The 40,980-nt window shown below is 43.7% G+C and carries 32 protein-coding genes; 15 read left to right on the top strand and 17 right to left on the bottom strand.

Annotated elements, in window-relative coordinates; all coding sequences use genetic code 11:
* The first annotated feature begins 388 nt into the window (after positions 1 to 388).
* The 4 genes from F0228_RS23255 to phaC all read left to right on the top strand — a co-directional run bounded on the left by F0228_RS23255 (position 389) and on the right by phaC (position 4,749).
* Complete coding sequence (locus F0228_RS23255; protein WP_061030852.1) at positions 389 to 1,129, top strand: SDR family oxidoreductase; 741 nt, start codon at positions 389 to 391, stop codon at positions 1,127 to 1,129.
* A 26-nt stretch (positions 1,130 to 1,155) separates the two neighbouring features.
* The gene (locus F0228_RS23250) at positions 1,156 to 2,367 is read left to right on the top strand and encodes an acetyl-CoA C-acetyltransferase (RefSeq protein WP_171730783.1); all 1,212 of its coding nucleotides are present in this window, start codon (positions 1,156 to 1,158) and stop codon (positions 2,365 to 2,367) included.
* 132 nt (positions 2,368 to 2,499) lie between these two features.
* Positions 2,500 to 2,847 carry a phasin family protein gene (locus F0228_RS23245; RefSeq protein WP_008219299.1) on the top strand — a complete coding sequence of 116 codons (348 nt, stop codon included), beginning with the start codon at positions 2,500 to 2,502 and terminating at the stop codon, positions 2,845 to 2,847.
* 75 nt (positions 2,848 to 2,922) lie between these two features.
* The gene (gene phaC, locus F0228_RS23240; protein ID WP_171762865.1) at positions 2,923 to 4,749 is read left to right on the top strand and encodes a class I poly(R)-hydroxyalkanoic acid synthase; all 1,827 of its coding nucleotides are present in this window, start codon (positions 2,923 to 2,925) and stop codon (positions 4,747 to 4,749) included.
* Between the two features lie 120 nt (positions 4,750 to 4,869).
* Here phaC and F0228_RS23235 read toward each other — a convergent pair whose 3' ends face one another.
* The 6 genes from F0228_RS23235 to napF all read right to left on the bottom strand — a co-directional run bounded on the left by F0228_RS23235 (position 4,870) and on the right by napF (position 9,485).
* Positions 4,870 to 5,007, bottom strand: a complete 138-nt coding sequence (locus tag F0228_RS23235; protein ID WP_008219295.1) for a TIGR02808 family protein — start codon at positions 5,005 to 5,007, stop codon at positions 4,870 to 4,872.
* Between the two features lie 11 nt (positions 5,008 to 5,018).
* Positions 5,019 to 5,597 (bottom strand): NapC/NirT family cytochrome c, encoded by a 579-nt coding sequence (locus tag F0228_RS23230; protein ID WP_008219293.1) that lies wholly within the window; start codon positions 5,595 to 5,597, stop codon positions 5,019 to 5,021.
* Positions 5,598 to 5,626: 29 nt separating this feature from the next.
* Entirely contained in the window at positions 5,627 to 6,082 is a 456-nt protein-coding gene (locus tag F0228_RS23225) for a nitrate reductase cytochrome c-type subunit (protein ID WP_008219291.1), read from the bottom strand.
* A 109-nt stretch (positions 6,083 to 6,191) separates the two neighbouring features.
* Positions 6,192 to 8,681, bottom strand: a complete 2,490-nt coding sequence (gene napA / locus F0228_RS23220) for a periplasmic nitrate reductase subunit alpha (RefSeq protein ID WP_171730729.1) — start codon at positions 8,679 to 8,681, stop codon at positions 6,192 to 6,194.
* Positions 8,678 to 8,983 carry a chaperone NapD gene (locus tag F0228_RS23215; protein ID WP_017058194.1) on the bottom strand — a complete coding sequence of 102 codons (306 nt, stop codon included), beginning with the start codon at positions 8,981 to 8,983 and terminating at the stop codon, positions 8,678 to 8,680. Before F0228_RS23215 ends, napA begins: the two co-directional genes overlap by 4 nt.
* Before the next feature lie 22 nt (positions 8,984 to 9,005).
* A complete protein-coding gene (napF, locus tag F0228_RS23210) occupies positions 9,006 to 9,485 on the bottom strand; it encodes a ferredoxin-type protein NapF (protein WP_061030856.1) in 480 nt (159 codons plus the stop codon).
* A 253-nt stretch (positions 9,486 to 9,738) separates the two neighbouring features.
* Between napF and narQ the strand changes: the two genes are divergently transcribed.
* Together narQ and F0228_RS23200 are read left to right on the top strand one after the other, a co-directional pair.
* A complete protein-coding gene (gene narQ / locus F0228_RS23205) occupies positions 9,739 to 11,469 on the top strand; it encodes a nitrate/nitrite two-component system sensor histidine kinase NarQ (protein ID WP_061030857.1) in 1,731 nt (576 codons plus the stop codon).
* Positions 11,456 to 12,088 (top strand): response regulator, encoded by a 633-nt coding sequence (locus F0228_RS23200; RefSeq protein ID WP_061030858.1) that lies wholly within the window; start codon positions 11,456 to 11,458, stop codon positions 12,086 to 12,088. Before narQ ends, F0228_RS23200 begins: the two co-directional genes overlap by 14 nt.
* A gap of 160 nt (positions 12,089 to 12,248) precedes the next feature.
* Here F0228_RS23200 and dcuC read toward each other — a convergent pair whose 3' ends face one another.
* From dcuC to F0228_RS23185, 3 genes are all read right to left on the bottom strand, one after another.
* Positions 12,249 to 13,616, bottom strand: a complete 1,368-nt coding sequence (gene dcuC / locus F0228_RS23195) for an anaerobic C4-dicarboxylate transporter DcuC (protein WP_032498406.1) — start codon at positions 13,614 to 13,616, stop codon at positions 12,249 to 12,251.
* A 446-nt stretch (positions 13,617 to 14,062) separates the two neighbouring features.
* Entirely contained in the window at positions 14,063 to 14,569 is a 507-nt protein-coding gene (locus F0228_RS23190; RefSeq protein WP_105058255.1) for a hypothetical protein, read from the bottom strand.
* On the bottom strand, positions 14,562 to 15,266 hold the full coding sequence (locus F0228_RS23185; protein WP_061030860.1) for a winged helix-turn-helix domain-containing protein: 705 nt from the start codon (positions 15,264 to 15,266) through the stop codon (positions 14,562 to 14,564). Before F0228_RS23185 ends, F0228_RS23190 begins: the two co-directional genes overlap by 8 nt.
* Positions 15,267 to 15,661: 395 nt before the next feature.
* Between F0228_RS23185 and F0228_RS23180 the strand changes: the two genes are divergently transcribed.
* The 4 genes from F0228_RS23180 to F0228_RS23165 all read left to right on the top strand — a co-directional run bounded on the left by F0228_RS23180 (position 15,662) and on the right by F0228_RS23165 (position 23,561).
* On the top strand, positions 15,662 to 17,851 hold the full coding sequence (locus F0228_RS23180; protein ID WP_253820324.1) for a lipase: 2,190 nt from the start codon (positions 15,662 to 15,664) through the stop codon (positions 17,849 to 17,851).
* Complete coding sequence (locus F0228_RS23175) at positions 17,841 to 19,034, top strand: outer membrane protein transport protein (protein ID WP_061030861.1); 1,194 nt, start codon at positions 17,841 to 17,843, stop codon at positions 19,032 to 19,034. The genes F0228_RS23180 and F0228_RS23175 overlap by 11 nt, the downstream gene beginning before the upstream one ends.
* Before the next feature lie 191 nt (positions 19,035 to 19,225).
* Positions 19,226 to 20,497, top strand: a complete 1,272-nt coding sequence (locus F0228_RS23170; RefSeq protein WP_171762864.1) for an efflux RND transporter periplasmic adaptor subunit — start codon at positions 19,226 to 19,228, stop codon at positions 20,495 to 20,497.
* Entirely contained in the window at positions 20,484 to 23,561 is a 3,078-nt protein-coding gene (locus F0228_RS23165) for an efflux RND transporter permease subunit (RefSeq protein WP_171762863.1), read from the top strand. Before F0228_RS23170 ends, F0228_RS23165 begins: the two co-directional genes overlap by 14 nt.
* 111 nt (positions 23,562 to 23,672) lie before the next feature.
* Here F0228_RS23165 and F0228_RS23160 read toward each other — a convergent pair whose 3' ends face one another.
* The 3 genes from F0228_RS23160 to F0228_RS23150 all read right to left on the bottom strand — a co-directional run bounded on the left by F0228_RS23160 (position 23,673) and on the right by F0228_RS23150 (position 26,436).
* Positions 23,673 to 24,413 (bottom strand): DUF481 domain-containing protein, encoded by a 741-nt coding sequence (locus tag F0228_RS23160; RefSeq protein WP_171762862.1) that lies wholly within the window; start codon positions 24,411 to 24,413, stop codon positions 23,673 to 23,675.
* 176 nt (positions 24,414 to 24,589) lie between these two features.
* Positions 24,590 to 25,486, bottom strand: coding sequence for a hypothetical protein (locus F0228_RS23155; RefSeq protein WP_105058251.1), 897 nt, complete (start codon positions 25,484 to 25,486; stop codon positions 24,590 to 24,592).
* Between the two features lie 233 nt (positions 25,487 to 25,719).
* Entirely contained in the window at positions 25,720 to 26,436 is a 717-nt protein-coding gene (locus F0228_RS23150) for a GntR family transcriptional regulator (protein WP_009845448.1), read from the bottom strand.
* Positions 26,437 to 26,753: 317 nt separating this feature from the next.
* Between F0228_RS23150 and mngA the strand changes: the two genes are divergently transcribed.
* The 4 genes from mngA (at position 26,754) to manA (ending at position 33,965) form a co-directional block, all read left to right on the top strand.
* The gene (gene mngA / locus F0228_RS23145; RefSeq protein ID WP_171762861.1) at positions 26,754 to 28,688 is read left to right on the top strand and encodes a PTS 2-O-a-mannosyl-D-glycerate transporter subunit IIABC; all 1,935 of its coding nucleotides are present in this window, start codon (positions 26,754 to 26,756) and stop codon (positions 28,686 to 28,688) included.
* 235 nt (positions 28,689 to 28,923) lie between these two features.
* The gene (mngB, locus tag F0228_RS23140; RefSeq protein ID WP_171762860.1) at positions 28,924 to 31,563 is read left to right on the top strand and encodes a mannosylglycerate hydrolase; all 2,640 of its coding nucleotides are present in this window, start codon (positions 28,924 to 28,926) and stop codon (positions 31,561 to 31,563) included.
* A gap of 45 nt (positions 31,564 to 31,608) precedes the next feature.
* Entirely contained in the window at positions 31,609 to 32,775 is a 1,167-nt protein-coding gene (locus F0228_RS23135; RefSeq protein ID WP_171762859.1) for a glycerate kinase, read from the top strand.
* Positions 32,776 to 32,777: 2 nt separating this feature from the next.
* A complete protein-coding gene (manA, locus tag F0228_RS23130) occupies positions 32,778 to 33,965 on the top strand; it encodes a mannose-6-phosphate isomerase, class I (protein ID WP_171762858.1) in 1,188 nt (395 codons plus the stop codon).
* A 412-nt stretch (positions 33,966 to 34,377) separates the two neighbouring features.
* On the opposite strand, the gene F0228_RS23125 is transcribed toward manA, so the two are convergent.
* The 3 genes from F0228_RS23125 to F0228_RS23115 all read right to left on the bottom strand — a co-directional run bounded on the left by F0228_RS23125 (position 34,378) and on the right by F0228_RS23115 (position 37,654).
* Positions 34,378 to 34,668, bottom strand: coding sequence for a putative quinol monooxygenase (locus F0228_RS23125; RefSeq protein ID WP_171762857.1), 291 nt, complete (start codon positions 34,666 to 34,668; stop codon positions 34,378 to 34,380).
* Positions 34,669 to 34,860: 192 nt separating this feature from the next.
* On the bottom strand, positions 34,861 to 36,231 hold the full coding sequence (locus tag F0228_RS23120; protein WP_171762856.1) for an endonuclease/exonuclease/phosphatase family protein: 1,371 nt from the start codon (positions 36,229 to 36,231) through the stop codon (positions 34,861 to 34,863).
* A gap of 280 nt (positions 36,232 to 36,511) precedes the next feature.
* Positions 36,512 to 37,654: a fatty acid desaturase gene (locus F0228_RS23115; RefSeq protein ID WP_105058245.1), complete on the bottom strand. Its 1,143-nt coding sequence runs from the start codon at positions 37,652 to 37,654 to the stop codon at positions 36,512 to 36,514.
* Positions 37,655 to 37,820: 166 nt separating this feature from the next.
* Between F0228_RS23115 and F0228_RS23110 the strand changes: the two genes are divergently transcribed.
* Positions 37,821 to 38,366 carry an N-acetyltransferase gene (locus F0228_RS23110; protein ID WP_171762855.1) on the top strand — a complete coding sequence of 182 codons (546 nt, stop codon included), beginning with the start codon at positions 37,821 to 37,823 and terminating at the stop codon, positions 38,364 to 38,366.
* Positions 38,367 to 38,495: 129 nt separating this feature from the next.
* Here F0228_RS23110 and F0228_RS23105 read toward each other — a convergent pair whose 3' ends face one another.
* A complete protein-coding gene (locus F0228_RS23105) occupies positions 38,496 to 39,521 on the bottom strand; it encodes a GGDEF domain-containing protein (protein WP_105058843.1) in 1,026 nt (341 codons plus the stop codon).
* Positions 39,522 to 39,775: 254 nt separating this feature from the next.
* Entirely contained in the window at positions 39,776 to 40,711 is a 936-nt protein-coding gene (gene ylqF / locus F0228_RS23100; protein WP_004740137.1) for a ribosome biogenesis GTPase YlqF, read from the bottom strand.
* Between the last annotated feature and the right edge of the window lie 269 nt (positions 40,712 to 40,980).

The following is a 40,980-nucleotide window of genomic DNA, read 5'->3' as shown; positions in this document are numbered from 1 at the left end:
AGATGTGTATAAGAGACAGCTTTACTACTATTTCGGTAGTCAATAAATTGTAAATTCAATATTGCATTCTTATTGAAACAAGGTGCGGATTATATTTTTATCTTGGTTTTACAGTGACTTATCGTTTTGTTGATACAAGTAATATTAAAAATATCTGTTTAAAATCAATGGTTTGGTGTGGCTTTACATATGTGCAACATTTCACGGTTTTTGAGATCCAAGTCAGGTTTCTAGACATCAATAGAAATTATTTTCTGTTTGTAATAATAAATTTTGATTTTGATATGTAGTGTTTAATTAAAGAGAAATGAAAAGATTAATTATCGAGTAAGACATTATCTTATTAACATCATTGTTATTTAATTGCTTGTAAGGGATGGAACCATTAATGAAAAAACTTGCTTTAATTACAGGGTCAAAGGGCGGTATCGGATCGGCTATATCATCTAAGTTGGTCGCCGACGGATATCGTGTAATTGCAACGTACTTTACCGGAAACTACCAGTGTGCATTGGATTGGTTCAACGAGAAACAATTTACTGAAGATCAAGTGAGATTGTTTGAATTGGATGTCACCAATACAGAAGAGTGCGCATTGAGCTTGAGCAAGTTATTAGAGGAAGAGGGAACCGTTGATGTTCTCGTTAATAACGCTGGCATCACACGTGATAGCGTATTTAAAAAGATGAACGCCGAAGCGTGGAAAGAGGTTATCGAAACGAACTTAAACAGTTTGTTCAACGTGACTCAACCGCTGTTCGCACCTATGTGTGAGAAAGGAAACTGCCGTGTCATCAATATCTCGTCAGTGAATGGCCTTAAAGGGCAATTCGGACAAACCAACTACTCGGCGGCAAAAGCTGGGATGATTGGTTTTTCGAAAGCCTTAGCTGCAGAAGGCGCTCGCAGTGGCGTAACAGTGAACGTGATTGCCCCTGGCTACACTGCAACCCCAATGGTTGAGCAAATGAAGCCTGAAGTATTGGATTCAATCAAGAACCAAATCCCAATGAAACGTTTAGCAACACCAGTGGAAATTGCCGAAGCGGTTGGATTCCTAGCAAGCGATTCAGGTGCGTATATTACGGGCGAGACTTTGTCTGTAAATGGCGGCTTGTACATGCACTAATTGGCGAAACTGACAGGAATTGAATGATGGAAAAAGTATTTATTGTTGCAGCGAAACGTACACCAATTGGTTCATTTACGGGTTCATTGAAAAACGTTAGTGCGGGTGAGTTGGCTGGCGTAGCAATTAAAGGTGCTCTGGATTCAGTAGCTCTTCCTCTAGATGTCATTGATGAAGTGATCGTAGGTAACGTGATCTCAGCAGGGCAAGGTATGGGCGTTGCACGTCAGGCTTCAATCTACGCAGGGCTACCTGAAGAGACTCCAGCTTACGGCGTTAATATGATCTGCGGTAGTGGTATGAAATCAGTCATGGACGCTGCAGCTCATATTAAAGCGCAAGATGCAGAAATCGTGGTTGCTGCGGGCGTGGAAGTGATGTCTCAAATCCCTTTCGTGCTTCCGCCAAGTATTCGTAACGGACACAAAATGGGCGACATTTCGATGAAAGATCTGCTTGTTGGCGATGGTCTGACGGATGCTTTCAATCATTACCACATGGGTGTGACTGCGGAGAACATTGCGAATGCATTGAATATATCGCGCCTTGCTCAAGACAACTACGCGCTAGAAAGCCAACAAAAAGCGGTAGCTGCGATTGAAGCGGGTAAGTTTGATGAGCAAATTGTGCCTGTTGAAGTGAAACAGCGCAGGCAGACCGTCACCTTTGATACCGATGAATATCCGAAAGCGGATGCAACGTTCGAAGGTTTGCAAAAGCTTCGTCCTGCATTCGACCGTGAAGGTACGGTCACTGCGGGCAACGCTTCAGGTATCAATGATGGCGCGAGTGCAATCATATTGGCTTCAGAGAATGCTGTAACAAAATACGGCCTGACACCACTGGTCGAGCTAACAAGCTACGCACAATCTGGATTAGACCCAAAGATCATGGGATTGGGTCCAGTAGAGGCTGTATCTAAAGCGCTGGATAAAGCTGACTTAACACTCGAGCAAGTTGATCTTTTTGAATTAAACGAAGCGTTTGCGGCTCAAGCTTTAGGTGTGATGTATCAGTTATCAGAGCAACACGATCTGCCTCTTGAAGCCTTTAAACCAAAAGTGAATGTCAATGGCGGCGCGATTGCCCTAGGTCATCCTCTAGGAGCGTCAGGCAACCGAATCATTGTTTCACTCATCCACGAAATGCTTGAGCAAAAGACCAGTTATGGCGTTGCTTCACTCTGCGTCGGTGGGGGAATGGGAACCGCTGTTCTGCTTAAGGGTATTGAAGGTTAACGCCGGATGTATCGTTGGCAAGCTAAACAATTTATCGCTGCAGTCTACAAGGTGCGTTAGCAAACCATCGCACCTTAACTGAAACGATATCAGTACCAATTTACTACACTATGTATTCATCAGGAGTTACTTATGTACACGGATATTTTTAAAACGATTACTGACCAAACTGAAAAGCAATTTGAACCGTACTTCAAGTTCAACAAGTTGGTTGCAAAGAACGTTCAAACAATGACGGAATTGCAAATGAATGCGATGCAGACTTACACGGATATGGGTCTTGCTCAAATGAAAGCAGTAAGTGAAATTAAAGATGTGAACAGCCTTACGGCATTCAACAGCCAGCAACTAGCAGCGTTAACTCAACTCTCTCAACAGATGATGAGTGACAGTGCTAAGCTTCAAGCTGTGGCAAAAGAGTTCAAAGAAGATGTTGAAACACTAACGACTGAAAACTTGAAAACAGTTACGCCTGCATAAATAAAATCGCCATCGAATCAGCACAGTGCTTACTGTGAGGCTCGGTGGCGATTTTCCGATTATTGGAGTCATGTTATGTTTCAACACTTCTTTTCGGACTACCTTGTTAAACTTCAACAAACAAACCTGCAATGGTGGGAAAACTTTGAACAAAACAAGGAAGCCGCGCAATCTCCCCTAAATCAAGCGATGCAAGAGTTGAATTTTGATGATGCGTCAAAAATCTTCGAGCAAGCCGCTAACCAACCCGCCGTTCTCCTTCAGTTACAATCCCAGTGGTGGGAACAGCAACTTAAGATTTGGCAAAATGCCGCACTGATGGGTAATACCGAAAGCGTCATTACTGAAGAGCGCAGTGATAAACGCTTTATTGATGAAGCGTGGAAAAATGACCCGTTTTACAGCTTTATCAAGCAGTCTTATTTGTTATTCAGCAAAAGCTATATAGACACCATTAATTCAATCGAAGGCATAGACGAGAAAACCAAGGAACGTGTGGCGTTCTTTTCACGTCAGGCTATCAATGCTCTTTCTCCTAGTAACTTCATTGCGACTAACCCAGAGTTGATGAAGCTAACGCTTGAGCGCAATGGTGAAAACTTGCTAGATGGGCTTGAACAGCTACAAGCTGATGTTGAAGCGAGCGCGGATATCCTAAAGATCCGTATGACCAACAATAATGCCTTCCGATTAGGTGTTGATGTTGCGAACACGGAAGGTGATGTCGTTTTTCAAAACGAGCTGTTCGAGCTTATTCAATACTACCCAAAAACACCTCAAGTGAACGCGACGCCTTTGTTGATCGTTCCTCCATTCATCAATAAGTATTACATTCTCGACCTTCGTGAAAAGAACTCAATGGTTCGTTGGTTGCTTGAGCAAGGGCACAGCGTCTTCATGATGTCTTGGCGCAACCCAGGTGAAGCGCAAAAAGACTTAGAGTTCGGTGACTATGTCACGGAAGGCGTAGCGAAAGCCGTGACGGCAATTGAAGATATCACGGGTAAAGAGCAAATCAATGCTGCAGGTTACTGCATTGGTGGTACTGTTCTCGCTTCAACGGTCGCTTACTATGCTGCTAAAAGAATGAAGAAACGCATTAAAACCGCGACCTTCTTTACGACTCTATTAGACTTCTCTCAGCCGGGAGAGGTTGGCGCATATATCAATGAAACGATCATTAACGCCATTGAGAAACAGAACGATGCTAAAGGGTTCATGGATGGTCGTTCATTAAGCGTGACATTCAGTTTGCTTCGTGAAAACAGCCTGTACTGGAACTACTACATTGATAACTACCTAAAAGGCAGCAGCCCAATGGAGTTTGATCTGTTGTACTGGAACAGTGACAGCACTAACGTTGCAGCTAAATGCCATAATTTTTTGCTGCGTGAACTCTACCTTGAGAATAAACTTGTTCAAGACAAAGGCGTGAAAGTAGGCGGTGTCTGGATTGACCTGAATAAGATCAAAATACCAAGCTACTTCATCTCGGCTAAAGAAGACCATATTGCCTTATGGCAGGGGACTTACCGCGGCGCACTGAATACCGGTGGTAATAAAACGTTTGTGCTTGGAGAGTCTGGTCATATTGCAGGCATTGTTAATCACCCAGACAAGAAAAAGTATGGATTCTGGCTAAACGATAACTTGGATGATTCTGCAGACGAGTGGCTATCGAATGCGACTCACAATGAAGGCTCATGGTGGACTCACTGGAATCAATGGCTGCAGGGCTTTGAAGCAGATGAGAAAATCGAACCGTTTAATCAAGGTTCTGAGCTGCACCCTGTAATTGGCAAGGCGCCGGGTAACTACGTAAAACAGGTACTTCCTATCGTCGATAAAGAGAACGTTGATACAGAAGTCGCAGAGAAAGACGTACCGGAAAGTGAAGCCTAAAGTACGTATACGTATTTGAAAGTACAGAACGTGAAACAATAAAAAAGCCACTGAATTCAGTGGCTTTTTCGTGTCAACCTATCTTAAGAATAACTGATAGCGTTGATGTAATGTCGATTCTTAATCGATTTCTTTGTCTTTACCCATAGATAAAATCCAAAGAGACACGGCTGCAACACCTACGAAGCCACCAAGAATGATAACTGGCATAGCACTGTAACCTAGGATATGCCAAATTACGCTCTCTAAAGTACTCATTCAATTGCTCCTTATTGCCAGCCTTCAACGCCATGCATGTCTGGTAGTTTATGTGCGATGCCTTTGTGGCAGTCTACACATGTCTTCTCACCAGAAGCCAGCGCTGTTGAGTGTTGTTTCGCACTACGAGGACTCTGTTCGGAGAAGTCCATGTAATCGAACTGGTGACAGTTACGACACTCAAGTGAATCGTTCTTCTTCAATCGAGCCCATTCGCGCTCAGCTAAGTGATGACGACGCTCTTTGAATTTCTCAGGCGTATCAATCGTCTTTGAAATAAAGTGAGCATATAGCTCTTTTGATGCTTGAACTTTACGAACAATCTTATCCGTCCACTCATGCGGTACGTGACAGTCTGAACAGATTGCACGAACGCCTGAACGGTTAGAGTAGTGAATCGTCTCTTGGATCTCTTCAACGATAGGTGCGTGACAGCCAGAACAGAACTCTTCTGTATTGGTTGCTTCCATACCCGTGTTAAATGCCCCCCAGAATAAAAGACCACCAGAGAACCCCAAGAAAAGTACAAGGCCTACGGCTGCTTTACTTGGAGTTGTCAGTCTTTTCCAAAACGCTTTCAATAATTTCATATAATAGCCTCTCTACAATACGGCTAAGATTAGCGTAGTGAGTCAACAGGTTTGAACTCGTTCTCTACTAATGGTTTCGCATTAGCTTGAGGAACGTGACACTGCAGACAGAAGTAACGACGAGGTGAAACGTCAGCAAGTACTGCATCTTCACGGTTCATGTAGTGAGTAACACTAATTTTTGTTGCACCCATCTCTTTCGCATTTTTCCAGCTGTGGCAAGACAGACATTTGTTTGCGTTCAGAGAGACTTCGTAGCTACGGATATTGTGAGGTACCAATGGTGGTTGGTATACGTAATCGCTCTCAAGCACTTGGTCGCGAGGGTACTTTTTGAAGTCGTCTGCTGCACGCGTTGCTTCAAGTTCACTTACACCACGTAAAGACTCTACGCCACCAATGCCGCCAGGGTTATCCAGCTCAGCTTGAGCCACGCCAGCTAGCAAAAGACCAGCTGATAGTAGGGCAGTAATCAGTTTTTTCATGTTAATTTCTCCGCCTAAAGGCTAATTCTTTGAGAGGGCTACTCTTTCTAAATGGTGAAAAAGTAGCCACAATATTAAATACTTAAGATCGTTTCTCTAAGCCTAGGGCTTAAGCAACTTTAGTGATCTTAACTGGACACTTCTTGTAGTCCGTCTGTTTAGACAGAGGATCCGTTGCATCCAAGATCAACTTGTTGATCAGAATTCTTGCATCAAAGAACGGTACGAATACCAAGCCTTGTGGTGGACGGTTACGGCCGCGAGTTTCAACACGCACACGAACTTCACCACGTTTGTTTTCGATAAGAACTTCATCACCACGGCGTAAGCCACGAGCTTTAGCGTCAGCAGGGTGCATGTAACAAAGTGCATCCGGTACTGCCTTGTAAAGTTCTGGTACACGACGAGTCATAGTACCTGTGTGCCAGTGCTCAAGAACACGACCTGTACATAGCCACATATCGTATTCATCGTTTGGTACTTCAGGTGGCGCTTCGTATGGAGCATTGATGATCAGTGCTTTACCATCTGGCTTGCCGTAGAAGTCCCAACCAGAACCTTTCTTAGCGTATGGATCTGAGCCTTCTTTAAAGCGCCATAGTGTTTCTTTACCGTCAACAACTGGCCAGCGTAGGCCGCGTACTTTGTGGTAAGTATCGTATGGTGCTAAATCGTGACCGTGGTCGCGACCAAAGGCTGCGTATTCTTCGAATAGACCTTTTTGAACGTAGAAACCTTGTGCTTGTGCATCGTCGTTAAGCTCTTGAGCTTCAGACAGAGGGAAAGCATCAACATTGCCGTTTTTGTAAAGCACGTCGTACATGGTTTTGCCACGGTACTCAGGCATTTTCGCAACCAGTTCTTCACCCCAAACTTCTTCAATAGTGAAGCGTTTAGAGAACTCCATGATTTGCCATAGGTCAGACTTAGCTTCACCTACCGTTTTCACTTGTTGGTACCATGCTTGTGTACGACGCTCAGCGTTACCGTAAGCACCTTCTTTCTCAATCCACATTGCTGTAGGAAGGATAAGGTCAGCCGCTTGAGCGGTTGCTGTTGGGTACGGGTCTGAACAAACAATGAAGTTATCTGGGTTACGGTAACCAGGTAGACGCTCAGTGTTGATGTTTGGACCAGCTTGCATGTTGTTGTTACACATTACCCAGTAAGCGTTGATAGTACCGTCTTTTAATGCACGGTCTTGAGCAACAGCGTGTTTACCAGGTTTTGCTGGGATAGTGCCTTCTGGAAGTTTCCAGATGTCTTCTGCAATCTTACGGTGTTTAGGGTTAGCAACCACCATATCTGCAGGTAGACGGTGAGAGAACGTACCTACTTCACGAGCTGTACCACACGCAGATGGTTGGCCCGTTAGTGAGAATGGGCTGTTACCTGGAGTAGAAATCTTACCTGTTAGAAGGTGGATGTTGTACACAAGGCTGTTCATCCATACACCACGAGTATGTTGGTTCATACCCATTGTCCATAGAGACATTACTTTGATGTTTGGATCCGCGTATTGCTTAGCAAGTTTGATCAGGTTCTCTTCAGATACGCCTGACATTTCAGATGCTTTTTCTACTGTGTACTCTGCAACTGCTGCTTTGTACTCTTCGAAAGTGATTGCAGTCATTGCACCTGAGTTAGGGTTTGCTGCTGCTTTCTGTAGTGGGTCGTCATCACGAAGGCCGTAACCAATGTCAGTTGTTGCCTGTTTGAAGTGCGTGTGCTTGTTTACGAAGTCCCAGTTAACCGCATCGTTTTGAATGATGTAGTTTGCGATGAAGTTAGCGATCGCAAGGTCAGACTGAGGGTTGAAGATGTAACCAGTGTCAGCAAGCTCAAAAGAACGGTGGTAGTACGTAGATAGTACGTTTACTTGAACGTGTGGGTGGCTTAGACGACGGTCTGTAATACGAGTCCATAGTACTGGGTGCATTTCTGCCATGTTTGAACCCCACAGTACAAATGCGTCTGCGTGTTCAAAGTCATCGTAACAACCCATTGGCTCATCGATACCGAAGGTACGCATGAATGCACCTACCGCAGAAGCCATACAGTGACGAGCGTTTGGATCGATGTTGTTTGAACGGAAACCCGCTTTCATCATCTTAACGGCTGCGTAGCCTTCCATAACTGTCCACTGACCAGAACCGAACATACCAACACCTGTTGGGCCGTTCTTCTTAAGAGACGCTTTCCATTTCTCAGCCATCACGTCGAACGCTTTGTCCCAAGATACTGGTGCGAAATCACCATCTTTATGGAACTCGCCATCTTTCATACGAAGAAGAGGTTGTTCTAGACGGTCTTTGCCGTACATGATTTTTGAAAGGAAGTAGCCTTTGATACAGTTAAGGCCTTTGTTTACCGGTGCTTCTGGGTCGCCTTGAGTCGCAACCACTTTGCCGTTTTGAGTACCTACTAGTACCGAACAGCCCGTACCACAAAAACGACAAGGCGCTTTATCCCACGTGATTTTTGTTTGATCTGAGCTAGCAATCAGGTTGGTTGCTGTTGCCGGTAGTGTTACACCTGCAACGGCTGCCGCTGATGCAGCTGCGTTTGCTTTCACAAACGCACGTCTTGTCATTTTCATACTTCACCCTCAAGTTGAGAATTGTTGCTTCCAGTTTCTAAATCCGTTTCTTCTAGTCCAGTTTCGATTTGGTGATAAACCAAAGCTGTCCCTAAAACGTTCTTAATGTTGTTTATTGCTTCGATGGTGTCCGTTACAAAACCTTGGTTCTCGGTTTCCAGGACCACGATGATTTTGCCTTCAGGGCTATCTCCGTAGATTTCAGCGTTATCGAATTGTTCGATCTCAGCTTTGATCTCATTGAGATGCTCTGGGCTCACATGCACGACTAAACTTGATATATGCACTTCATTTAGTGCCATAAATTGCTCTCGTTATTTTTATTTATGCATTACTCACAAGAATAGCTGAAGTAGGGCAAACTGCTACGCAGGCTCCACAACCGCTACACTCATCTAACTCGATTTTTGGTAGAGCAACACTGCCTGCTCTAAGTTGAAATTGAATGGCCATAGGTTCACACATGTCACCACAGCTTCGGCATTCAACATTTTGTTGCGCTAAACACTTATCAGAAATACGTGCTTTTGCTTGCCAAGGCTCTCCTTGCTTTGGCTTAAAAATGGGTTCCGGACAAACGTCTGCACATTGATAGCAGAAAGTACATTCATCGATAGAGAAATCGACAGTGGGGAACCCACCATCACCTACAATGATTATCTTAGTCTCACAACTCTCGATGCATTTTCCGCAGCGAGTGCAATCATCTACAAAGCTCTCTAGGTTATTAATCCAAGGCAAACGAATTTGGCTTGAATCGACTTTTTTTCTAGAAAACAGACGACGTTTTGACAGATCTACCACTAAAAACCCCTAGATGTTGCTAAGATGTTGTAATTGTAGGTCATTATTTCATTAATATCTTGTAATTTGTCATCACAAGTAGTGTAGGTTTAGAAACAATTGTATAAATACCCCCTAAGGGCTAATTGGGGGTATATATTGTCATAGATCAATAAATTACGAGGCGAGTGATCACATATTGAATGGAGCTATGATTTTTGATGTGTGACAATACGAGCCTAATAGCAAGTTATATATCAATAGGAAGTCACGTTTGCTTATAAAACCGGTCTCATCTGTTACTAGTACAATAGCTAAGTCATTACTCTCTATATTGCTGTTGTCCGTTGCTACTACTGGCTTTGCTATCTTTACCTTAGCTTCAAGCCTGAACGATGCTGAGGCTGTCAATGTAGCCGGTTCGATGCGTATGCAAAGCTATCGTTTAGCCCATGATATTCAAATAGAATCTGTTGATTTCGATTCCCATATCCGTGAGTTTGAAAGTTCACTTTATTCGCCTTCGATGACTAAATTGGTGAGTTGGGATGTTCCGACGGATATCACAGAAGACTACTACCTAATTATTGGCCGTTGGCATGAATTGAAACGCGTTCTGAATAGTGAAGACCGTAAACACTATCTCGTGTTGGTTGAAAACTTCGTAACTGAGATCGATGGATTTGTTTTTAAACTGCAAGAATTCTCAGAAGACAAATTGATTAAACTGGCGTGGGCTGGTGGTATCGGTTTGGGCGGAATTCTCGTCATATCTCTTTTTGTTGTTCATTTTGTACGTAAACAGGTTGTTAAACCGCTACATGCTCTTGTCGGTGCGAGCCAAAGAATCAAAAACAGCGACTTCGAGGTAGAACTCAAAGTGACCAGTAACAACGAAATGGGCATTTTGACCAAAACCTTCAACTCGATGGCCAAAGATTTAGGCGTGCTTTATCGAAACCTTGAAGATGTGGTGGATGCCAAGACGATTGAGCTGCAAAATGCGAACCAGTCGCTGCAGGCACTTTATAACTCGTCACAAGAGCTCACGGTTACGCGTATTGCTCCTGAAAACTTCCGAGCTATCTTGCAGCATCTCGTGAGCTTGGAAGGGATTGGATCACTGAGGCTCGAGATTGTAGATAACTCAGGCCGTTCGTTGATTATGGATGAAGGTTACGATTCGAATTTAGACTACGAAAAGTTTGAGATGAAACTCGACGATAACGAACTTATTCTCGGCTATTTATACTGTTCATATCACCACGGGCACTCAACTAAAGCTCTGATCGAAAGCTTCATTCAACTGCTATCGAGAGCGATCTACTACAATCGTGCTCAAAAGAAAGCTGAACAGCTTATTATCATGGAAGAGCGTGCCACGATTGCACGTGAACTCCACGATTCATTGGCTCAATCACTGTCGTACTTGAAAATCCAAGTTACACTATTAAAGCGTGTGATTGGCAAACTGCCAGAGCAACAGCACCGAGAGCAATCTGAACAAATAGCGTCTGAGATCGGAAACGGCTTAGCCGACGCTTATACCCAGTTAAGAGAACTACTCACCACATTTAGGTTGACCATTAAAGAGGGCAACTTTGGAGACGCCTTAAGTACCATGCTTGAGGAGCTCAGCGAGAGAACCGATGCGAAGATTAACCTCACTAATAATCTCTCATCGATCGAGCTTGATGCGCATAGTCAGGTTCACTTGCTTCAATTGATTCGTGAAGCAACAATAAATGCAATAAAACACGCCAATGCCGACTTGATAGATGTATGCTGTATCGATGAGGACGGTGAAGTATTAGTCGTGATAAAAGATAATGGAGATGGCTTTGACTCAAGTAGTTCCAAGGTGAACCACTACGGGATGAGCATTATGCAGGAGCGTGCGGCAAGACTGAATGGCGACTTGACGATTGAAGCGGCGCAAGGTGAAGGCTGTACAGTCATATTGAAATATAAAAGTTTGAAGGAAGTTAAAGTTGACGATTTGTAAAGTAATGCTGGTTGATGATCATCCATTGATGCGCAGAGGTATAAGCCAATTACTGAGCTTTGAAGACGAATTCGAAGTGATTGCAGAAGCAAGTAACGGCACTGAAGCGGTTGCTCTTGCTCATGAAGAAGAACCTGATTTGATCCTTTTGGATCTCAATATGAAGGGCATGTCTGGTTTAGATACCTTGAAAGCACTTCGCACTGACGGTTCTAGCGCAAACATTGTAATCCTGACGGTCTCTGACAGCCCTGCAGACATTGAAGCGATTGTAAAAGCGGGTGCTGATGGTTACTTGCTGAAAGACACCGAGCCTGATGAATTGATCGAACTTCTTAAGCAAGCACACGGTGGTGACAAGGCATACAGTAGTGTAGTTGCTCGTTACCTAAGTGACGCAGGTAGCCGCAACGACATTTTTGACCAATTGACGGAACGTGAAATGCAGATCCTGCAAGAAGTTGCGAAAGGTTACCGTAACAAGCAAATCGCGGACCACCTGTTTATTTCTGAATCGACAGTTAAGGTACATATGAAGAGCTTGCTGAAAAAGCTGCAAGTACCTTCTCGTACAGCTGCAACGGTTCTTTACCTAGAACGCTATGGTGAAATGAAGTAGGGCTTGGTCCTTTGAAATAACACTATTTCAAGCCGTATTATTCAATCCGCCTCTCCATAGCTGTAAAGGTGTTGCAGAGTGATATTAAAAAAGGCGCTGAACTTATTAAGTTCAGCGCCTTTTTGTTTAGGCATTATATATCTGTATAACTATTAACGACTTAAGCTGCCATTGGTACTAGAACAAGTGTTCCGAAGATAACCGTGATAAGGCCGCAGATGACTGGTACAGAGGTACGCTTTACCACTTCAAATGGGCTAATTTTACCCATGCCTGAAGTTGCTACCACTACGCCAGATACTGGAGAGATAGTACGACCTAGGTTTGATGCTTGAAGCATTGGGATAATAAGGAACGCTGGGTTTAGACCCATCTTCGCAGCCAGTGAAGGCGCAAGCTCAACGAATGCATAGAAAGGTGCATTACCAGAACCTGTCGCAATTGCCGCAGCAACCGTTAGACCTGTGAGGATAAGCATTAGTGCGATGCCGCCAGCGCCTGCTGCTTCAGCAAGACCGATTAGGTTATCAATTGCACCGATAGACATTAGGCCTTGAGCAAATACACCTGCCGCAACTAACAGCATTACAACGCCTTTAAATGCGTCCGCCATACCTTGGTAACAAGAATCTAGATCTTCTAGCGTCTTTTCACCGTCGAATTTCTTCACAACGTAATCAACAAGTGCACCAACGAAAATTGAGCCAACTACGATAGTGTAGATGTCTAGCTTAAGCCCTGGAATGGTACGGCCGTTGAATAGGAAAACACCGATGATAGGTAGGAAAGGAAGAGCCGCATAGAAAGCAGGCGCTGTTGTTTCAATCTCAGAAACATCAACTTTTTCCATTGGCGTGTTTTCTTTCTTATCTAGGTATTTGTTCCAGAAGAAAGCCGCTGCAGCCATTACGATGATTGCGCAGATTGACACTGGCAGTACCGTTTGAACCGCGAATACGTCAAGGTCTAAACCTGATTTCTCTGCAGCGATAACTACGTCACCCGATGTTGGTGAAAGAATGATAGCCGCCGGAGATGCACATACCGCAACCGCAGCTGGGCGAGAAATACCCATTGCCGTCATCATTGGGAATAGGGTAGCCATCAATAGCACGCCAAGGCCCGTTGCAGAACTTACTGCTAGAGACATCAGACACGCTACAATGTACGCAGCAACAAGCAGTGCGTATGGAGATTTGATAACAGACAGTGGCTTAGAGAACTGTTTCACTACCACGTTGTTTGCACCGATGTGCGTCATGTAAGAAGCGAAACCACAAAGAAGCATGATTTGCATACCTAGGCCGCCGCCACGGTACTGAAGCATGTATTTAACGAATTCTAGTGAATCGGTAACCATGTTACCTGTTGAAGCTATCTTAGCTGGTAAGACTGTGTGACCAATAAGGCCAGTAATAAGAAGAAGAGCAAGGCCAGCTGTTAGTAATACGCCCGCCGCCTTATAGCCTTTTACAATAAAGTAACCAACAGCGACGGTAACCACTAATCCGATCAAGAGTTCTAACATAGAAATCTCCACAAAGTTTAAAAAAATATAAGAAACTGTTTCAGAATATGACAATGAATGTACAGAAAACTGCACTGTGGCACGAGGCATAGTTGAGGTTGATATGATCTAAGACAAACATTTTTTTTGATGTTAATTGTGGTTGTAAATCGTGATTAACTACTGTTGTTTAGTTGTTAATAAACAAATTTTATCATTCGTTAGAATATAACTTGGATCACTTTTGAGTGGTTTTGTTGCATATAGTTGGCGAGGTTTATAAAATGCCAGGATTATCAGCCTAGTGACCGAAATGAACAGGGAAGGGCTATTATTCACATCATAGGTGGCTGTTTTCACGATCTGACGCCTACTTGATTGAGGATAGCTAGGCGTCAGCATTGGGATGAATCACTCGCAACTAGAGGTAGTTAGGCACGAGCGCTTTTTATATACGGAGCATGTATTTAATTGATATCCAATTCAGGCTCCGAATTTGAATATGCAGGTAACTCAGCACAGATGACCTTTTTGCAAAAATGAATTAATCCACGTTGGGTCACCAGTAATAGCTCTTCATCGTTCAACGGAATGTAAGTCATCGCATCTGAAGACAGAACTGCGCCTTCACTGATCATGACTTTCTCGTAAAACGTGAGATCTCGATTAGGAATGATCTGCTCATGTTGAGTTTCGTCTAACGAAATATCATGTTGGCTAACCGCGTAAGTACCTGATGAAGTAAAGCCCGCTTCTTTAGTCGAGACATAGAGCAGTTCATAGCTATTATTTTTCTTAAATTCGATATTAACTGAAGCCTGATTATAAATGATTTTATCAGGCGGATTTACTATCGAAGCGGTATTGGCTAAATAATGCCCTTTTAGGTACGCTTGAGGTATTAAAGTGGTTAACCAGCCAACTAATAGACCTAGCAGTCCCACTATCAAAAATATTTGTTTTACTTTATTCACAAGTCACTCCTTTAAATTCGCTTGGGAAGCTCAAAGAATTCCCTGAATTATCGATAATGATTTTTCGATCTTTATATTCATAAAGAGTAACGTTGTAGAGCTCGTTAAAAGTAAATTCATCGGTTTCTATCTTACAGGAAATAAAATGCTCTCCTGTTAGGCTTTCAGCCAAGGTATTTCTATCTAAGTACGAAAATAGATAATGGGATAGCACGGCTACAAGGGTAAATACGCCAAATAACGTCAACACATTACTGCTCTTTTTCGCAGGAGTTGTGGTTTCTTGTGTCGCTTCTTCTTTCGGAACAACCTCTAATGTTTGTTGCGAATCTTGCTTTGCTTGCGCTTGAATCTTACGAAGTGCACCTTCTTTATCTTGCGTTACTTGACCTGCGAATCGATATCCTTTGCCACGTTCAGTGACGATGATCATTCCACTCTTATCTTCTAGTGCTTTCCTGCAGATTGAGATGGTTTGCATTAGGCTTCCATCTTCAACGTAAATACCTTTAGACACCCAAACTTGTTCAATCAGGACTTGCCGTGTGATCACCTCGTTAGGTTTTGAGATGAAAAATTTAAGGAGCTCTGATTCATTAGAACCAATAGGGTATGTACGTCCTGTCTTAAAGTGGTGGATTTCACTCTCTTCTAAATTGACCTGTATATCATCATTGATAATAAATTCAGCAGACATTTGGGTTCTCATTGTTATAAGCGTTCTAACCTAAATATAACAAATACCGTTACAAATATAAACTTGCTGAATTTGTTGTCTTTGAGGTTTAAGTTTCTGAATTTTAAATTCTTATCGGCTTAATTATATTTCCTTATATACCTTTTTGAGGTTGTTTAATGTGGTTTAAGGTGCTTGGTGTTAGCAGCTATTGGATCATTAGCATGTGACGCTGATTTAGTGGGTGTGGGTTAAGTGCTCAAATTTCTTACGTAGTTCTATCAATGTGTCATTCCAACTTCGTGTTGCCTGCTCTCTGAAACAAATCGAGTCTATCTCTGACTCAAATGGCAACTCTAATAATGATAAATCGCATGACCACACCAGTTTAATGCTAAAGCTACGAAGGAGCTGTTTTGAAAGAATTCAATAAGCCATATTTATGTGGACTAATTACGCTTGCCTTACTCGGCTGTCAGTCTGAAGACTCGACTCAAGAACCTGTTTCAGTATTGGTTCCTTACAACATTAATGAACTACCAAAACCGAACGACGGATATGGGTACGACGACGATGGCACCATTACCGGAGTCGGCGAGCCCGCTGCCGCGATGTCATCGATGAATGACGCCTACTATCAGGATTACAATAACTCATACGCGGCTTTAGACGGCTGGGGACTTTGTGCGGAGCCTATTTTAATTCCATTACAAAGCATTAATTCTGATAAGCGTTTTCCACTGAATAATGAAACCTTAGCGGGGAATGTTGTATTAATTGATGGGGAAACAGGTGAGGAAGTGGGTACCCAAATATCCGCCGATGGTTCGAATATTAAAATTCAATGTGAATCTGGGTTAAAAGCGGGGACGACTTATTCTATTGTTGTCACCGATGGGGTAAAAACTGAATTCGCTGAGCCTTTAAAAGCAGACTCTAGTTTTGATGAATTGATATACTCAGATGTACCGCTACAAAGCAATAAAGAGGAGAATATTCAAGAGCAGGTACTAAATGCTATTGACTCATATTATGCACTTTATCCAGAGAAGGGTGTTCCTGTATATGCTGCTCAATTTAAAACTCAGAGCGCTTATTCCCCTCTGGATGCGATGAGAAGAAGCCATTTATTGTATGGGAGTTCTTTCTCTAGTGTCCTTCCTGAACTTAAAGAGGAAAAACGCGGGTACAATTTATACACAAAGGTCCTAAAAATCCCATCTTACTTACCTTTCACTAAAGAAAGGGAAGCGGAATGTACCGTCGATGAATTTGATCCGAAGAAAAATTGTCCACCACTTTATGAATGGATCACCAACACTGACGGTGGTTTCCCTACTGCTGACAATCCGATCCCCAAACTAACAGAAGATCTCGAGATAACAGCAGACATATACGTACCAAAAGAGTTCAACTGGGGTAGCTTTATAGAGTTACCGGTCGCTATTTTTATCCACGGTGTTACCGCTGAGCGAAGTACTGCATCTCTGATGGCTGCAGAATACACGAAAAAAGGTTATGCCGTTGTTGCTATTGATATGCCGTATCACGGGGAAAGAGTGCGTCATGACTCAAGTCCGGAACAAGTAGAAATAAGTGCTCGAGCGAACAAGGCGTTCTTCATCAATATTGATTCTCCTTTAGCGCTTCGTTCTAACCTCCAACAATCGGTTTCAGATTTTCTGGGTTTACGCTATGCGCTGAGCCAAGAAGGCTGGGTTGACAACGATAAGGTTCATTTAATCGGACAATCACTGGGGGGAATTATGTCGGTGATGGTGAGTGAGTTTAGCCAAGCAAGCCGTGATTTTCACTCGGATACTAATTCCAATTTTGAATTTAACACGGTGAACTTTGTTGTCCCTGGCCAAGGGCTCACTAATCTGGTTCTGTCATCTCAAACTTTAGGTCCAGAGATGTCTGAAGGGGTCAAACAGTCCCCAGACGTGCAGCGTGGTATTGCTGAAACGGTCATCCCCGATGTCTGTACTACGGATGCAACGAATCAAGAGTGTATTGAAGCGCTACGTGAGTTTGTCGCACTTTCAACAGACAACGCGTTACTTGTGAGCCAATTAGAGGATGACATTTTCAGTTTAGTGGTCACCGACCTTAAGCAGGGTGTTCAAACAACAATTGATAGTGCGGACCCGGCGAGTTTCATTTCTCGTCAAATTGAAGCACAGCAACCAACTCTTTTGTTAGCTGCTGTTGGAGATTGCGGTGAGACTTGCGACGTAGGAGTTGATTACGTTCCGGATAGCGTTATTCCAAACATAGCTCCAGACAATATTCGAACAGGTACTGAGCCGTTGATTACTGCGCTTGGTTTAGAGCCAATTACAGGTACATCGGAAAATACAGTACAAAAGCGCGGAGCGGTAAGAACAACCACCGGCGGACATGGAACCTATTTGTTTCCTTATGAAGGTCCCGTTGATGAAAATGGACTACCGGGTATGCCAGGCGACAATATGTCGGATGTGCTTGAAGCTGTCGACACTCAGCAAGTGGCTGTTGCTTCAATGGTAATGAGTGACGGTGCTGTCGTCGTCATCAATAACGAAGATCATATCGAAACAGAGGTGCCTCAAAATGAAGAATAAACTTTTATTGGGCACTGCAGCTGCTCTTGTTCCTTGCTTGACCAACGCGGCTGGATTCCAACTTAACGCGCAGTCTGCAACGGGTTTAGGTCGCGCGTTTGCCGGTGACGCTGTAATGGCGGATAGTGCTGCGATCGTCGCTAAGAACAGTGCTGCGATGGCTTACATCGAGCAACCTACACTCTCTGTCGGTGCTATCTATATCGATAGTGGTATCGATGTCTCTAATGTGAGCTACACGCCGATGATAGGCAATACAGAAACACTCGATGATCAATCTCTTGATGCGGGAACATTGGTTCCAAACCTTCATTATGTTCATCCTATTCAAGGCTCTAAATTTACCTTAGGTGCCACCGTACATTCTAACTTCGGTACCGATGTGGAATTTGATGACTCGTTCGAAGCGGATGAGTTTGGTGGGAAAACAGCGTTATCGAGTATTAATGTAGGTTTTGCGGTTGCCTATGAGCTGTCTGAGAAAATCAATTTAGGTGCTGGGCTCGATGTCATCTACGGGGAAGGCGAAATTCACAGGAAAAACCTGCTAGACGTTGATGCTGATGGATTTGGATTGGGCGCCAATATAGGTGCTACTTACCAAGTTAATGAAAACAACAGGTTTGGTATTACTTATCGATATAGCCCGGATATCGAAGTTGAAGGAGATATTACGAAAGGTGGAGTTCCTGCCGACAAGATGAATGTACCACTGCCAGATACATTGGAGTTTTCTGGTTGGCATCAACTTAACGAGCAATGGGCATTCCACTATAGCCTGCAATGGGTGAATTGGTCTGAGTTTGATTCACTGACTTCAGACTCTTATGACGACTCAATTAAAGAGTATCAATGGAAGGATGCAGGGCATGTATCGGTGGGGGGGACTTACACAATGTCGAAAGACGTCGTGCTACGAGCGGGTTACATGTACGACATATCTCCAACCGACGAGCTAACCTCTTTATCGATACCTGATGTAAACCGTCACTGGGTGACTGTTGGAGGAACTTACCACTTCACTGATGACAACTCGGTGGATGTAGGTATCGGCTTTATTATCGGAGAATCACAAAATATTGACGAAAGCCTGACGACGATTCCAGGAACGAGTTCCAATATTACTGCAGATGTTAGCGCTGACGCTGTTTTACTTGGTGTTCAATATCAACATCGTTTTTAACTTTTACTTTGGAGTTTAGAACGAAAACTTTAGGAATCATATAAACATTGCTGGGCTCGACAGTGAGTTGAGCCCAATTCTCATTATTAGCTGTTTTAGCATTATTTAAATAGCTGGAAGCTCATTAAGTAAAAAATAGCTGCTTAGAAAACGTTTAATTCAGATGAATTTGACGGTTATGGTTATTAAAAATGAAATTTACAAAGCTTAGTAAAACAATCTGTTTGGCTCTGTTTGCCTTACATATCACTCCCACATTTGCCGAAGACTCGCCCCTGATTCCAGTGACCATTGAAAAGGCTCACAAACAAGCATTCACTTCTTCAATCAACGAAGTCGGCAAAATTAGAGCTACAGATTCTGCTGCATTGACCTTTAGCGCTTCCGATAAAATTCTCGAAATCCATTTCAAAGATGGAGATTCGGTTAAGAAAGGTGAGCTGATTGCTCAACTAGATAACACCAAAGCAAAAGCTGATTTAGATAAAGCGAGAAGCTCGTTAGCGCTAGCAAAATCAAAATTAAAGCGAGTACAAGAGCTACTGAAAAAGCAACCTGATTCAATGTCTCAACAAGATGTTGAAGAGCTAAAAGAACAAGCGAATCTTGCGGCCGCTGACTTTCGTCAGAAAGAGGCACTAATGAATGATTACTTATTGGTGGCGCCTTTTGATGGTCAGCTAACGAACTTCAACCACTCTGTGGGGAGCAAAATTGATAGCTCGACGGCCTTGGTCAGTTTGATCAAGCTTGATCCAGTTGAAGTTCAGTATTCGATTGGACAATCGGACCTAGGTAATGCGAAATTAGGACAGAATGTATCGATCCAAGTTGATGCATTTACCGATGAAGCGTTCTCTGGCGTCGTAGACTACATAGCCCCAGCGGTTGATGAAAGCTCAGGTCGAGTCGAGGTTCACGCGCATGTGACCAACCCAGAACACCGCTTGGTTCCGGGCATGTTTGCCAAGGTGAGTCAGATGACCAGTGAAGACTCAACGAAAATGGTCGTTTCTCAAAACGCGGTCCAAGCCAAAGATGCAGAACGTTTCGTTTGGGTAGTTAATGGAAAAAATATTGAACAACGAATCGTTGAGCTCGGTGTCAATACTAATGATGGATACGTCGTTGTTGAAAAAGGGATACAGCTCGGTGATAACGTGGTGGTTACGGGCCAGCAAAACCTAAAGAAAGCCTCTTTAGTTAAGGTCATGAACCCGAATGTTGAGCAAAAAACAGTAGAGTTGATGCCTCAAAAGATAACGAAACCTATTGAACAAACCACTGAAACACTACTTGATGAACAATACCCAGTAGAGCCGACGGTTGATTGGACTGACGGCTCAAAAGATTCAGAAGAAGAGCCAAGTGCAGCCAGCAAAACTAAGGTCACTGCTGAGCAAAGTAGTCAATCAAACAGCAAGGAAGCGATAACGAAGGAGAGCCCGAATGAAGCTTCCTGAGATTTGTATTAAGCATCCTGTTTTTGCTTCAGTGTTGAGCATCGCCATCGTACTGCTTGGCGTGCTGTCATTTCAGAAGCTATCGATTCAGTATTTCCCTGAACATAAAACTCCCTCTGCAACAGTAACGGCTGCAATTAATGGTGCAAGTGCAGAGTTTATGTCGCGCAATGTCGCGGACAAATTAATTACTGCTGCTACAGGTCTTGATAGCGTAAAGACCATGACTACGGATTGTCAGGAAGGCACCTGTAATTTAAAAATCATCTTCGAAGATGATGTTGATGACGTTGAATACACAAGCTTGATGAACAATCTTCGCAGTAGTGTTGAAGCCATTGGTGATTTCCCGCCGAGCATGACCGATAAACCAACGGTCACCGATGACTCATCAGACACTAGTATGCCAAGTAATATCATCACGTTTGTGAACACTGGCAAAATGTCTAAACAAGATATGTACGACTACATTAGCCAACAAGTTGTACCTCAGTTTAAACATATTCAAGGTGTCGGTGGTATTTGGGGACCATACGGCGGTAGCCAAAAAGCGGTGAGGGTATGGCTTCAACCTGATCGCATGATGGCGCTCAATATGAGTGCTTCCGATGTGGTTGGAACATTAAGCTCATACAACGCAACGTTTACCGCAGGTACTATCAAGGGGCAGGTAAGAGATTTCTCCATCAACCCAGTAAACCAAGTAACCAGCGTTGATGACGTGCGAGACTTGGTGGTCCGTGTTAATGACGGCAAGATCATTCGCATCGGGGATATCGCTGAAGTCAAAATGGGTGAGGAGAGCCTTACGCCGAGTATTCTTCGTGTTGATGACAACCTAGCAATGTCGATTCAGGTGTTGCCACTGAAAAGTGAAAACCCAGTAACCGTTGCGAATAAAGTTAAGAAACAAATTGATCTGATTCAGCCTCAGTTGCCAGAAGGCATAGAGATGAAGATGGTCTACAACCAAGCTGATTTCATTAAAACCGCAATTGATGAAGGCTTCATGACTTTAGTTGAAGCGATTGTTCTGGTTTCAGCAGTGGTAGTTCTGTTCCTTGGCTCTTTTCGAGTTGCTTCAATTCCGATCATCACCATCCCGGTGTGTGTGATAGGCGTATTTGCAGTCATGCATTTACTTGGATTTAGCATCAACGTACTGACGATTCTGGCTATCATTCTCGCCATTGGTTTGGTGGTTGATGATGCGATTGTTGTGGCGGAAAACTGCTACCGTCATATCGAAGAGGGGGAAACGCCGTTCAATGCTGCAATTAAAGGGTGTCGAGAGATCGTCTTTCCAGTGATTGCGATGACGCTAACTCTGGCGGTTGTTTACTTACCAATTGGCTTGATGGCTGGCTTAACCGCCGATCTATTCAGGCAGTTCGCGTTCACACTTGCTGCAGCGGTGATCATCTCTGGATTTGTTGCGTTAACACTCTCACCAATGATGAGTGCTTACTTGATGAAGCCTGTCTCGACGCCTGCAAAGTGGTATCAAAAGGTCGATGCGAAGCTCAATGTTTTGTCTGACCGATACACTAAGGAGCTTGGTAAGTGGTTTGATCGTAAAGCACTCATGAGCGGTATCGCATTAATGCTAATTGCGTTGTCTGCATTGGCCGTTTGGAAGATGCCTCAAGTTCTGTTGCCAACAGAAGATACTGGCTTTGTAGAGGTGACCTCAACACCACCAACGGGTGTTGGTCGCCAATATCATCTTGATAACAACGAACAGTTAAATAGTGTGTTTAAAGGCGATGAATCAGTTGAAGCCAACCTGTCTTACATTGAAGGCACACCGACCAATCACGTCCTACTAAAACCATGGGGAGAGCGTGACCAGTCTGCGGATGAATTAGTGAATGAGTTTATTGCCAAAGCGAAAAGTTCAGTCTCTGCTTATGGTATGTCTTTCAAGGTTCGCTCAGCGGATAACTTGAATATTGCGACTAACATGATTCTCGAACTTACAACTGTGAATCGTGATACCGGCGCTTTGTCTGAAACAGCGAGCAAAGTGGTGGAGGCTCTTGAGGATTATGAGGGTGTCACTAACGTTAAAAACTCAATGTTACGCGACCAGCTGCGCTATGACTTATCGATTGACCGCAATGCGATTGTGTTATCTGGTGTGGACTACGGCAATGTTACTAACGCACTGTCGACTTTCTTGGGTTCAGTGAAAGCTGCCGATTTACAAGCAGATGATGGCTATACATACCCAATCCAAGTACAAGTGAATCTGAAGGATCTTGGAGATTTCAAAGTCTTGGATAAATTGTATGTGGATTCACAATCGGGACAAAGGCTTCCTTTGTCTCAGTTTGTTTCCATCAAACAGGTAACATCGGAATCGAACTTTAAGACCTTCATGGGACAAGACAGTGCTGAAATTACAGCTGACCTCATGCCGGGATACACCGCAAGTGATGTGAAAGCGTATATCGACGACACGGTACCAAGTTTATTGAAACCAGCACAGAGCTACGAATTCAACGGTATTGTCAAAGACCTTGTGGATTCTACGGCAGGTGCGCAGGTACTATTCGTACTGGCGTTGGTTTTCATCTTCTTGATTTTGGCGGCGCAGTTTGAAAGCTTTGTCGACCCGATGATCATTTTGCTGACCGTTCCTCTGTGTATTGTTGGTGCGATCTTGACGTTATCGGTGTTTGGTCAAAGCCTAAACATCTATTCAAAGATCGGCTTACTGACGCTGGTGGGCCTTGTGACGAAACACGGTATTCTATTGGTGGAGTTTGCTAATGAGAAACGTAAATCAGGCGCCAGTGCAAAAGAAGCCGCGGTCAGTAGCGCACGTTCAAGGTTACGTCCTATTTTAATGACCTCACTGACGATGATCCTAGGTTCATTACCGCTAGCTTTGGCTGATGGTCCTGGTTCTCTAGGTCGTATCAACATCGGTTTAGTATTGGTGGGCGGCTTAACGGTCGGAACTTTCTTCTCATTGTTCTTGGTGCCTGTCGCGTATGTTGGTATGGCGAACTTGAAGCAAATGGATGTGCTAGTACGCTTGAGGTCAAAAACAGCGTAATAGTATATCAGAGATAGAAGTTAATCGCTTTTAGATACTTTTAAGGCCCTCATTGTGAGGGCCTTTTGTTATCCGGAGTTGCGATATTAGGGGGCAGAGCAAACTGTATGGTTAGAAATCGTAGTTTAGATTCATTGAGCTATAGATCTCGCTATTGCTTTGGTCTGAGGCAACAGTGGTGTTATAGATGTACTCAGTATCAAACGTCAGTGCTAAATTACCCATCAGAATGTTCTTTAGGTAGCCTTTAAGGTTGTAGTTCGTGTTTTCTTCACCATAGGCCATATTAGCCGTAGCACCCATGGAAAACGTTTCAGTGAGCGTTAAAGAGCCATCGATACTGGCATTGGCAATAAGTTCGTAGTTCTCTTTGTTTGGAAACTCTTCATCAGAGGATTGGCGTTTACTGATTCGATAACCTGGGCCAGCAGAGCCTTGAAGCTTGATTCTTTCGGTATCGTAAAAATGGCGACCAAGTCCAGTAGCGGTAATGAACTGCTTGCGGTAGGTGCCATAATGGTCGTGCTCAAAGCGTGCAGTCGCAACTATATAGGTGATGTCATTCAAGTCATAGGTAATCCCATAGTTGGTGGTATAGCGATTCGTTCCATCTTCATCATTTTCAGCATCCGTGTAATAGGTATCGAACTGAACCCGTTGCCCCCAGTTTTCCTTTTTATAGCCTACGGATATTCCAGAATTGATAGACAAGGATGAACTGGTGGTTTGAGAGTATATAAACCCTAACTTAGTTAACGTCGTAAACGGTGATTCGTCTTCTTGTTCTTCCTTAAGTAGAGGCTCATCGACAAGTACTGTCTCTTCTGCGAATACTGGTACCGATAAAACCAAAGCGAAAAAAACTAAGGAGTTGAAACAACGTCTGCCTAGATCTGTATTGGTTGACAGGTGTTTTGTTTTAAAAATAGAGTCGGTCGACATAGTTATTAATTTGATTCGTGGTCTACACGGCGAACCCAGTGCTAGCCGTGTGAGTTGTGAGAGAATGAATCGAAAGCTCGAGCGAGTTACGACGCAATAGGTAAAGGGGAGAAGATAGTTTGGATCGCTGAGAAGCCATTACCTCTGTGAGGGTTAAAATCTTCAAGGTGTACGAAGAACTCGAGTATCTCTGAGGGTTTGTCATCTTCAATCAATAAGAACTCCAACAAGCCTTTCTCGATATGGCACGAAAGAATGGTCTCATTGGAATGTTCAGCTGAAGCCTGCTCAACATTGATAACCACGCTTGTCTCAGGCAATACATTGAAAGAGTCTTGAGCACATTTAAGAACACAGCTACACACATATTCTCGATACAGTATATTTCTCTCAGGGACGGATAGGTTCTTTAGTTTTACCTCACCTTGGCACAGCACCTTTCTTTCTTTAGGGATCACGTTGTCCTTATTCACCTGAATATTGATTTCTAACAGATGGCCATTCTTGTAAGTATTAAAGTTATGGTTGATCAGTTTTGTGTCGACTACAGAGGCGTTGATAGGATTCTGTTGTGCTTCTGAAAGAGCGGTCAGTTTGGCTCCGCTATCGTTATTCAGAACACCCTTTGAAAGTTGGTTCTGCTTGGCCCAGTAACTGTAGTTCTGTACCCAATGCACGAACTCGCTTTTGTAATCTTCAATATCCTGTTCTGCTGCGCGTTCAACGTTCTTAGTAAGAGTATGCAGCTTCGATTTATTCCCCAATAACATATCCAACCAATTAGGTTTGTAATCATCGAGCGCTTCCATGGCTTTGACTTTATGGTCGAAGCGAACGGTTGGCATCACAGGTGCAGGCTCCATAGCCATCGACTCCCAATTCACTTTTGGCGTCGGAATAGTATGAACAGATTGGATTAAGTGCAGGTGTTGATTGAACAAGGTCACTTCACTGACCGCGTCCTCAAGTTGTTTGGTATTCATCTACATTCCTGTCGACGGTTATTCTTGTCATTTGGCGCTCATTTTATGGTCAAAGCGCGCGAACAGTATTTAAATGAATGTGAATGATCTTTCGTGAGGTTACTTGATATTGGTTTAGGAATATTTTGGGGAGGAAAGTTGGGTTTATGATTGAGATAACAGCATAGAAACACAGAGAACAAGACGCTCTCTGTGTTGGTCATTTTGCTATTATCGAAACTCGCTGATTAGCATTACCTCTGGCGTCTTGCGACCAAAGTGAATCGGTAATCGTTAGATGTGAAGTAGTTTCGGCTGTATTCAAATACCGTGTTATTGGCGAGGTAACCGCGAGTACGTTTTTCAATGATAGGCTGAGCTGGATCAATACCTAACTGTTTAGCAACGTCTTCAGGCGGAAGAATCGGCACCAATTCCTGCTCACTTCGATCAATCACCATGCCTTTGGTGTTCTCAATAAAGTCGTATTTTGATGTCTGCATCACTTGATAAGTAAGATCTGGGAACAAAGCAACAGGCAACCAGGTTTCTTCAACTGTGATTGGATTGTTGTCGATGAAACGAACACGCTTTACGTAGAAAACCAATTCACCTTCTTTTATATCTAAGTGTTCAGACATCGCTAGAGAACAGGGCTTCATTTCAAAAGCCAGAACCTCACTGTGGGTAACGACATCCAAATGCGCCCACTTTTCTTGAAAGCTCGACTGTTTGTAGATGTCGTAATTGATCTTGTTCTCTTTGACGTAAGTTCCGCTGCCTTGAACGCTTTCAAGCTCATCGTTTTCGATGAGTAGTTTCAGTGCTTGCCTAACCGTTACGCGGCTTACCGAGAATACTTCACGCAATTGCGCTTCCGTTGGGAGTGCTTCTCCAACTTTATATTCTCCAGAACTGATCTTTTCTCTTATTGCATCGGCGATTTGGCGATACATAGGGAGTCTTGCCATTTTTGCCTCATTTGTGCGCTAGGACAACTAGACTTTGATTAACAACCTGTACCTTAAATACGTAAATTTGCTCTATATAAGCCTTGCTTTAAAGGTTAGTGTGAGCGTCGTATCGGCGTTTTGTAGTACATATAATACAAATTAAACGATACATAACAAGCTTTCTTAAAGGATTTACCAATATAGTTTAAATACAAATTAAATACAAATATGTATTGATGAGATCGTGATCACGGATTAAATGTCTTGAAGTTGTATTATTCATCTCGTCGACAGGGACGACTGTCGTACTAATCCGTGACTATGGGACAAAGGTTATGAAACTTACTACTCTAACGAATAAGTCGCTCGTAAATCTGCAAACTACGTTTAGCAGTCGAGAAGAAGCGATTTACGCACTTGCTGACCAACTGGATCAGCAAGGCAAACTGCATAACAAGCAAGAGTACCTTGATGCAGTATTTGCTCGTGAAGAGCAAGGCCCGACAGCGCTTGGCGAAGGCCTAGCAGTACCGCACGGCAAGACTGACGCGGTTAAAGAAGCTGGCTTCGCTGTTGCAACATTGAAAGAAGACATGAAATGGAAAGGCCTAGATGAAGACGAAGATGTGAATCTTATCTTCCTAATTGCCATTCCAAATGCAGAAGCGGGTTCTACCCACATGCACCTGCTGACCGAACTGACAACCACTTTGGTTGATGACGATGTTCGTGAAGCAGTACTAAAAGCAACAACCGCTGATGAAATCTTTGCACTTCTTGATGGCGATAATCAGCAAGAAGAAAAACAAGACAACTTAGATACAAATGCGCCGACAATTGTATGTGTGACTGCGTGCCCTGCAGGCATTGCTCATACCTATATGGCTGCAGAATACCTTGAAAAGGCAGGTAAAAAGCTTGGCTACAAGGTTCATGTTGAAAAGCAGGGCGCAAATGGCATTGAAGATCGTTTGACGGCTGAGCAATTAAACAATGCCGTGGCTTGTGTATTTGCTGCTGAAGTCGCGATTAAAGAAGCGGATCGTTTTAATGGAATCCCTCGTGTTGAAACGCCAGTTGCAGAACCGATTAAACACGGTGAACGCATTCTAAATGAAGCGATTGAAGAGGCTAAAAAAGGCAACGGTGCAGAACGCACAGTGGCTACTGATGACAAACCGAAAAAACTGCCACTGAAAACTGAGCTTAAACAAGCGCTGCTTTCTGGTATTTCTTACGCAGTTCCTCTTATCGTTGCTGGTGGTACTGTTCTTGCGGTTGCTGTTCTTATCGCGCAAATTTTTGACCTGCAAGAGCTTTACGCAACAAAAGATTCTTGGCTGTGGATGTATCGTAAATTAGGTGGCGGCCTATTAGGTACATTAATGGTGCCAGTACTGGCAGCTTACACAGCTTACTCATTAGCCGACAAACCGGCACTTGGTCCTGGTTTTGCTGCGGGTATTGCTGCAAACATCATTGGTTCAGGTTTCTTAGGCGGTGTTGTTGGTGGTTTGATTGCTGGTTACGTAATGCGTTGGGTAAAAGAGCATGTTCGCTTGGGTCCTGCGTTTAATGGTTTCCTCACTTTCTACCTTTACCCTGTGATTGGTACTTTGGTAGCGGGTAGCTTGATGCTGTTTGTTATCGGTAAACCTGTTGCGTTCTTAAACCAAGGTTTAACGGACTGGTTGAACGGTATGTCAGGCACCAATGCGTTGTTATTGGGTGCAATTTTAGGTCTGTTTGTATCATTCGACCTAGGTGGCCCGGTAAACAAAGCTGCTTACGCATTCTGTTTAGGTGCAATGGCAAACGGTGTTTATGGTCCTTACGCAATCTTTGGCTCAGTAAAAATGGTATCGGCGTTCACGGTAACGGCTTCAACCATGATTGCTCCACGTTTATTCAAAGACTTTGAGATTGAAACCGGTAAATCGACATGGCTACTTGGTCTTGCGGGTATTACTGAAGGTGCAATCCCAATGGCGATTGAAGATCCAATCCGTGTAATCGGCTCATTCTTACTAGGCTCTGTAGTAACAGGTGCAATGGTGGGCGCGGCAGGTATTGGTCTATCGACTCCGGGCGCGGGTATCTTCTCTATCTTCTTGTTACACGATTCTGGTTTAGGCGCTTTCTCTGCTGCTGCGATCTGGTTCGGTGCTGCGATTGTCGGCACAGTGATTTCAACCATTACTCTTCTGATGTGGCGTGGTCATGCTGTAAAAAAGGGTAAGTTTGAAGCAAGTACTGCAACACAGAACTAACTGAATTTTGAGTTAGCTCCTAACTCACTGCGAAATCAATATATAAAAAATAACAAACAACTGGCTGTCCTAAATTCCTGTGCTCCTAACGGTTTTATTCACACAGATTCTGGGCGTGGTTTTCTGCACCCTAAATTTAGTGGCAGCCAATTTTAACCCCTTGAAAAACTTTAATTTAGTCGTATTTGAGTCGAATTTAAGATTTACTCGAAGCGACACATTTAGGTAAATGATTATGACTACATCACGCGTACATATTACTCCACACATGCACTGGGATCGTGAATGGTATTTCACAACAGAAGAGTCTCGTATTCTTCTAGTGAACAACATGGAAGAAATCATGAACCGTCTGGAGAGCGATCCAGAATACAAATACTACGTTCTAGATGGTCAAACCGCCGTTCTAGAAGATTACTTCGCGATCAAACCAGAGAACACAGAGCGCGTAAAAGCATTGGTTGAAGCGGGCAAGCTAATTATTGGCCCTTGGTATTCTCAAACCGACACAATGCAAGTTTCTGGCGAGTCGATTGTACGTAACATGATGTATGGCATTCGTGACTGTATGAAATTTGGCGATGCAATGAAGATTGGTTACCTACCAGATTCATTCAGCATGAGCTCACAGCTACCAATGATCTGCAACGGCTTCGATATCACGCGCGCAATGTTCTGGCGTGGTTGTTCAGAGCGTCACGGTACCAACAAAACAGAATTCTTATGGCAATCAAACGACGGCAGTGAAGTAACGGTACAAGTACTTCCGCTGGGTTACGCGATTGGTAAATACCTTCCACAAGATGAAGAAGGCCTGCGTGCTCGTCTAGATAAGTACTTCCCAGTGCTAGAAAAGCCATCGGTGACTAAAGATATCTTGTTACCGAACGGCCACGACCAAATGCCAATTCAAAAAGACATCTTTGAAGTAATGGACAAGCTTCGTGAAATCTACCCAGATCGCGAGTTCTCAATGAGCCGTTACGAAGAAGTGTTCGAGAAAGTAGAGGCGGCACGCGACCAACTCGACACAATCAAAGGCGAGTTCAACGACGGTAAATACATGCGTGTTCACCGCACGATTTCGTCAACACGTATGGACATCAAACTGATCCATGCGGAAATCGAAAACAAGATTGTAAACATCTTAGAACCACTAGCGTCTATCGCTTGGACATTAGGCTTTGAATACCACCACGGTTTGATTGAGAAAATGTGGAAAGAGAGCATGAAGAACCACGCTCATGACTCGATTGGTTGCTGTTGTTCAGACAAGGTACACGCTGAAATCTTAAACCGTTACATCCTTGCGGACGACATGGCGACAAACCTGATTCATTTCTACAAGCGTAAGATTGTCGACCATATGCCGGATCGCGAAGGTTGCGACAAACTGGCGATGTTTAACCTTTCTCCGTACGAGCGTGAAGAAGTGGTGAACACAACCATCACTATCCGTGCTCAAGAATTTTCTATCTTTGATGAAAACGAAAACCCAGTTGAGTACTTCATCCGAGACAAGCGCCAAATCGACCCAGGTAAAGTAGACCGTCAAATCGTTCACTACGGTAACTACGACCCGTTCATGGAGTTTGATATTCAAATCAAACGCACTGTACCAGCAATGGGCTTCACCACGTTACACATCCGAGGTAATGAGAAGGGCGCAGTTAAAGTCGCGGAGCAGAAAGACTACTTGCTAGAGAACGAATACTACCGAATCAATGTAAACGACAACGCTACTCTGACTATTTTCGATAAAGAGACAGAGCAAGTGTTCGACCAAGTGCTCCGCTTAGAAGACGGTTCTGATGACGGCGATGAGTACGATTACTCTCCATCTCGTCAAGAGTGGCTGTTGTACTCAGACGAATTCCCGGTAGAAACATCGATTGACCACCAAGGCTTCCAATCGGTAGCGAACATCGCTTTACGTATGAACGTGCCTGCAAACCTGGCAGAGCGTGAAGAACGCACGGGTCAAAACGGATTCATTGAAGCGCAATGCCAAGTAGTACTAAAACAAGGATCTCGCCGTATCGAAGTTCGCATGGAACTAGACAACCAAGCCGATGACCATCGTGTACGTGTGCTAGTACCAACGCCATTCGTTTCTGAAACTGTGGTCGCAGATAACCAGTTCGGTTGTATTACTCGACCAACCAATGACCCAGCAATGGCGGTTTGGGAAGAAGAGAAGTGGAAAGAAGCACCGGTTCCGGTTTACCAACTGATGAACTTCGCTGCATTAGAAAACGGTAAAGCGGGCATGGCGATCATGTCGAATGGTCTACGTGAATTTGAAGTGATTGCATCTCAAGGTGACGACAACCGAGATACCTTCGCACTGACACTATTCCGTGGTATCGGTGTGTTGGGTAAAGAGGAGCTATTGCTTCGTCCGGGTCGTCCATCAGGCATCAAGATCCCGACGCCAGATTCACAAGTGCGCGGCAAATTAGTGTGTGAATTCACACTGTGTGGCTTCTCTGGCAACCACATTGACGCGAACATCATGGCGCAAGCACGTGACAATGTCACTCAAATCGAATGTTACAACAAGATCCCGTACAACGCGATGAAGCTGAATGTGGGCGAGCAAAACCTACCAATGAACTTCAGCTTGCTATCGAAGCAACAAGCAGGTGCGGTACTAAGCGTACTTAAGAAAGCGGAAGATGAAGATGCGTTGATCATGCGTGTTTACAACCCGGCAGAAACAGGCTCAGTGTCGGATTCAATCTCCTTCACTCAAGCGGTTTCAAGCTGGAAAGAGACAAGTATGGGTGAGCGAGTACGCGAAGGTGATGTAGCAACAGAAACCTTCGGCCAACTGGCATCTTGCCAAGCGAAAACATTCCAAATCAAATTCTAATTTCAATCACCCGCTCACCTTGGTGGGCGGGAATGGTGAACGACAATGAAAATTGTAATTGCCCCTGATTCATTTAAAGAATCACTCGACGCTCATCAAGTTGCGTCTTGTATTGAGCGTGGGTTTGCTGACGTTTTCCCTCATGCAGAGTTTGTGAAAATGCCACTCGCTGATGGCGGAGAAGGCACAGTAGACGTGTTACTAGAGGCGCTCAATGGTAAGAAACAACGGCTGCAAACGACAGATCCAATCGGTCGCGAATGTACGGCTTATTGGGCTTCGTTGGAACAGACTGTTGATGGCGCCAACGTAAAAACTGCCTTGGTGGAATTTGCTCAAGCATCGGGTTTAGACCTATTAACCGTAGAAGAAAGAGCACCGTTAAACGCATCTTCGTTTGGTACTGGGCTATTGATCAAAGATGCACTAGATCAAGGTGTTGAACAAATCATTATTGGTTTGGGTGGCAGCGCAACCAATGATGCAGGTGCTGGCATCTTACAAGCGTTGGGAGGCAAGTTATTAGACAAGCAAGGCAACGAGCTATCTGGTGGCGGCGCCGAATTAAGCCGGTTAGCAAGCATGGATCTTAATGGACTGCACCCTAGATGCAAAGAAGTGACGTTCGTGGTCGCGTGTGATGTGAATAATCCATTATGTGGCGAAAGCGGAGCCAGTGCCGTGTTTGGTCCGCAAAAAGGCGCATCAAAAGCTCAAGTTGAACAGCTTGATACTGCGATCGGACACTTTGCCGATATCGCTCAAGCACATGCGGGTACTAATCATCGCGACACAGCTGGATTTGGTGCTGCTGGTGGTACACCTCTGGGGTTAAGTCTTGCATTCAATATCCAAATTAAAGCGGGTATTGAGATGGTATTAGATGCTTTGGATGCAGATAAGGTTCTTGAAGGCGCTTCACTGGTCGTGACTGGAGAGGGGCAGATGGACAACCAAACCCTGCAAGGTAAAACACCTTACGGCATCGCTCAGCGAGCTCAAAAGCTGAATATTCCAACCATTGGAATAGCGGGCTCTCTGGGGCAAGACGTTGAAAAGCTTTACGGTTCAATGTCTAGCTTATTTGGAACCGTACGTTCACCTCAGTCTCTAGACCAAGTTTTATCAGAAGCGAATCAAAACCTGACTCGTACTGCCCGTAATATCGCCGCCACGCTCAAGCTTGGTAGCCAGATTTTTAATGAGAAGTAATTATGTCTCTATTTAAACTCGACAACGTTATTCAAAACTACGCATGGGGAAGCAAAGACTCCATTAACCAATTGTTTGGTATTGTGAACCCAAACCAGGAACCTCAAGCAGAAATTTGGATGGGTGCTCATCCAAATGGTTGTTCAAAGGTAGGCGATACCGGTGAATCGCTTTCTCACATGATTGATGAAAACAAAATCGATGTCTTAGGCGGATACACGGCAGCACGTTTCGGTGAATTGCCTTTCTTGTTTAAGGTGTTGGCCGCTGAAACACCGTTATCGATTCAGGTTCACCCGAACAAGCGAAAATCAGAATTAGGTTTTGAGCGTGAGAATGCACTTGGTATCCCTTTGAATGCGTCTAATCGCAACTACAAAGATCCAAACCATAAACCTGAGTTGGTTTATGCGTTGACCTTCTACAAAGCGATGAATGGCTTTCGTCCAATCGACGACATTATTGCCTTGTTCGAAGAAGCGGATATTCCTTCGTTAGCGATTGAACTTAATGTACTTAAAGCCAATGTCGACAGTGATTCTCTGAAGTCGTTCTTTAGTGCCATTATGTCTCTTGAAGGTGACCGCAAAGCGTCTGCGCTTAATGAGCTTTATGCTGCGCATGCGCGACCAGCCAAAACGGCCATGGGGCGTGAAGCTCTGCAATACAGCATCGAATTCAAACAGTACTATCCGGGTGATATTGGTTTGTTTGCCCCATTGATGCTCAACACAGTTGAACTGGCGCCGGGTGAAGCGATGTTCCTATTCGCAGAAACCCCACATGCTTATGTTCAAGGCACAGGCTTGGAGATCATGGCAAACTCAGACAATGTGCTGCGTGCCGGTCTCACCCCTAAATACATAGACGTTCCTGAGCTTATCGACAACACGATCTTTGAGCCGATTAAGCCAGAAGATATTCGTCTTAAGCCTGTATTGAAAGAGGGAAAGATGAGCTACCCGATTCCAGTGGATGACTTTGGCTTTGATATCTTATCTGCGACTGATGAGAGCAAGTCACAGTATTTACGTAGCGCGGAGATCTTGTTCTGTGTGGAAGGAGAGGCGACCGTCACTTCAGAAGGACGGTCAGTTTCTCTTAAGCCCGGAGAATCAGTCTTTGTAAGTAGTAATTCAAGTGTTTACCAATATCAAGGGAATGGCATTTTGGCTCGTGCTTTTAACTAGTGCCCCCGTGCTAGCGATCAGCAAAAGAAATGTCAGAGTGCCATTGTAAAGTGGCACTCAATATTGGATTGATGGTTGTTATACCAATCACAGTAAGTAAGTGATTAGAAATAGCGCAGGAAAAAGACTTGAGAACAAGGCTGCTCGTTTCGACAAGAAGTTTCGATAAGTAGTTATTCTACAATCAAAAATTCTAACGCAGTTATCGAGTTTTTGAACCAGCTAGGCTGACAGTTATTTACTACGATTGGTATTATCTATCTGTCTTTGACAGTCATGATTATTGACCATACCCGCTACTCTGGCGGTTTTTTTCGTTTCACAAGTGAGATCGATAAAGCGTAACGCGATAGAAAAACGAAGCCCTGCTTTAAGAGCAGGGCTTGTTACTGAGTTAGTAATAAACCTCTAGTCAGGCGATGTGTGTCATTCGATTGATAATAAAGGATTCTGTACAACCTTCAGTTGCCTTAACGTAGTCTGCGATATGTTGGCTTGCTAGGTGCTTTTGTAGAAGTGCTTCTGATTCCCAATTCTCGTGAAACACAAATTGAGCCGGGTTACTGTTGTCTTGATGGAGGTCGTAGTTGATACAGCCTTCTTCGGATCGGGTTTTATCGATGAGCTTAATCATCTCTGATTTTACAAACTCGATCTTCTCTTCTTTACAGACGATTGTCGCAATAATGGTTAGCTTAGTCATTGTGAATTCCTGGGGCAATAAATCTCTTTGTCCGAATAATATAAGTATTTATAAATCAAAGAAAAAGAAACGTTCTATCCAATGACTATGGCTATTTTAGTCCATAATTCTTTTTTTAATCGCGAGATGATTAGTGAATTACGCTCATAAAAAAGCCCGACACTAAGCCGGGCATCTTAAAAAGTGAATGAATTAGTTACTGAAATCAGCCTTTACCCAGATCATTCGGTGATCAGAGGATACGTCCTTGCCGTTACCATAATCACCAATTCGTGAGTCATTGAATAGCTTGCGTCCTTCTTCATAAGAAGCGGCCCAGTAAACACCAGAATCAACGATGTTAAGTGTTGCTGAAGGCAGTGCGTAATCTACAGCAAGTCCAAATGTTGAAGTGATACGGTTCGGCTGTGGGTGAGACGATGATTTATCTACCGCATGTTCAGCGGCACCATAACTTGTTGGATACAAGCTGCCATTGGTGACATCTTGGTTAACTAATGCATCATTGTGCAAGTCTTGCATTACAGAACTAATACCGTCGCCATCAACAGGATCTAGGTTTTGATCACCCATCATGACAAAGTGTTGACCTTGCTCCAGACCGCCAGTTTTTCCAGAGTCATCATAGATGTACGATTTGTTTTGGATATATTGGTGCCAGAAGTCGACTTCTGCTGCGTTTTGCTCGATGTTCTTACCTACGTCAAAAGCCGGCGGAGTAGGGTGTGACATCAGTAAGTGAACGGTTTCAGTACCATCTTTGGTAGGGATTAGGATTGGTGCATCAACGTGGTTCTTTGAAGATAAACGAACTTCTTCCCATTCAGCAGCGGTGTACCACTCGTCACCACAGTCCATATTTTCAGGGAACTTACTCGGGTCATCGCAAACAGTGATTGTTGGAATAGTGGCACCTTCGAGATCTTTCCATTTAAATTCTTGGAATGTACGAGTGTTGGCAGTGTCTATCTCATATTTAGACATCAGAGCAAACGCGTATTGACCATGGTACAAACCAAAGCCCCAAGCATCTCCAGGTAATGTGCCCGCGTTGCCGTCGTTGTCTAGGTCAAAGCCAAATTCATTCAATAAGCCCGTGTTGGTAGCGTAACTTTCAAAGTAAGGGTATGAAATTGGCTCTAGGTTCGCGTCACCGCCCGCACCGTCAAGGCTTTGAGCAACAGAAAGGTAGTTTTTCTGGAAGCCTTCTAGTGCTGACTTGTCCGTTCCAGTACCGTCATTGTTAAATTCGGCCATCATCAGTACATCAGGTCGATTCTTTTGAATCACGGCTGCTACGTTGCGGATTTGAATCACTTTTGCCGCTGTCTCTTTGTCAGCCGCACTAATTGTGTTGTTGAGATAGTCAGATACAAGTACTGCTTGAGCGCTTGGTTCAATCTGCATCTCTGTTACAAGATCTTGGAAGGTGGCACGATCAAAAGACAGGTTATAAGTAGCGATCTTTACTTCTTCAGGTTGAACGTAATCGGTATCGCTGCTGCAACCAATCAAAAGCGCAGAAGAGATGGCGAAAGCGATAGATGTTTTTAACAATTTCATAAAGTGTGTCCGCTAATTGCTGAAAGAATTTTGGGACGCGTATGGTATGAGACGAGGATTAACCTGTAAGTGATGGTGGTCACGACAAAGGGCTTCGTAATACATGCTATTGCATCAAAAATGTGACAAATGGAACCGGTATTTGTAATTTGAAGAAAAGCTTTAAATTCAGGTGTTTAATTAGACCTTTAAAATAAAAAAGCCCTCATGCTTTGCACGAGGGCCTTCGAATAAGAACCAAACAGTATTGTTATTGGTGTGTTAAGTATACTGCTTTATTTTAAGCGTATTGCTCGACCGTCATCGCCCAATTTTTCTTTTGCTGTTCGAAGTTCATCTTGATTTGCTGATAACGGACCTTAAGCACTGAATGTTCGTACTTTTTCACAACGTCTTCGCGCTTGCTTTCTAGTAGCTGCTTTTTGACTTCGTAATATTCATTCATATTGGATACAAGAGAGTCAAATTCCGCCTGCAGTTTCTCCGCGATTTGAATGTTATCCGCACGATGCATGATCTTCTGTTGCGTGCGTTTTAATAGCATTGCCGCTTCGGCTTTTTCAATGCGTGCTTGCGGTGTTTTCTTAAGTTTACTCGCCAGCCCCATCAACGAAGCACTCTTAATCAGCCATTTCGTTGGATCATATTGCCACCAGTAAATGCCGTTACGGTAGTCGTTCTCAAAGATATGGTGGAAGTTGTGGTAGCCTTCGCCAAAAGTAAGTACGGCAAGCACACCATTATCACGTGCTGTGTTCTTGTCGGTAAAAGGTTGGCTGCCCCAGATGTGCGCAAGAGAGTTAATGAAGAATGTGGTGTGGTGGTTAAGTACCAAACGAACCGCACCTACGATTAACAGCATGCCAATCACATCGCCATAGATCAGGCCCAATGCGATAGGCACACCAAAGTTCATGATGAGCGCAAGAAGAATGTAGTGTTTGTGCTGCCACATTACGATCTTGTCTTTCTTCAAGTCGCGACAGTTCTCGTGATCTTTATAGATAGACGTGTTGTAGTTGCGAATCATCCAACCGATGTGTGAGTACCAAAAGCCACGCTTTGCTGAGTACGGGTCTTTGTCGTTGTTATCGACATGCTTGTGATGAACACGGTGGTCTGAAGACCAATGAAGAGCACTGTTTTGTAAGGCAAAAGCACCGCCCAAAGCAAATAGGAATCTGAGGCTCGAATGCGCTTCAAAGGCTTTGTGTGACCATAAGCGGTGGTAGCCAGTCGTGATTGAAAGGTTACAGAAGCTAAAACAGATCGCTAGCCATACCCAATGTTCCATTCCATAGCCAAAAAAGTAGCCGTAAACGGGAGCCGCAACAACAGCAAGCAGCATACTAAACGAGAATACAAAGATATTGAGCCAGATTAACGGTGGCTTTTTTGTTGATGGTTTGTCGGCACTATTCATTAGCAATTTTCCATTGAGCTTACATCTGTGCGCTAGAATATCAGCGTACACGTGTAAGTCAATATTGAAAGTGTAAACGTGTATTAGTATGTTTTACTTAAATATTGTATAAAGGTAGTGTGAAATGTAGTAGCAAGTCATAAATGGAAGTACTAAGGGCTAATAAATGGAAATTAAGGTAGCTGAATATAAAGATTATGAGCGGATTGCCCAATTACACGCGGATAGCTGGAAGCTATATTACCGTGGCATTCTTGCTGATGATTACCTAGAACATGAGGTTTTGGAGGACAGGTCTGTTATTTGGCAGACACGTTTGATTAATCCTCCTTTTAATCAACATGTTCTATTACTCGAGGAAGGCGGTTTACTGGTTGGTTTTGTCTGCGCATTTGGCAATCATAACTTTGAACGCGGGACGTTCATCGATGCATTGCATGTAGACAGTAACTACCGAGGCCGTGGCTTAGGCAAGCATTTGTTGTCTGAACTGTCTCAACGATTACAACAATACTATTCTGATTCAGGGCTTTACCTAGAGGTGATGTCTGAAAATCATCAAGCTATTGCATTTTATGAAGCGATTGGTGGAAAACAAGAATTGGAGCAGGTGTGGAATGCGCCATGCGGAAGTCAAGTTAACGAGAAAGTGATCTCTTGGGCTTCTCCCGTTGACCTAGAGCAGAGAACCAAAAGCGCTGCGTTTTCGTAATTGTCACGCTCAGACGCTTTGTTCGTCATGACGCAATTTTGCGACTGAGAATACAATTAATGCCCCAAGCATGCAGGTGTTTGGGGCTTTTTCGTTTCGCTTGCAATAGAAAAGGGCGTCGGTAAGAAGTTAATTAGACCAAGATGTACGGTTTCGGCCGTTTTTCTTTGAAATATAGAGTGCTTGATCGGCGTCATCGATGAGTTGCTCTACCGAGCCTAGTGCTTGAGGTGAATGTTTAACACCAATTGAAATTGTGACTTCTAAACGAAGGCGAGAGGGACACTCTAGCAGTGAATCTACGAGTGATTGAATTGAATCTTCAGTCCCGTTTTGTACCAAAATCAGAAACTCTTCTCCTCCATATCGAAAACAGTTACTGCCCAGTGGTAGTTTTTTCTGAATTTCGATGGCCAACTCTTTAATGACCAGATCGCCCATCTGGTGCCCGTAGGTATCATTAATGGTTTTGAAATGGTCAATGTCGATCATAATCGATGTGATGGATAAGTCGCGATCAATGCTCGGTTCGATCACTTGGTGTAAGTAGAGTCGATTATAGCAGCCGGTGAGCGCGTCTTTATAGGAAAGCGCTTCAAACATATTCGACTGTTTACGTAATTGTATCGCTTGTTTTCGAAGTTGCTCCGATTGTGCGAAGCGTTTGTGAACTTCTAAGTCGCGTCTAATACAGGCCGCTGAAATCAAAATATAAGCAGACACATAAATAGAAATGGTTTCGACTTCATGAGCAGGTTCTGCAGCATACAGCAAAGGAGATAATCCGATTAGGTAGGCGGCAAAAATAAATGAAAGTGTTGTGATGCTGTATTTGGCCGATAATCTAGAAAACGTACCTATGTAGATCATCACGAGGACGATACCACCTTGGTAATCGAAATTCCCTAGGTCAATCGCGAGCCGCCCAACGTAGACTAGAAACAGCGAGCTAATGACAAGAAAGGTGCTTTCAACGAACTCTAAAACGTTAGGCCTGTGCTTGATGCAATACCGAGCAACAACCATCATCATCAAGAACAGTACGATGCGAAAGGCAATTGGTGTAATACACTCTGTACCGAAGTGAATATAGTCCGTGACAATAAAAGCACAGAATATTGAGATCGGGATGTAGATGAAATTTATGTACGGCAGATAAATTTCATTGTCGAAATAGGTTTTAAATCGTTGATTTTTGAACCCGATGTAAGAGCGCATTGAGAAACTAGCCGAAATTGATACACAATAATTTGCGTAGTATGTCACAGTCTTGATGATTGTAAACGAGCATTTCTATAGATTTGTCAGTATGTTAGCTAGATCAACAAAGGAGGGGCACGATATTCACGTCCTACATGAAATAGAACGTGAATATGTTTAGAGGGATATATGAGAGTGATTAATCGCTATTAACGCTTGTTCTTCAAGTAACGCTTACGACGCTCTTCTTTTTTCTTAGCTTGTTGCTCGGCTTTTAGTGCTGCGGCTTCTTCAACTTCGATCAGCTCTTTTGTGATCATTTCTGGTAGTTCTAGAGTTACCTTACCCAAAGTCCCGTTACGAAGCTCGTGAAGTAAGATTTCAGAACACTTATGAAGGTCGATATGACCACCAGCACGAAGTGCTCCACGCTTACGACCGATCGCTTCCATCAACTCGATGTCAGACTCTGGCAGCTCTTCAATTTGGTAACGCTCTTGCAGTAGGTGAGGGTACTGCTTCGCAAGATACTCAACGGTGTAGAATGCCACTTCATCGTATTCCATTGCCGTATCCTTTACCGCGCCGGTTGCTGCTAGGCGGAAGCCGCTGTGCGGGTTTTCTACTTTTGGCCAAAGGATCCCTGGGGTATCTGAAAGAATCACGCCGTTTTGTAGGTTAATACGCTGTTGACGACGAGTTACCGCAGGTTGGTTACCTGTCACTGCGATTGTACGTCCTGCTAGGCAGTTAATGATGGTTGATTTACCCACATTTGGGATGCCCATGATCATAGTACGAATGTTCTTACCAATCTCTTCACGGTGTGGTGCAAGCTTACGAACCAGTTCCATGATGTGATTTACTTCTTCTTTAACGCTGGTGGTAATTGCAATAGCCTTTACACCTTGCTCTTTTTCGAAATGCTCAATCCAACGTTCAGTTAACTCAGGATCGGCAAGGTCACGCTTGTTCAGTACTTTTACACAAGGCTTATCGCCACGCAGTGAGGAGATCATTGGGTTTTCACTACTGAACGGAATACGCGCATCCAGTACTTCGATGATCACATCAACCTGTGGGATAACTTCTTCGATTTCTTTGCGGGCTTTATGCATGTGACCCGGAAACCATTGAATAGACATAGAGATAAACCTTGATAAATATAGTTGCTGCACATTGTAAGGGTTCAATAGGGCGTGTAAAGCCATATCTATAAAGGGACGATAAAGATCGGTCTTTAATGGACCTCTAACATGATTTTAGCTGAAGTTTAGGGAGCATAAAGAAGGACTAAGGTGAGTAGTTGAGAGCATTTTAACCAATGACTTGTTAGCTATAGCTTTTTTGCGTTGGGGTTATTTTACTTTTAATCACTTATCTTTACATGTGAACCTGTCTCTTATACACATCT

This window comes from Vibrio sp. 99K-1 (assembly GCF_013114585.1).
GTDB lineage: Bacteria > Pseudomonadota > Gammaproteobacteria > Enterobacterales > Vibrionaceae > Vibrio > Vibrio chagasii_B.
This window is presented reverse-complemented; position numbering and strand designations above follow the sequence as displayed.

Coding starts and splice junctions, on each gene's coding strand:
- F0228_RS23255 (WP_061030852.1), top strand. CDS start 389: ATGAAAAAACTTGCTTTAATTACAGGGTCAAAGGGCGGTATCGGATCG.
- F0228_RS23250 (WP_171730783.1), top strand. CDS start 1,156: ATGGAAAAAGTATTTATTGTTGCAGCGAAACGTACACCAATTGGTTCA.
- F0228_RS23245 (WP_008219299.1), top strand. CDS start 2,500: ATGTACACGGATATTTTTAAAACGATTACTGACCAAACTGAAAAGCAA.
- phaC (WP_171762865.1), top strand. CDS start 2,923: ATGTTTCAACACTTCTTTTCGGACTACCTTGTTAAACTTCAACAAACA.
- F0228_RS23235 (WP_008219295.1), bottom strand. CDS start 5,007: ATGAGTACTTTAGAGAGCGTAATTTGGCATATCCTAGGTTACAGTGCT.
- F0228_RS23230 (WP_008219293.1), bottom strand. CDS start 5,597: ATGAAATTATTGAAAGCGTTTTGGAAAAGACTGACAACTCCAAGTAAA.
- F0228_RS23225 (WP_008219291.1), bottom strand. CDS start 6,082: ATGAAAAAACTGATTACTGCCCTACTATCAGCTGGTCTTTTGCTAGCT.
- napA (WP_171730729.1), bottom strand. CDS start 8,681: ATGAAAATGACAAGACGTGCGTTTGTGAAAGCAAACGCAGCTGCATCA.
- F0228_RS23215 (WP_017058194.1), bottom strand. CDS start 8,983: ATGGCACTAAATGAAGTGCATATATCAAGTTTAGTCGTGCATGTGAGC.
- dcuC (WP_032498406.1), bottom strand. CDS start 13,616: ATGTTAGAACTCTTGATCGGATTAGTGGTTACCGTCGCTGTTGGTTAC.
- F0228_RS23185 (WP_061030860.1), bottom strand. CDS start 15,266: ATGTCTGCTGAATTTATTATCAATGATGATATACAGGTCAATTTAGAA.
- F0228_RS23175 (WP_061030861.1), top strand. CDS start 17,841: ATGAAGAATAAACTTTTATTGGGCACTGCAGCTGCTCTTGTTCCTTGC.
- F0228_RS23170 (WP_171762864.1), top strand. CDS start 19,226: ATGAAATTTACAAAGCTTAGTAAAACAATCTGTTTGGCTCTGTTTGCC.
- F0228_RS23165 (WP_171762863.1), top strand. CDS start 20,484: ATGAAGCTTCCTGAGATTTGTATTAAGCATCCTGTTTTTGCTTCAGTG.
- F0228_RS23155 (WP_105058251.1), bottom strand. CDS start 25,486: ATGAATACCAAACAACTTGAGGACGCGGTCAGTGAAGTGACCTTGTTC.
- F0228_RS23150 (WP_009845448.1), bottom strand. CDS start 26,436: ATGGCAAGACTCCCTATGTATCGCCAAATCGCCGATGCAATAAGAGAA.
- mngA (WP_171762861.1), top strand. CDS start 26,754: ATGAAACTTACTACTCTAACGAATAAGTCGCTCGTAAATCTGCAAACT.
- mngB (WP_171762860.1), top strand. CDS start 28,924: ATGACTACATCACGCGTACATATTACTCCACACATGCACTGGGATCGT.
- F0228_RS23135 (WP_171762859.1), top strand. CDS start 31,609: ATGAAAATTGTAATTGCCCCTGATTCATTTAAAGAATCACTCGACGCT.
- manA (WP_171762858.1), top strand. CDS start 32,778: ATGTCTCTATTTAAACTCGACAACGTTATTCAAAACTACGCATGGGGA.
- F0228_RS23125 (WP_171762857.1), bottom strand. CDS start 34,668: ATGACTAAGCTAACCATTATTGCGACAATCGTCTGTAAAGAAGAGAAG.
- F0228_RS23120 (WP_171762856.1), bottom strand. CDS start 36,231: ATGAAATTGTTAAAAACATCTATCGCTTTCGCCATCTCTTCTGCGCTT.
- F0228_RS23115 (WP_105058245.1), bottom strand. CDS start 37,654: ATGAATAGTGCCGACAAACCATCAACAAAAAAGCCACCGTTAATCTGG.
- F0228_RS23110 (WP_171762855.1), top strand. CDS start 37,821: ATGGAAATTAAGGTAGCTGAATATAAAGATTATGAGCGGATTGCCCAA.
- ylqF (WP_004740137.1), bottom strand. CDS start 40,711: ATGTCTATTCAATGGTTTCCGGGTCACATGCATAAAGCCCGCAAAGAA.